Raw genomic sequence first — 43843 nt, 5'->3', positions numbered from 1 at the left:
GAGTAATAGCCTTTGGGCTGTTGCTCTCTTTTATTATCGGACTTGAACCTGAAATTTTGATTGTTATTTGCACAAATCGATTAAGCATTGAAACTGTATTAAAAATGTGTTATTTTAAATTTATCACACATTTGTAAATATACAATGATATATACCAATAAAAATCAGTTGAAAATGTGATATTTTATATTAGTAACAAAAGGAATGAAAGAATGGATAAATTCAGTTTTTACCTTGTAACCGATACTCACTACTTTGACAACTCGTACAAACGAAGCGGTGAGGCATACGAAAGACGAAGCAGAACAGACCAAAAATGCGTTGCCGAAACTCCGGCAATTATAGACGCAGGGTTTGCACAACTTGCAAAGGACAAGGAAACCGATGTTATTTTGATACCGGGTGACCTCATATACAGAGGAGAATATCAAAGCCATGTGGGTTTCAGAGAACGACTTTACAGACTTAAAGAACAAGGAAAGCGAATATATTTAATCACTGCAAGGCACGACTATGACAGCGGTGATTCCTTTGAATTTGAAGGCGACAAAATGATACCTGTTAAAGGTATGCCAAGAGAGGAACTGAGAGAATTCTACAAAGATTTCGGTTTTGACGAAGCAATATCCGAACACAAAAAAACCATGTCGTATGTTATTCAGCTTACCCACGGAATAAGATTGCTTGCACTGAACTGTGACGGAGATTTAAAAAACTTTAAAGGAATATTTGACGACCAGCTTGAATGGGCACTGAATGAAGTTAAAAAGGCCCATGACAGCGGCAACTACATATTTGCAATGACGCACTACCCTCTTTTGCCGTTTTCGCCGATTATGAATTTAGTCGGTGACGCCCATTTAACAGATTGGGAAAAGGTTGCAACGGCACTTGCCGACGCAGGAGTTGACTTGATTTTTACGGGGCATATGCACGCTCAGTCCGTTACGGAATATAAAACCGAAAACGGCAACACAATAACGGATGTGCAAACGGGATGTTTTGTGGGTTGTCCGTGTGCGTACAGAAAAATTACATTTGAAGATAGAAACACCGTTAACATCAAATCGTACACCATAAACGATTTTGACTATGACAAAGGCGGCAGAACCGCACAGGAATACTTTAAATGGCGATTTGACAGAATGATTGAAGTAAAAATGCACGAAATTTTGCCAAAGCCGGCAATGAAAGCGGTTGACAAATTAACGGTTAAAAAAATCGGAAGATTGCTGTGCTTCAAGCCTGACAAAAGCGTTGAAAACAGGCTTGCAAAAGATGTGGGCATTGAATTGGTACGCAACATATTTATGGGTGACGAGCCGTATATAAAAGGTACACCTATGTATGAAACGATGAGCAAAATGCTGAAGCGGCTTCATCCGATAACACACATCATAGAGAAAAAAGTAAAAAATAAAAATCCGATTTTAGCCGACCTCGACACATTTATTCTTTCTATGATAGGTGACGAAAACCAAAGAGACAACAACGCCGTGCTGAAAATAAACAAAAATAATTATTAACGATATAATATTATAAAAAGGGTACAATTATGTCTGAAGCACAAATCGGTACGATAAATTACAGTACCGACAAAAAGAATGTAAAAGCCTCGGAATTTATATGGTATTTGATTGCCGTATGGGAGAAAATATGAAAAAGGTTATCGTAGTTTCAAAAACACATCTTGATTTGGGATTTACCGACTTTGCGGAAAACATACGCAAAAAATATCTTGACGAATTTATACCGAACGCCATAAAAACAGCCGAAAGTGTAAATACAAAAGACAAAAAATTTGTATGGACAACCGGCTCGTGGTTGCTTTGTGAAGAACTGAAAAACGGCACAAGAGAAAATGCGGTGGCACTTACAAAGGCACTAAAAAACGGTGACATTGTTGCACACGCTCTCCCCTTTACTTTGCATACCGAACTGCTCGACAGGGACAGCCTTGAATACGGACTGTCACTGATTGATACAATAGACAAAATACGAGGCAAGAAAACAATATCGGCAAAAATGACGGATGTACCGGGTCACACAAAAGCACTCATTCCGCTTCTTGCAGAAAAAGGAATAAAGTTGCTCCACATCGGCGTTAACGGTGCTTCGGCAATGCCAAAAGTACCTGAATGCTTTTTGTGGAAGCAGGGTGAAAGCGAAATCGTTGTTATTTATTCGGGTGAATATGGCGGAGCTTACAAAAACGAATATGTTGACGACATCTTATATTTTGACCACACACTTGACAATCACGGTTCCGGCGGGAAGGATGCAGTACTTGCAAGCATCAAAAAAATACAGATGAAATACCCGGAATACGAAGTTATTGCAGGCTCACTTGATGACTATGCAGAAAAAATATGGAAAGTGCGTGACAAACTGCCTGTTATAACATCGGAAATCGGCGACACTTGGATTCACGGCAGCTCGGCAGACCCGTACAAATCGGGTGCACTCCGCACGCTTATCGGACTAAAAAACAAATGGCTGACTGACGGAAGCCTCAACCGTGACGATGCGGAATACAAAAATCTTGCCGAAAACATCTTATGTCTTGCAGAGCACACCTGCGGCATGGATGTAAAAATTGCACTCGGCGAATACAGTAATTACCTGAAATCCGATTTTGAAAATGCAAGACACGGCGAAAATTACAAAAAAATCGAAAAAAGCTGGGCAGAACAGCGTGAATACATAGCAAAAGCAGTTTCGCTCTTATCGAACGCTCACAAAAACGAAGCGGAAGACTTGCTGAAAAAATTACATGGTGAAGAATTGTTTGCGATGTTTAACGAACCGGGCAATGTAGACGAAGAATACAAGCTGAAAAACAGCTCGGTTGCGATTAATTCCTTTGGCGGAATAAAGCATTTGACCATTAACGGAAAAGAGATAATCCGTGACAATCACGAGCCTTGCGTTACATATAATTCATACGGCAGCGAAGATTATGATTATTGGTTTGAGCATTACAGCAGAAACCTAAAAAAAGTTTCTGATTGGGCAATTCCTGATTTCGGCAAACCGAGCATTGACAAAATCAAGAACAAATACAAACAAGGCAGATTTAATTACACGCTTAACAGGCTGTCCGTCAACAAATCCGACAATGCAATCATCTTAATATCGGATTTAATAATTGACAAGTACCTTTGCAACGATTTGGGCGCACCCAAAACTTTTAGAATAAGATACACGCTTACCGAAAGTAAAATCAACATTGAAGTTATTTGGCAGGGCAAAAGTGCAAATCGTCTGCCCGAGAGCATTATGCTGCACTTTTATCCTAAAGGAGAAAACATCACATACACAAAAATCGGTGAGCGGATTAATCCGTTTGACATTGTCGAAAACGGAAACCGAAATTTATCGGCAGTTGAAAATGTTGAAATTGACGGTACAAAATTTGTCAATTACCACTCCCCTCTTGTTGCTGTGGGAAAGGGCAAGATTTTGCATTTTGACAACAAATACGGCAAACTTTCAGATGGCTTGACATATGTTCTTTATGACAATATTTGGGGAACAAACTTCCCTCTTTGGTACAGCGACAACGCATATTTTGAATTTACAATATGTTAGGCAAACTTCTTTGTTAAAATTACATTATTCTTATTGACACTAAAGCACAAGGTTACTATAATACAGTTGAAATAATAAGTAACGAAAGAAAGCGATTTTTTGCAGGAAGCAAAGAAAGAAAACAAAATTCATTCATCAAACACCCTCTTGATGACAGAGGGGAACATTTGGAAGTTGCTGATAATATTTTCCATTCCGTTGATACTCGGCAACCTGCTGCAACAAATGTACAACACGGCAGACTCGATTATAGTTGGCAACTTTGTAGGAAGCAACGGACTTGCGGCAGTAGGCTCGGGCACGGCACTCATCAACCTTATTATCGCATTCAGTCAAGGTGCGGCAGTCGGTGCCGGTGTTATAGTTTCGCAAAATCTTGGTGCAAGAGATAAACAAAAAACAAAGCTTGCAGGTCATACAGCAATGTGCATTGCAATTATTCTCGGTGTAATTCTGTCGGCAATAGGTGTTATATTCAGCCGTGATTTGCTCATTTGGATGAAAACGCCGAAAAGTGTGCTGAAAGATTCGGTGCTTTATCTTCAAATCTACTGCGGAGGACTTATATTCAATGTAATATACAATATGGCTACGGGTATACTCAATGCTGCCGGCAACTCAAAACGACCGCTTATTTATCTTGCGATTGCGTCGGTTACAAACATCATACTTGACCTTGTATTCATAAAAGCACTCAAGTGGGGTGTAAAGGGTGCGGCAATAGCAACCGACATCAGTCAAGCGTTATCGTGTGTTCTTGCAGTGGGATATTTGCTGCGTGTTAATTCCGATTACAAATTGATTGTAAAAGAACTGAAAATCCACGGCAACACGGCAAAGCAAATCATAAGAGTCGGACTGCCTACGGCAATACAGAATATGGTTATTTCATTTTCAAATGTATTGGTTCAGTCAAGCGTCAACTCCTACGGTGCAACGGCCATGGCAGGATATGCGGCATACCTCAAAATTGACGGCTTCAACATTTTGCCGGTACTCAGCATCAGCATGGCGGTTACAACATTTACGGGTCAAAATGTAGGTGCAAAAAAACCGGACAGAATAAAAAAAGGTATGTGGAACGCATTGATAATGGGTGTTGTTTACACAGTGATTATCGGCGTTGTGATTTTGCTTACCTCCCATACCGTACTTGGATTATTCACAAAGGACAATGAGGTAATAACATATGGTCAGCTTGCAATGAAATATTTTTGCCCGTTTTACTTTTTACTTGGCATACTCAATATACTTGCAGGCACGGTCAGAGGTGCAGGAAAAGGCGTTCCGCCGATGCTAATTCTGCTTTTCTCAATGTGCATATTCAGAATTTTGTGGATAAAAATCGCACTTCCATTCTATTCAACAATTGACGGCGTGTTCATCCTCTACCCTATTTCGTGGTTTGTAGGCATGGTATTGATGATTATCTACACAAAATTTGGCAAGTGGTTGCCAAAGGGGTTAAATAAATCTTGACAAGTGAAAATATTATGATATAATATGCTCACGAAAACTAATGTAGTGGATTTTTCCTGATGATTTATATCACCTTTTCGCCACACGACTGAGATGTCGTGTGGCTTATTTTATGTCCAAACGAAAGGAGAATATATGAAAAGCGAAACTTTTATGAAAGAAAAAGCGGTTTTTCCGCTGATAATATCAATGTCGTTGCCAATGGTAATTTCAATGTGTGTAAATTCGCTTTACAACATTTTTGACAGCTACTTTGTTGCGAAAATCAGTGAGGATGCTATGACGGCACTATCGCTCATCTTCCCTGTTCAAAACTTCATCAATGCGTTTGTTATCGGTTTTGGTATTGGAATAAATGCACTGATTGCCTTTTATCTCGGTGCAAAAGACATAAAGAATGCAAACGATATAGCAAACCAAGGATTTATACTTTCTCTCATCCACGGTGTTGTGCTTACAATCGGTGGAATTATAATTATTCACCCATTTTTGAAAGCGTTTACATCAAGTGAAAGCACCATAAAATTGGGAATTGAATACTGTCAAATTGTATTTTTATTTACAATAATCAACAGCTTAAATCTGTACTTTGAGAAACTGTTTCAATCATTCGGCAATATGAAAATAACAATGATTGGGCTTGGAGTTGGTTGCGTAACAAACATTTTGCTTGACCCTGTATTTATTTTCGGATTGAGTTTTGTGCCAAAATTCGGCATTAAAGGTGCGGCAATTGCAACAGGAATCGGACAGTTTGTAACCTTTTTAATCTACTTAATTTATTATTTAAAGAAGCCGACAAATGTTAAAATCGACAAATCTTATTTTAAACTCACGACAAAAACAATCAAGGCACTTTATTCAATCGGTATTCCCGCAATACTCAACCTTGCGTTGCCGTCACTTTTGATTTCGTCACTCAATGCAATTCTTGCGGTATTTTCACAGGTTTATGTGCTTGTTCTCGGTGTGTATTACAAACTGCAAACATTTCTTTATTTGACCGCAAACGGCATTGTTCAGGGTATGCGACCGATTCTTGCATATAACTACGGTGCAAAGGAATACAAAAGAGTTCGCAAGATTTTCAACTATGTTCTCATTATGATTGCTGTTATTATGGCGGTGGGAACAGTGCTTTGCCTAACAATTCCGAGCAACATAATTTCTTTGTTCACAAGCAATGCAGAAACCGTCAAAGTCGGTGCAACTGCGTTGCGAATCATCAGCGGTGGCTTTGTTGTATCGGCTGTATCTGTTACCTGTTGCGGTGCTCTTGAAGCATTAAACAAAGGTGTGCAATCGCTTATAATCTCTCTTTGCAGATACCTTGTTATCATTGTGCCGAGTGCATTTATATTGAGCAAGGCTGTCGGTGCAGTCGGAGTGTGGAACGCTTTTTGGATAGCAGAAGCATTGACTGCAATAATTTCAATTATCGTATACAAAAGATCAGTTAAACTGAAATAACAAAAACCTTTCGGGTTACGAAATCCGAAAGGTTTTTACTTTTTGTTTTAGTCCTTATCGCAATATGCACCATCATGTTTGATGATGATTGCGTATTTTCCGAAGCGGTAATATCCCATAAGGTCGGTATAAGTTTTTCTTACATCCGAAACGGTGAAATCGTTTTTGTCAATTTTTCTGACTCTGCGGTGGTCACAACAAACATAAACATACTCATCATCCGACGAAACAAAATGCGGATTTGGGAATGTATTTTGCTCTGCTGTTCCGACTCTGATGTCAACCTTGACACCATCGGTGAAATAACGAATGACGCAATTCTCCTTTTGGCATACAGACCAAAAGCATTCGCCATCCACTGCAATACCCGAAACAGGAGAGCCGTTATAATCGAGAATACCATCCTTGACAAGCTCGCCCTCCGAATCAAAAAGTCCTGTTTCGCCCGTAGGATAGATAACAAGAACCGATTTGTCAGGCATAACAACAGCACTCGGAGTTACAAAATTGCCGAGTTTGTCTGCAATCTGCTTTCTGTTTGTGCCGTATTTTTTAAGAAGATAAGCATCCTTTGTGATTATCTCTTTTTCACCGGTAGAAAAATTAAGAATAAAATAATTTACACCATAGCCAACTGAATTAAGGTTAGGCTTCTTTTCTACCAAAATAACCTTATCATCCGAAAATTTCAGAACATCAATAATCTCTTTATTGCTTATTTTAATCAAAATCAGTCAATCCCATCTTTTTTATTCGGCAGAGGAAATCTTTTCAAGCTCCTCCTTGCTTGAACTTGTAAGGAAGCTCAAGGTCATAAGGCTGTCGGTGAGGTGAACATTTTCAACAAGTACCTCCGGATGAGCCATTGCAATGTCAAAATTTGAGAAATTCCAAAAACTCCTGATGCCAAGTCTGCAAAGCATATCGGTAAGTTCTTTCATATCGTTTGACGGAATACAAATAACTGCGCAAACAGGCTGATTGTCGATACAGAAGTTCTCCAAATAATTGGTATGACGAACAGGAATACCCTGAATAATCTTGCCTGAAATAGCTTCGTTTTTGTCAAATATACCAACGAGTTTGAAACCCGACTGTCTGGTGAAAATCTTTGAAGCAACAGCCTTGCCGAGGTTACCTGCACCAATCAAAATTGTTTTTACACCTGCGTCCACGCAAAGAATTTTGCCGATTTTTGTATAAAGTTCCGGAACATTGTAGCCATAGCCCTGCTGACCAAAACCGCCAAAGCAGTTGAAATCGTGGCGGATTTGTGACGCAGTAAGTCCCATACGCTCGGCAAGTTCCTTTGAACTGATACGAACAATGCCATTGTCCTTTAAGTTTTCCAAAAATCTATAATAGCGAGGCAATCGCTTTATAACAGAAATTGAAATTTCCTGTGCCATAATATATACCCCTCTTAAAATGCTGAATTATTTTGTCATATTTGTAATGGTTTCCATTACATAATCGCCGAACTCATCGCAAGTACAGCCTGTATCTCTGCCTGTGATTACAAGCTTTTTCTCCTCAAACATACACTTATCAAGCGCAGCTTCAAGAGCGTCAGCCTGCTTTTGGTAGCCGATATGAGAAAGAAGCATAACGGTTGCACGAAGCATTGAGCAAGGGTCTGCATACTGTCCTCTGCCCTCTGTAATCATACGAGGAGCAGAACCGTGAATAGCCTCAAACATAGCATACTTCTTGCCGATATTTGCAGAGCCTGCTGTGCCAACACCGCCTTGGAATTCCGCAGCTTCATCAGTAATAATGTCGCCATAAAGGTTTGGAAGAACAAATACCTTAAAGTCTCTTCTTCTCTGTGGGTCGATGAGTTTTGCGGTTGTGATGTCAACATACCAGTCATCGGTTACGATGTCAGGATACTGCTCGCCGATTTTCTTGGCAGTGTTGAGGAACTTGCCATCGGTTGTTTTGATGATATTAGCCTTTGTGATGATTGAAACCTTGCCTTTATGGTTACGCTCTGCATAATCATAAGCAAGTTTTGCAATTCTGTCGCATCCCTCTTGGGTTGCAACAGTAAAGTCAACAGCCAAATCGTCGGTAATATTTACACCGTAAGAGCCTACTGCATAGCCACCCTCTGTGTTTTCTCTGAAGAATGTCCAGTCAATTCCCTCTTCAGGAACTTTAACAGGACGCATATTTGCAAAGAGGTCAAGTTCTTTACGCATAGCAACATTGGCACTCTCAACATTTGGCCATGGGTCGCCCTGACGAGGTGTTGTTGTTGGGCCTTTGAGGATGACATGGCACTGCTTGAGTTCTGCCAAAACATCATCAGGAATTGCTTGGTTATGAGCGGCACGATTTTCGATAGTCAAGCCGTCGATTACCTTAAACTCAATCTTACCCTTTTCAACTTCGTCCTTAAGCAAGAATTCAATAACTCTTTGAGATTCCTTTGTGATGATAGGACCGATACCGTCACCGCCACAAATACCGATAACGATTTTGTCAAGCGACTGATAATCGGTGAAATCCTTATCCTCTTTTATCTTTTTTGCTCTTTCAAGCTGTTTTTCCATAAGTGCTCTGAATTGGTCACAAGCCAAATCAAGAGCCTTTTTTTCTTCTGCTTGCATATATGTAACTCCTTTTTGGGATTATTAATTATTTATTCATTTCACGGGTGTAATCAAGAAGTCCGCCACAAAGAAGCATTGCTCTTTGTCTTTCTGAAAGGTGGGAAGAATCAAGATTATACTCCTCGCCCTTTGTGATATTCTTGAGTACAACAGGCTTGTTGTTTTCGATGCAATCACGAATACCGACAAGTTCAAGTTCGTCCATTTGGTCTATTCTGTCATAGTCAACCTCATCGCTGAAAGTGAACGGCAAAATGCCTGCGTTTACGAGGTTTGCAACATGGATACGGGCAAAGCTCTTTGTGATAACAGCCTTTACGCCGAGGTAAAGCGGAACAAGAGCAGCGTGTTCACGAGATGAACCCTGACCGTAGTTTGCACCGCCGATGATGAAGCCCTTACCCTCTGCCTTGATTCTTTCAGGGAAAGTTTCGTCACATACAGCGAAGCAATACTGTGAAAGGTGAGGAATGTTTGAACGGTAAGGCAAAATCTTTGCACCTGCCGGCATAATGTGGTCTGTTGTGATATTGTCGCCAACCTTAAGCACAGCCTTTGCAGTGATATCTGCCGGAAGTGGCTCTGTCTTTGGGAACGGCTTGATGTTTGGTCCACGAAGAACCTCAACATTCTTTGCCTCCTCAGGTGAAGCAGGAGGAACAATCATATTATCATTTACAATAAAGTGCTCAGGCATAGAAATCTGCGGAGCATCGCCAAGTTCTCTTGGGTCGGTAAGATAGCCTGTAAGAGCGGAGGCAGCGGCAACTTCAGGAGATACAAGATAAATCTTGCCGTCCTTTGTGCCTGAACGGCCCTCAAAATTACGGTTGAAAGTACGGAGTGAAACACCGCCGCTGTTAGGACTTTGACCCATACCGATACAAGGTCCGCAAGCACTTTCAAGAATTCGTGCGCCTGCACTGATCATATCGGACAATGCACCGTTGAGAGCAAGCATATTGAGAACTTGCTTTGAACCCGGAGCAATACAAAGAGAAACCGATGGATCAATTGTTTTGCCCTTGAGGATTGAAGCAACCTTCATCATATCAACATATGATGAGTTTGTGCAAGAACCGATAGCAACCTGGTCAACCTTGATTCTGCCGATTTCGTCAGTTGTTTTTACATTGTCAGGCATATGAGGACAAGCAGCCATTGGTGTGAGTGAGCAAAGGTCAATATCTATAACCTCGTCATAAACAGCATCTTCATCAGGAAGAAGCTCTACCCAATCATTTTCTCTGCCCTGTGCCTTGAGGAAAGCAAGAGTGATTTCATCTGACGGGAAAACAGAAGTTGTTGCGCCAAGCTCTGCACCCATATTTGTGATGGTTGCACGCTCCGGAACAGAAAGTGTCTTTACACCCTCTCCGCCGTATTCGATAATCTTGCCAACGCCACCCTTAACGCTCATAATACGGAGAACTTCAAGGATAACATCCTTTGCAGACACCCAAGGTTTGAGATAGCCTGTAAGATTGATTCTTGTCATTTTTGGCATTGGAATATAGTATGTACCGCCACCCATGGCAACAGCAACATCAAGTCCGCCTGCACCCATTGCAAGCATACCGATGCCACCGCCTGTCGGAGTGTGGCTGTCTGAACCGATGAGAGTCTTGCCAGGAATACCAAAGCGTTCAAGGTGAACTTGGTGACAAATTCCGTTACCCGGTCTTGAAAAATAAATGCCGTGCTTCTTTGTTACAGTTTGGATAAATCTGTGGTCGTCCGCATTTTCAAATCCTGTTTGAAGTGTGTTGTGGTCGATATAAGCAACAGAACGCTCTGTTTTTACTCTGTCAACGCCCATAGCCTCAAATTCAAGATAAGCCATAGTACCTGTTGCATCCTGTGTGAGAGTTTGGTCGATACGAAGTCCGATTTCTGTGCCGACTTTCATTTCGCCCTCTACAAGATGAGATTTAATAAGTTTTTGTGCTAAAGTAAGTCCCATTAGCGAGTCCTCCTAAACTTTACATATTCATTAACAAAGTTATTAAACAATTTAACAATCTTATAATAAAACATCGACAGAAAATTGTCAATATAATAAGTATAATAAATATAAGTAATTACATAATTGTAATAAATAATACACATTTAAGTAATAAAAAAAGCTGTAATTTTGTATAATTATATGATTGTATACAACACAAAAAAATGATACAATATAAAAAAATGTGATTTGGAAGATTACTATGGAATTAGACAAACTTAAGCAAGCTCAATCCGCCATTGTGCAAACTGTCGGCGGTGACGGAGCTTTGCGCCAACATTTTCTTGATATGGGGCTGATTCCCGGTGCAGAAATTACTCTTGTAAAATTTGCACCGATGGGCGACCCGATTGAATTCAGAATTCACGGCTATGAGTTAACCTTGCGTGTGGATGACGCAAAAAAAATTGAAGTAAAACCAATAAAAAAGATGGTTCAAACCAAACAGGAAAGAAGATGCACGGACAGAATTGAGCATCCCGGACTTGGTGAAAACGGCAAATATCATATGAAATCAAGTGAAAATCCTTTGCCGTCGGGAACTGTTTTGTCTTTTGCTCTTGCGGGCAACCAAAACTGCGGAAAGACAACGCTTTTCAACCAATTGACAGGTTCAAATCAGCATGTCGGCAACTTCCCGGGTGTTACCGTTGACAGAAAATCGGGTGTCATCAAAGGTTACCCGAACACAGAGGTTGTTGACCTGCCGGGCATATATTCTCTCTCGCCGTACACAAGTGAGGAAATTGTTTCAAGGCAGTACATACTTGACGAAAAGCCGACGGGTATCATCAACATTGTTGATGCAACAAACATCGAGAGAAACCTATATCTCACAATGCAACTTATGGAGCTTGAAATTCCGATTGTGCTTGCACTTAATATGATGGACGAGGTCAAGGGCAACGGCGGATGTGTGCTCATCAACGAAACAGAGGATATGCTCGGAATTCCTGTTGTGCCGATTTCTGCGGCGAAAAACGAGGGCATAGACGAGTTGATTCAACATGCCGTGCACATTGCCAAATATCAGGAAAAGCCTGGCAGAACCGACTTTTGTGACGAAAGCGAGCATTCGGGAGCGGTGCACAGAGCACTTCACGGAATAATGCACCTCATCAAAGACCACGCAGAATCGGCAGGAATACCTATCAGATTTGCGGCAACAAAGCTTGTTGAGGGTGACGAAAAAATAGAAAAGGCACTAAACCTTGACAGCAACGAAAAAGAATTTGTTGAAGCAATCATCAAGCAGATGGAAGAAGAACGAGGAATGGACAGAGCGGCGGCTATTGCCGATATGCGTTTTTCGTTCATCACAAAACTTGTTGACAAATGCGTTGTTAAGCCAAAGGAAAGCAAGGAGAGCATAAGAAGCCGAAAGATAGACAAGATTTTAACAGGAAAGTACACGGCTATTCCGAGTTTTGTTGTTATAATGGCGTTGATTTTTTGGCTGACATTCAATGTTATCGGACTGCGACTCCAGCAACTTTTGGAATATTTAATCGGTCAGTTGACCACCCTTGTTGATACAGGACTTACAAATTGGAATGTAGACAAGGTGTTACATTCGCTGATAATTGACGGAATATTTGAGGGCGTTGGCAGTGTATTAAGTTTCTTGCCGATAATCGTTACATTATTCTTCTTCCTATCATTACTTGAAGATACGGGATATATGGCAAGAGTTGCATTTGTAATGGACAAATTGTTGCGTAAAATCGGACTTTCGGGCAGAAGCATTGTACCTATGTTAATAGGATTCGGCTGTTCCGTACCTGCCGTTATGGCAAGCAGAACGCTGCCGTCGGAGCGTGACAGAAAAATGACAATTACGCTTATTCCATTTATGAGCTGTACGGCAAAACTTCCGATATACTCATTCTTCACAGCGGCATTCTTCCCAGACAAAGCACCGCTTGTGATGATTTTGCTATACTTCGGCGGAATTGCAGTCGGCATACTGACGGCATTTATCTCAAAAGGAACAGTGTTCAAAGGCGAAGCCGTGCCGTTTGTTATGGAATTGCCTAACTACCGACTTCCGAGTGCAAAAACGACTTTACATCTCTTGTGGGAAAAAGCAAAGGACTTTTTGACAAGAGCATTTACGGTAATTTTTATTGCAACAATCGTTATTTGGTTCTTAAAGACATTCAACTTCCATCTTGGAGTTGTTGAGGATTCAAAAGACAGCATACTTGCCGGAATTGCAGGTGTTATTGCACCGATATTTGCACCTCTCGGCTTTGGCGATTGGAGAATGTCAACCTCATTGATAACAGGCTTTATCGCAAAAGAAAGCGTTGTTTCAACATTGAGTGTATTGACAGGCTCTGCAGGGGTTACAAGCATACTGACTCCCGTAAGTGCGGCAAGTTTCCTCACATTTTGCTTGCTTTATACACCTTGCGTTGCGGCAGTTGCTTCAATCAAAAGAGAACTCGGCAGAAAATGGGCAGGAATTACGATTATACTTCAATGCTCGGTTGCTTGGCTATGCTCCGGCATTGTATATGTAATTGGTTCAATAATTGTTAAATAAAAAACACTTCTTACTGTTTATTACAATCCCTCCGAGTGCGATAAATCGCACTCACCTCCCTTTACCAAAGGAGGCATAAAAGGATTTACATTTACGGTAAGAAGTATTTTTATATTTACATTAAAAATGTATTATGCTATAATTATTAAACAAAATAAACAAGGTGACAGATATGATAGAAAGAGTTAACAAAGACAATTTAGCCGAATACGAGGCTTTTATAAAAAAACATCCGAAGGGACTTTTTCAGCATTCCTCAAAGTGGGCAAAGGTAAAATCCGCTTGGAAGTGGGAAGCTGTTATGCTCAGAGATGACAACGGCGAGGTTATCGGTTCTGCCGATGTTCTTATCAGAAGCATTCCCGTTATAAAAAATTCGCTTATGTACGCATGCAGAGGCTTTGTGTGTGACGAAGATGATTTTGACACATTTGACAAATTGTTTGACGCAATTCTTGAAGTCGGCAAGGAATACAAGGCATATTGCCTAAAAATCGACCCTGAAATCGTTATTGAGAACAGGGCATACAAAGAGCACCTCATCAAAAAGGGGTTTGTTGAGCTTAACCCGGGATGTATGGATTTTGAAAATGTACAGCCGAGATTTGTATACTGCTTTGATTACAACGGTTTGAGCGAGAACGAGCTTATGCTCACCTTTAAATCGGACTACCGCAACCGTATCAGAAAAGCACCTAAAAAGGGCGTTGAAGTTAAGATTTGCGGCAAGGAAGCACTTGACGACTTTGTTTCCATTATGGCGGAAACGGGCGAGCGTGACGGATTTTCGACAAGACCAAAATGGTATTTTGAAAAAATCCTTGATTGTATGACAGATGACGCAAGACTTTATATGGCATACTACGAGGGCAAACCGATTGCGGGAACTCTCGCAATCAAGTGGGGCGAAAATGTTATGAAATACCAATACGGTGCTTCATCAAACGCTCACAGAAATGTTTACCCTAACTACGCACTTCAATGGGCAATGATTAAGTGGGGTATGGAGTGCAACTGCAAGGTTTACGACTTTGGCGGAATCAGCGGTGACTGCCAAAATCCTGACAATCCACACTACGGACTTTGGAGATTTAAGCACGGATTCGGCGGATATATGAAAGAATTTGTGGGCGAATTTGACTATGTAATCAACAAGCCTGTATACAATCTTTACAACATCGGAACAAAGGTATTGAAGAAAATCAGAAAATGAGCAGATATGTAATAGACAAAAAATTGCTTGACGAAAACATTGAGATTGTCAAGCAAAAAGCCGGAGTGCCGCTTATCGGAGTTGTTAAAGGCAACGGCTACGGCTTTGGAATAAAAGAAATAACAAAAATTTTAGTTGAGCACGGAATCAAGACTTTTGCAGTAACGGAAGTTACAGACCTGCCGATACTGCGTGAGGTTTTGACTGACGAGGACATACTCGTTATGCGTTCAACCTGCATAAAAGACGAATGCAGAGAAATTGCAAAGTACGGGGCAACAGCCACAATCGGTTCATTGCAGGCAGGACAAGCAATGAGCGAGGTTGCTACCGAAATGGGCGTCACCGTCAAATGCCACCTCAAAATCGACACGGGAATGGGCAGATACGGCTTTATGCCGAGCGAAATTGAGGACGCAATAAAATGTTACTCGTTACCAAATCTTAAATTTACGGGAGCGTACACGCATTTTTCATCGGCTTTCAGAAACCACGATTTAACCAAAGCACAGCTTGAAATGTTCAAGGACACTATGGCAAAAATCAAGGAACAAGTGGGAAATGTCGGCATATTGCATGCAAGCAACTCCCCTGCTTTGCTCAATGTTGAGGATGTTTGCCTTGACACCGTGCGAATCGGCTCGGCATTCACAGGCAGAGTTATCACAAAAAGCAAAAGCGGTTTGCACAGGCTCGGTTCGTTGGAAGCCGAAGTTGTTGATGTTAAAACCGTGCCAAAAGGATATTTTGTCGGCTACAACGCAACATACCAAACAAAGCGTGAAACAAAGATTGCCATTGTTCCAATCGGTCACTATGACGGCTTTGGACTGACAAAGGAAAAGGAAATTATAACTTTCAGATATGTTCTTTCCGTATTCAAAAGTTTTCTCAAAAAGAAGCAAATGTATGTCAAAATCAACGGCAGAATGTACCATGTAATCGGCGGAATCGGGCTCAGCCACACAGCGGTTGACATTACAGGAAGCGATGTAAAACCGGGCGACTTGGCAAGCGTTGACATCTCACCGCTTATGGTAAATCCAAGGATTGAAAGAGTATATAAATAAAACACGCTATAGGCTGTCGAGAAAGATTCTGAATTTCGTTTTCTTGCGAACTTTGCTGTACAATGGTACCGCTTGTTCGCAAAAAACGAAAAACGTCAAAAAAGCTGTAAGTTCGATACTTACAGCTTTTTTAAAACCCCACCGTCAACACTTCGTGTTGCCACCTCCCCTTTTAAAAAAGTGGAGGCATAATTCGGTTAATTTTTTGACGTGTTTCAGTGACTTTATCGACAGTCTAAAAGACGCAAATCAATGCGTCTTTTTTGTTTACTATTTATTTTGCAAGGAAGCCGACTTTTTTCATAACCTTGGTGAGAGTTCTGTTTGCAAGGCGAGATGCGGTGTCTGCGCCCTGTGTCCAGCACTCCTGAAGATACTTTTTATCCTGCAAAAGTTCGTTATATCTCTTTTGAACAGGCTCTAGTTCTGCAACAACAGCTTCGCCGACTGCCTTTTTGAAGTCGCCGTAACCCTTGCCGGAAAAGTCGTGCTCAATAGTTTCAAAGCTGTCGCCCGTAACTGCGGAATAAATGGTCATAAGGTTGTTTATTCCGTCCTTACCTTCTGCATAATGAACCGACATTTCGCTGTCTGTGATTGCGGATTTAAACTTCTTCATAATTACATTCGGTTCATCCGTGAGATGAACCGTGCCCTTTGGATTAGGGTCAGACTTTGACATCTTTGAAGTAGGATTTTGAAGCGACATTACCCTTGCGCCTGCCTTTGGAATGTAAGGCTCCGGAACTGTGAATACATTGCCGTAAACACCGTTGAAGCGTTCTGCAATGTCACGAGTGATTTCGAGGTGTTGCTTTTGGTCCGCACCGACAGGAACAACATCCGCCTGATACAAGAGAATATCGGCAGCCATAAGGCAAGGATATGTGAAAAGACCTGCGTTGACATTGTCTGCGTGCTGTGCGGCTTTGTCCTTGAACTGGGTCATTCTGTTAAGTTCGCCAAACTGTGTGTAGCAGTTCAAAATCCAACCGAGCTGGCTGTGCTGCGGAACATGTGACTGAACAAAAAGAATACTCTTTTGAGGGTCAAGCCCGACAGCCATAAGCATTGCATAAAGCTGTGTTGTTTGTGCACGGAGCTTTGCAGGGTCTTGGCGAACAGTGATTGAATGCAAATCTGCAATACCGAAAATAGTGTCGAAATCATCCTGGAATGACGCCCAGCCTTTCATTGCGCCAAGGTAGTTGCCGAGGGTTGGAATTGAGGTCGGCTGAATGAGTGACAATGATCTTTTCTTTCTTTCAACTTTTATTTCTTCTGACATAATATTATCTCTTTTCTGTTAATATTCTTTTAGGACTTCGCCCATAATTCGAACACCGTCAATGATATTTTCATCACTCGGAGTGGAGAAATTAAGGCGTATATAGTTACAAGGTTTTGACTCGTCAACAATGAAAGCATTGCCCGGAACAACAGCGACTTTGCGTTCTACAAGTCGTTTGCAATAGTCAGTCATATCAACATTGTTCGGGAGCTTTGCCCATAGGAACAAGCCACCTTGAGGTCTTACATATTTGATTTGAGGGCAAAATTCATCGAGTTTTTCGCACATAAGATTAATCTTTTTGCGATAGATTTTTCTGATTTCCTCGATATGAGCATCAACATTGTACTCCTTAAACCAACGATAAACAATCATCTGATTGAGCACGCCTGTGTGCACATCGGACACCTGCTTGCCGATTGTGAAAGCCCCTGCAATTGAATTTGGCACAACGGCATAGGCAACACGAATACCGGGTGCCAAAATCTTTGAAAAAGAGCCGGCATATATTACAATTCCGTCCTCGTCAAGAGTTTTGATTGCCGGAACCTCCTCACCCTCTGTGCGAAGATTGCCGTATGGGTCATCCTCCAAAACAGCAATGCCGTATTTTTTTGCAATGGCATAAACAGCCTTTCTTTTTTCCCAAGAAAGAGTTGTGCCACTCGGATTTTGAAAATTTGGAATAGTGTAGATAAATTTAGCATTCGGATTTGCTTTTACTGCATTTTCAAGTGCTTCAATATTCATTCCGTCACTTTCAACAGGAACGCCGACAAGATTGCAGCCGTGAGAACGAAAAGCGTTGAGCGAACCGATAAAAGACGGTTCTTCGCAAATAATTGTGTCACCCTCGGAAGTGAGAATTCTTGTGGTAATATCCATAACCTGCGTTCCGCCGGCAGTAATAATAACGGTGTCGTCATCTGTGCCGATATTATTCCTTTTTTTAAGCCAAGTCTTAACGGTATCACGAAGCGGGTCATAACCTTCGGAAACACCGTAAACAAGAGCAGAAACGGGATTTTCTTCCAAAATTTCTGCACTGATTTTTTTCACCTCGTCGCAAGGAAAAGCCTCAACAGCCGGTGAACCGCCTGCAAATGCAATAACGGACGGGTCGGAGGTGGCTTTTAATATTTCTCTTGTAGCCGAAGGTTTCATATTTTTATACTTATTTGAAAGCTGAAGCATATTAACCTTCCTCCAATATTTCTTTGACAAAGCGTTCGCAAGAATGACCGTCACAAAGAGACACAAATCGTTTTTTGAACGCAATGTAATCATCATTATTGTTTGTTATAGATTTTATGGCATCGGCAAGGTCATTTTGATTGGATACAATACTACCGCAAGAATAATCCTTATAATCAAAATAGAAACCACGGTTGCTGTTATATTCCTCGTAATCGGGAGCATACAGAACAGCCGAATTGCCGATAATTGCATTTTCAAATATCACGGAGGAATAATCCGTGACAAGGACATCCGTGATAAAAAGAATATCGTTAATTTCCCTTTCATCGCTGAAATCAAAAATTCTTTCGCAATCGGGGATATTGAACTTATCCTTAATGAACGGGTGAAATTTGACGATAATTGTCCAATCATCACCGAGAGAATTTGACAAACCCTGAAGGTCGATGAAATCTTCGGGATAATAAGCATCGTTTACATTTTGACCCCTAAAGGTCGGAGCAAAAAGGCAAATCTTTTTGCCGACGAGGCTCGGTGCACGGTCATAAAGCCGTTTTTTTGCCGAAGCGACATATTCATCATTAAAGAACAAATCCGTTCTCGGAGTGCCGACAGGCTTAATTTTGTCAACCGATATGCCGAACGACTCGGCATAAATTTGGCAAAGCTCGGGTGACGAAACAATAGCCTCGGTGTAATTCTTATGGGTGAGTGAGCCTGATTCCGCAGTGCCTCGACAATAGCCAAAGCGTTTGAACGCTCCCATTGCGTGCCAAAGCTGAACAAGGTGCTGACCGTCACGAAGAGTGAGGACATACACCATCGGCTCAAAATCATCAACCATAATATATTTGCTCTGCGCCATTGCCGTGCCAAGTTCATCAACAGACATTTGCTCCTTTGATGTGACGGTGACAATGTGATAGTCAAGAGCATTTTTTTCGATATAATTCTTAACGGCATTTAGATTTCCGCCAAGTTTGCCCTTTGAAGTGCACAGCATAAGAATTTGATTTTCAAGCATTTTGCTCTTCTTCCCTTTTTCAAAGGCGGATATTAAATTTTTATATCTCATTCTTTGCAAATGAGGATAAAGCGCAGACTTGATTTTTCCCATACTATGCCTTGTAATTATATTTATTATCATATTCACCACGCATAAGTGAATCAATAATTTCGCCGTAAATATGCGTGATGCTGTCAAACTTTTTGTTTACATAATCAGTTTTGAACTGTGCAATTTTTTCATCTTCAACAGTTGTGTTGCTATCAATCAGCGACAGGATTTCCTCGCTTGTTTTGCCATATACAGCAGGAATATCGTGCCAAAAATCAATGTAAAATCCACGCTCGTCAAGATACCTTTCGCCATCAAAACAGAAGATATATATCGGCAAATTCTTGAGCACAGCTTCATAGATAACGGAGCTGTAATCCGTCACAACAAAATCGGAAACGCACATAAAATCCATACCCGAAAAATGCTCGCCGTGGAAAACATTTTGACTTGAATCGATATAAACCTCTTCAAAATTGGTATCGACCACATGGTGCTTTACAACAAGGTTATATTTTGAATAATCAACCTTTGAAACAAAATCCGCCGTCATTTTATGGAGTGCTTCAATATCCTCCGGCTTGTCCCTAAAGGTTGGAACATAGAGGATTGTTTTTTTGCCGTTATCAAGCTCGGGATAGACAGAATAAACATTCTGCGCAACCTTTGCATTTTTTCCGCTGTCGGTGAGATAGTCCATTCTCGGAATACCGATTGGAATAAACTTTTCTTCAGGTTGACCGAAAGCCTCGGCAAAAAACGGAACACATTTGTCGCCCGATGTGGCAATCAAATCGTAGTTCCTGTGCATTTTGAACGCATTGGCAGTTGCGGAAGATTTACCGCCCGGCATATCAAGAACAGATTTGCCAAAGCGTTTGAACGCTCCGAGAGCATGCCAAATTTGAATAATCTTCAGGTCCTTTTTATGATTAAGGACAGAAGCCAAAATACAATAGCCGTCAAGCACAACGACCTTTGATTGCGAAAGTGCTTTCATTTGCCTGAACATTTCGCCGACATATTTGATCTTTCCGCCAAAAGAGGCAGGTATCATTTTGCAAAGGACAACTACCTCATACTGCGGATAATTTGTTTGAATTTCATCAATAAGATACTGAAAATCAAGTGACGGATTTTCACTCTGGCGAGAGATGAATGCAACCTGATTTTTAGTTTTATTCAGCTTAAAGAACGAATAAACGAAGTTAATAAGAACCCCGAATATTCTGCCAAGCAAGTTAATCATAATCCGATATCAATCACTCATAAAGTGGATACTTTGCACAGATTTGGGCAACGCCGTCAAGGATGTACTGCTTCTTTGCATCATAATCAGTAACGGCAAGAGCGATGAACTCTGCAATCTTGTCAAAATCATCTGTATTTAGACCTCTTGTTGTAGCGGCAGGAGTACCGATACGGACACCCGATGTAACGAACGGTGACAACGGCTCGTTTGGAACAGTGTTCTTGTTAAGAGTGATATGTACCTCGTCAAGTCGTGCTTCAAGTTCCTTACCTGTTACGCCCGTACCTCTCAAATCAAGGAGGCAAAGGTGGTTATCGGTACCGCCCGAAACAAGGTTTTGACCTCTTGAAATAAGTCCGTTTGCAAGAGCCTGTGCATTGTCGATTACACACTGTTGATATTCCTTAAATTCAGGTTTGAGAGCTTCACCGAAGCATACTGCCTTGCCTGCGATAACATGCATCAAAGGACCGCCCTGTGTGCCCGGGAATACAGCAGAATTAAGTTTCTTTGCAAGATAAGGGTTGTTGCAAAGGATAAGACCGCCACGAGGACCGCGAAGTGTTTTGTGTGTAGTTGTTGTAACAACATCTGCATATGGAATCGGCGACTGATGAAGTCCTGCGGCAACAAGGCCTGCAATATGAGCCATATCAACCATAAACATTGCGCCGTTTGCATGAGCGATGTCTGCCATTGTTGCAAAATCAATTTCTCTCGGATAAGCGGAAGCACCTGCTACGATAAGCTTTGGCTTAACCTTATTTACCTGCTTTGCAAAAGCGGCAAGGTCGATATATCCCTCTTCATTTACACCGTAAGGAATAAAATTGAAATACTTGCCCGAAATATTTGCAGGAGAACCGTGAGTGAGGTGTCCGCCGTTATCGAGGCTCATACCCATAACGGTGTCGCCCGGTTTGAGGAGTGCAAGATAAACGGCTGTGTTTGCCTGTGCACCCGAGTGTGGCTGAACATTTGCAAACTTGCAACCAAAAAGTTCACAAGCACGCTTGATAGCGATTTCCTCAACAATATCAACATACTGGCATCCGCCGTAATATCTCTTTGCAGGCAAGCCCTCTGCATACTTGTTTGTAAGAACAGAGCCCATAGCCGCCATAACCTGAGGAGATACAAGGTTCTCCGATGCGATAAGCTCAATATTTTCTCTCTGACGCTTAAGCTCAAGCGCCATTGCGTCTGCTACCTCGCTGTCGGTTTCGGCAACCTTTGCGATTGAATCGTAATAATCGTTGTACATATTTATTCCTCCGATGATTTAATATATGTATCCATTTTACCATAAAATATAATAAGATACAATATAAAATAAAAGAAATCCCGTTAAAAGCAGGATTTCTTTAATAATTATATGTTAGTTAAGTCCTTTTTCATCAAAATTGAAAATAGTTGAAAGGATAACCTCATAGCCTGTTTTGATTGCTTCAGGAACAAGTCTGTCATAGCTGTCACGAACATTGTGATAGTAATCGGCAGGAGTAGGGTCCATAGCCGCAAGACAAGTTGCTGTGATTCCCTCTTGTGTGAATGCAGCAGCATCCGATGAACCGAAGAATACATTTGCAAACTTCAAATCATTGTGACCTGCTTCCTTGGCAGAGTCCATAACAAGTTGGCTGAAAGGCTGTGAGTGTTTTACCGTGCCTGTCATATCACGGGAATAAACATTGAGATAATCAAGGTCTGTGAGAGTATCAACGCAAAGAACAGCTGTTTCTACACCTGAATTTACATATTCATCCTTGTGGTTCTTTGCCCAGTTCTTACAACCACGAAGTCCTGCTTCCTCACCATCGGTGATCATAGCAACAACTTCTGTGTTTTCAAACTCAACACCTGCCATATCAAGCATACGAAGTGCACATACAGCAGAATAAGTACCTGTAAGGTTATCGTTTGCACCCGGTGAAATAGTTTTGAAATCAACAAAAAGGAAGAGTGTCACCATAAAGAGTGCAGTAATTATATGGAAATAGAAGCTGTAATTTACCATAAAGTCGCCGAAAGCACCCATTTCAACAAAGTTTGCGATAATTGCAATGATTGCAATTATTACAGAAATGAACGCACCGACGATTGTTCCGCCCATACAAATGCCCATAAGCGGAATTTTGCCCTTTGCATAGTAAAGGTGACGCCACTGATAAGCTGAATCGCAGTGACCGGAGATGATAATTCTTCTTTTAACTTCGCCCTGTGGCTTACGAACTGCATAATAGTTATGTCCGTCAATCTTCTTGTAGAAAACATCACAAAACTGCTTGTAGAACAAGAATTCCATTGCTGTGATAAAAAGACCGATTGCAACAACACCACCAACGATACACTGAGGAACGAAGAAGTCCGAACCGCCTACACCGCTTAAAACGCCTGTGTACACCAATGCAAGGCAAACAACAACTGCCAAAATGATTGTTACGGAAACGGTTTTTGTGAAATGCAAAAATGCCTTTGGAGCCATTTTATATTCTTCAAAACCTGTTTCGTCACAAAACGGCTTCATTTCCTTGTCGATGTGTTTTTGAGTTGCAAGGCAGTTTTTGTTGCCGGACTCACGAGGACCGTATCTCTTGATGACATTGGTGATTTCCTTTACGGTATAATCAACATTTTCATCAATGACTGCCTGCGGAAAATCTTTAAATTTCATTTTATCGTTCTCCTTTAGCTTTATATTGAGCATTTAATTGATTTTCAAGGTCGGTATTGCCGTTTGAAAACAGTTTTAAAATTTTTGAACGCTTAAAAGGATTCTTTGGCATAGAAATCTTATCAACCGCATAATTGATTCCCAAAGCATCAAAGGTTGGCTTGAAATCATCAAGTCTTGCCTTGAAATCTGCAAAATCACGCTTTTCTTCAGGTGACCATGCAACTTCTGAAAGCGCCTGCATTCTAGGAAAAACAAGCATTTCGAGTCTTTCTCTGTCTCTAATCCATTCTGTCCAAACTTCACCCTCAACGCCAAGAACATTTTTTACATTATCCTTGGTTACACCAAAGTTTTCAGGCTTATACTCATATGTTTTTTTAAGTGGATACTTGGCATAAGGCATATCAAAATAGAAGGATTGATGATTACTCATAATCATTTTTCCGCCGTTGTTGACATATTCCTCTGCTTTTCTGTCACGGATTGGTGTCCAATACTGTGCAACAATATTCTTGTCGCTCTTATTTACATTTTCGGCTGCAAGAATTTCATTCCAGCCAATCATCTGTCTGTCCTTTGTTTTAAGGAACTGCGACACTTTATTTTCAAACCAGCCTTGAAGTTCTTCTTCATTTTTGAGATTGTTCTCTTTCATCACCCTTTGGCAATTAGGGCATTTTTTCCACTCGTCCATTGGTGCTTCGTCACCGCCAAGGTGAATATACGGTGAATCAAACATCTCGCAGATTTCGTCAAGAACATCATATACAAACTGCAAACTCTCTTCCTTGCCCATACAAAGGGTTCTGTTCCAATCTTTTTGCCCATAAAGTTTTGTTGGAATTTTTGCCCCAAAATAGCCAGGAACATCTCGCTTCAAATCTCTGCACGCAAGGTTGCTGTAAGCAGAGAAAACAGCCGCACAGTGAGCAGGAAAATCAATTTCAGGAATGACAGTGATGCCTCGTTCCTTTGCGTAAGCAACGATTTCTTTAATCTGCTCCTGTGTATAATAGCCTGAATACGGCTTTTCTTCCATCTTTGTTGACTGCCAACCGTCAAGTTGTGTATAGGCACGCTTTGAGCCGATTTCAGTCAAAAGAGGATACTTTTTAATTTCTACTCGCCATCCCACATCATCGGTCAAATGCCAATGAAAGACATTGAGCTTTTCCATAAATAACCAATTTATGTACTGCTTGATATAATCAACATCATAAAAATGGCGTGACACATCAAGCGAAATGCCTCTGAAAGGAAAACGAGGCTCATCCTCAATATCACAGCAAGGTACTTCCCTGCCACCTGTATCAACATGAGCAATTTTTCTTACAGTTTGAAGAGCGTAATAAACACCGATTTTTTGGCTTGCCAAAATAACGATACGCTCCCTTGTAACTCCCAGAGTATAGCCTTCTTTTGCAATACTTTCGTTCTTAATGATAACAACGGTTGCATCAGATTCATTTTCACAAAAATCGACCCTACCCTCCAAAAGAGGAAGGTCAAAATCAGACTTTACCTTTAAGTGTGCCGGCAAAACAAATACTCCGCCGAGTTCTTTCGCCTTTTTAGGGGCAGGAATAACTGATAGCATAATTTTTCTCCAATTTATCATATATAACCTGAAAAACAGGCTTGTAATATTATATCAAAACATAATATCAAAGTCAATTTACAAAGTGTGAACAAATACACTAAAGATATTGCCAAAACAATTCAAAACAAATCGCAAAAGTCTATTATTTACTTTGCTCTGCTCTGATTTCCGCAGCAGATTTGTTATAAATTAAATCCTGCAATTTTTCTTTATTTTTATCAACATCAATGGTAATAACGCTTGCACCGCCGATTGTTGCATATTGCCAAGTGCCGTCAAACGGAACACGAACCTCTGCCATATCACTGATGCACGGAAGTGCTTTCATACCGGCAGAAATAATCTTTGCCTTTGAAAGATTGGTTTGAATATACGGCGCAGCCTTGGTTGCCATCATTGCGAGTTTTACCGGATTTGCAGATTTCACGCTCTTAAGGATTGCCTGCATAACGGTTCTTTGACGATAAGCACGCATAAAGTCGGTGTCAATTTTTCTTATTCTGCAATAAGCAAGAGCCTGTTCTCCGGTTAATTTGTACTTGCCCGCATCAAGTTTGACATTGCCGTATCTGCCTTTGTGAGAGGTTACCTCCTTGGCTTCTTTTTCGGTTACTTCAACCTCGACACCGCCGATGCTGTCAACAAGTACCTTGAACATTTCAAAATCAGCAACAACATATCCGTCAATATCTATGCCAAAATTATATTCAATAGTATCAACAACACCATTGTAGCCGTCATACTGACAGGCCGCATTGAGTCGTTGCTTTTTGTCAACGCAAGGAATGTACACCCAAGTGTCACGCAAGAACGAAACCATTTTTATGCAGTTGTGTGCCTTATCAATAGAAATGAGCATCATTGAATCGGAACGAGAAGCGGTATCATCTTTTGGATTACGAGCATCAACACCGAGCAAAAGAATATTTGTTACACTCGATGAACGGGTCAAATCCGATTTGCTGACATACTGATTTTTGCGTGTGTCATCATAGGTGACCTTGCCCATAGCGTTGCAGACAAAACAGCCCGCACCGATAATCAAAGCAAGAACGACTGCCAAAACCGCCCTAAAAATATTCTTTGCATTATTCGGTCTTGAACCTTTTCGTCTTTTGCGGCGAGGAGGTCGGGTTGTTTCCCGTCTTTGGCGTGCTCTTTCTTCGTTTTCTTTGCGCCTTTTGGCATCTTCATCAAGATAAACCTGTGGCACAAAATCGTTGACGCTTTGACGGTTTGAGCGTTGTGGTTCATCAAGTTCCTGCATAAAAGCATCCAAATCGTAATCAGCCGTATTTTGATTATCAATAACATCATCGCTGTTAAAATCATTTTGGCTAAAGTAATCTTCGTCAACGGGAACGCTTCTGTCTCGGCTGTCGTTATCTATTCTTTTTTTAGGGTTAAAACCCTCTTTTTCAAAGCGAGGCATACGAACACCCTTCCTTTATTTTAGAATTATATATTAAATTCAGTGTACACCATATTAATCATATTTTCAACTTTTTTTATTTAATATTGCATTTTTGGTCGGAATAATTTATTATATAAGATAGAGTTGTCCAGACGGTTGCGTAGTCTTTGACTATGAGGAAAGTCCGAGCAGCACAGAGCAGGATAACGGCTAACGGCCGCCGAGGGTGACCTTAGGGAAAGTGCAACAGAAATAAACCGCCGTCTTTACGGTAAGGGTGGAAAGGCGAGGTAAGAGCTCACCGAGAGAGTGGAGACATTCTCTGCCATGTAAACCCTATCCGCTGCAACACCGACCGGAGAGTTGGTTGCTCGCCACATAACTCCGACGGGTGGCTTGAGCAAGGTGGCAACATCTTGTCGAGATAGATAATCGTCCACGACAGAACTCGGCTTACGGACAACTCTGCTATAAAAAATCTTAATATCAGCACAAGCAAGACAAACAAGGACAAAACATTTTAGCATATAAAGGGGTAAATATTATGCAAAATTATGTAACATTTGATATGTCAAGACCGCTTGATTTTATACCAATCGGCAGAATTGCCATTGATTTTAATCCAACGGATATGTACAGACCGTTGTCGGAATCGGCAAACTTCAACAAATATGTTGGCGGTTCACCTGCAAACATTGCGGTTGGTTTGGCAAGGCTCGGTTGCAAGGTTGGATTTTTCGGTTGCGTAAGCGACGACCAACTCGGCGACTATGTGGTTGATTATTTTGAAAAAGAAGGCATTGACACTTCAAAAATCACAAGAGCAAAGAACGGCGAAAAAATCGGTCTTACCTTTACTGAAATCCTTTCTAAAGAAGCTTCATCAATTCTTATGTACAGGGATAATGTTGCGGATTTTTGCCTTGAACCTGCGGATATTGACGAAGAATACATTGCCTCTGCAAAAGCTATCATCATCAGCGGTACGGCACTTGCAAAAAGTCCGTCAAGAGAGGCTTGCCTCAAAGCTATGATGCTTGCAAAGAAAAACAGCACAAGAATTATTTTTGACATAGATTACAGAGAATACACTTGGAAAAGCAAGGACGAAATTGCCGTATATTACAGCATCGTTGCACAAAATGCCGACATCATTATGGGAAGCCGTGAGGAATTTGACCTCACAGAAGGAATTATCGGTGTTAAAGGAAGTGACCCTGAATCTGCAAAATATTGGCAGAGTTTCGGTGCGTCAATCTGCGTAATCAAGCATGGCAAGGACGGCTCAACCGCATACACAAATGACGGCAAGTTCTATAACATCAAGCCATTCCCTGCTGTTATGCTCAAAGGCTTTGGCGGTGGTGACGGCTACGGCTCATCATTCCTTTACAGTTTGCTCCAAGGCAAAGACATCATTGACTGTCTTGAATTCGGCTCTGCTTCGGCAAGCATATTGATTTCATCACACAGTTGTTCGGACGCTATGCCGTCTGCACTTCAAGTTGAAGAATTCATCAAAAAATCAAAAGAACAATACGGCGAAATGGTAGCCCGTGCATAATTACAAACAAAGAGGACTGAAAAATCAGTCCTCTTTTCTTTTATTCTTATAATACCATAAATAATGTTCCTGCTGCGATGAGAATACAGCCGATAACCGACTTTGCGTTGAATTCTTCGTGTAAGAAAATAAATGCAAGAACGAGAGTAAACACAACGCTCAATTTGTCAATAGGCACAACCTTTGACACATCGCCGATTTGGATAGCCTTGTAGTAGCAGAGCCATGAAGCACCCGTTGCAAGACCCGAAAGCACAAGGAATATCCAACTCTTTTTGCCGATATTTGTTATGCCCGACTGTGCATTTGTAACAAACACCATAAGCCACGACATACCGACAACGACCATTGTACGAATTGCCGTTGCAAGATTTGAATCAACGCTCTCTATTCCCACCTTGGCAAGAATTGAAGTCAATGCGGCAAACACCGCAGAAAGCAATGCAAACAACCACCACATACATATCACCTCTTTACCTCATAATACACCCTTTGGAATACAAAGTAAAGTAAAAGTGTTTGTGACAAGCTATAGGATGTTGAGGAAGATTCTGAATTTCGTTTTCTTGCGAAGGAAGATGTACGATGGTACCTCGACTGAGCAAAAAACGAAAAACGCCAAAAATGCCGTAGGTCCAATACCTACGGCATTTTTTAAACCCCACCGTCAACACTTCGTGTTGCCACCTCCCCTAACAATTAGGGGAGGCATAATTCGGTTGATTATATTTGGCGTGTTTCAGGAGCTTTATCGACAGTCTAAATCCCGAAACCGTTTGGCTTCGGGATTTATTCGTTATTTATTTGTTTTACGCTGAATGAGCTTTACGATTTCTACAATCGGAACAACCATAAATGCAAGGAGAAGCGCTGTGAAATATTCTCTTGCATCAATAGGTGCAAAATCAAATGCTTTGCTGAGGAACGGAATATAAATTACCGCAGTTGAAAATACAAGTGAAAGAACCATTGCGCCGACAAGATACAAATTCATACTGCCCATCTTTGCAATTGACTGACGGCGAGAACGCATATTGAACGAATGGAAAATCTCTGCCATAGAAAGTGTGAGGAATGCCATTGTCATACCGTTTTGGTGGAGCAAATGAGTTGCTTCGTTTGCATCGTTGACTGCAAGGATTTGTGACAATGTCATATGTTCAGGACTTGCCATAACAATTCCGAGAACATAGGCAACAAGGGTAAGCACTGTTACCATAACGCCCTGATAAGCACAGTCGAAGCCCATACCGCCTGCAAAGATACCGTCCTTGCTGTTTCGAGGCTTACGGCTCATAATGTCAGGGTCGCCCTTTTCAAGACCGAGAGCAAGTGCCGGGAAGCAGTCTGTGATAAGATTTATCCACAAGAGGTGAACAGGCTCAAACAATGTGAAACCGCAAAGGGTTGCGAAGAAAATCGAGAGAACCTCTGAAAGATTTGACGAAAGCAAGAACTGAATCGAATTACGAATATTATCATAAATTCTTCTGCCTTCTTCAACAGCCGAAACGATTGTTGCAAAGTTATCGTCTGCAAGCACCATATCGGCAACATTCTTTGTTACATCAGTGCCTGTGATGCCCATACCGACACCGATATCTGCATTCTTGATTGACGGAGCATCATTTACACCGTCACCGGTCATAGCGGTAATCATTCCACGCTTTTTCCACGCTTGAACGATACGAACCTTATGTTCAGGCTGAACACGGGCATAAACCGAGTATTCCTCGATATGCTCATCAAGTTCTTCATCAGACATAGAATTGAGTTCCATACCAGTGACAGCCTTTTGATTTTCGCCGATAATACTAAGCTGTTTTGCAATGGCAACGGCTGTGTCTTTGTGGTCGCCTGTAATCATAATAGGGCGAATACCGGCGCTCTTACATTCCTTGATTGCATCAACAACTTCAGGACGAACAGGGTCGATCATACCGGTCAAACCGATATAGCAAAGTTCCTGCTCGAGCTCATCAGGTTCGTTTGACGGCTGTTCGCTGTAAGTTCTCATAGCCGCACAAAGAACACGGAGAGCCTTGTCTGCCATTTCCTTGTTTGAATCGGAAATAGCCTGACGAATTTCGTCTGTCATAGGCACTTTTTTGCCATCCACAAATGCAGTTGTGCAAAGTGAAAGAACAATATCGGGAGCACCCTTTGTATACTGAACAAAACCGTTTGGAGTTTTGTGGATTGTTGACATCATCTTTCTGCCTGAATCAAACGGTGCTTCACCGACTCTTGGGAAAGAATCTTCAAGTTCGTTTTTCTTCAAACCGAGTTTGTCTGCATATGCAACAAGTGCAGCCTCGGTAGGCTCGCCCTTAACAGTGCCGTCATCTTGAAGTTCTGCATCACAGCAAAGAGCCATAGCGGTTGCAAGGAGTCTTTCATCTGTGCCCTTATAATCAACAACAGTCATCTTGTTTTGAGTGAGAGTACCTGTTTTGTCCGAACAAATAATCTGTGTGCAACCAAGAGTTTCAACTGCTGTGAGTTTGCGGATAACCGCATTACGCTTTGACATCTTTGTTACACCGATTGAAAGAACGATTGTTACAACGGCAGCAAGTCCCTCGGGAATTGCCGCAACAGCAAGAGAAACCGCAACCATAAAGAACGACAATGTTGACGACAAAGTGATTGCATCGCCGACAACGAGAGCACGAACAATATCAAATACAAAGATGAATACGCAAATTCCCAAAACTATGAATGACAAAATCTTTGAAAGCTGATTAAGTTTGATTTGAAGAGGGGTTTCCTCATCCTTTGCCTGTGTAAGTGCATCGGCAATCTTGCCCATTTCGGTGTCCATACCGGTGGCAACAACAACGGCTTTACCTCTGCCGTATGCAACCGATGAACCCATATAGCACATATTTTTTCTGTCGCCGAGCGGAACATCATCAGAACCAAGCGGGTCAATAGGTTCTGCTGTTTTGGTTACAGGCACGGATTCGCCCGTAAGTGCAGACTCCTCAATTTTCATAGAGGCACATTCGATAATTCTGCAATCGGCAGGAACGCTGTCACCGGCTTCAAGAACAACAACATCACCAACAACGATGTCCTCACTCTTTACTGTGACAATCTTACCGTCACGAATAACCTTTGATGTGGCGGCGGCTATTTCCTGCAAGGCTTCAATCGCTTTTTCTGCCTTGCTTTCCTGATAAACGCCCAAAACCGCATTGATGATTACAACCACCATAATGATGACAACATCGGCATAGCCTTCGCCCTCACCGCCGACTGTGGCTGTGACAGCACTGATTACAGCTGCGACAATCAAAATAATAATCATCGGATCTGCAAGCTGTGACAAAAATCGTTTTATAAGACTATCCTTTTTGCCCTCTGCAAGCTTGTTTTTGCCGTTTTTTTCAAGTCTTGATGAAGCCTCGGCAGACGAAATACCGCTTTGCTCCGACTTTACACCGGCAAGAACATCTTCTTTCGTTTTCAAATACTCTTTCATACAGTGCACCTTCCATTAAAATATACTACAACGCAGGCTTTTGTGCCTTGCATTTTTATATAAAAATAGACTCATACATAGTATCTGCACTATGCACAAGTCTCATTCTTTACAATTAAGCCAGCCTATATCGGCATGATGTTGACTTAACACACGATAACCGTGGAATTACTCCCCTGTCTTTAGTTAGAATATAACATACAGGTGTATAAAAGTCAACAGTGCAAATGTTAACAATTTCTTAATTGTTTTTTGAAAGCAACAAGAAACGGAGCAGACACAACAGCCGCCAAAACATAGGCTATCGGCTGTGAAAGTTCCAAGCCGACAATGCCGAAAACTCTCGGCAAAACGAGAGCAAGCGGAACAAAGAAAAGTCCGTTTTGACAACACGCAAGGAACAGCGCCCTACCCTTTTTGCCTATACTTTGGAATGTCATATTTGCAGTGAGTGCAGTGGGCAAAAACGCAAGTGAAACACATAGATAGCGGAGTGCGTTTGCACCTACATCAACAACTTCCATTTCGCTTCTAAACCGAGCAATAACCCACGGAGCAAAGATAAACATAATACCCGAAAGAACAGTTACCGCAACGGTGCCATACACCCACAAAAAATCAATTGCCTTGCGAACACGGTCAAAATCCTTACTGCCGTAATTGAACGCACTGACAGGTTGAAATCCCTGACCTATGCCAACGCACACGCTGAAAATCAGCATTGAACACCTATTTGAAACGCTCATAGCTGCAATACAGGTGTCACCGTAAGGCGAAGCCATAACATTGAGAATCATCGTTGACAAGCTACCAAGTCCGTTACGCATAAAGCTCGGAAATCCGGTTGCAACAATTTCCCAAATATCCCTGCCGTTAAGCCGAACATATTTCAAATTAATTCTGCACTGGCACTTTTTCATAATAAAAGCAGACAGCAAAATCGCCATACTCAAATACTGACTGATTGCCGTTGCAAGACCGGCACCGGAAATGCCCATATTAAATGTAAAAATAAACAAAGGGTCAAGTGCAATGTTGAGGATACCGCCCGAAGTAAGTCCGATCATAGCAAGTCGGGCAAGTCCCTCGTATCGCAAAATATTGTTCATCACACAGCTTGTGCACATAGCCGGACCTGAAATCAGAATGTACAGACCATACTGTTTTGCGTAAGGCAAAATCGTTTCGGTACTGCCGAGAAACGACATCAGCTCATCCAAAAAGAACAAACCGATAACCGCAATAACGGTGCTTATGCCAAGCGACAAAAAGAATGCGGTTGAACAAAATTTTCTTGCAGTTTCAACATCTTTTGCGCCAAGCCGTCTTGAAACAATTGAACCTGCGCCCTGACCGAACATAAATCCAAACGCCTGGAAAACAGCCATAAGACTGAATACAACTCCCGTTGCACCCGAAGCGGAAACGCTGATTTTTGAAACAAAATAGGTGTCCGCCATATTATATATTGTTGTTATGAGCATACTGATAACAGTAGGGACAGACAAGATAAATATAAGTTTATTTACCGGCGTTCTTGTCATTTTTTTATACTGCTTATCAGCTGCAGTATTTTCACTGTTTGTCAAATTATCATCTTCTTACACTGACATTATTTTTTGCAAGATAATCCTTGAGCACAGGAATAGGAAGTTCATTAAAATGAAAAAGGCTTGCCGCAAGAACCGCATCTGCCTTGCCGTCAACAAAGGCATCCAAAAAATGTTCTGCCTTGCCTGCACCGCCCGAAGCGATTACGGGAATACCAACCCTCTCCGACACCGCACGAGTGAGTTCGATATCATATCCGGTTTTTTGACCGTCACAATCCATAGAGGTCAAAAGAATTTCGCCTGCGCCTCTTTTTTCTGCTTCAACTGCCCATTCTACCGCGTCAATACCCGTAGAAATTCTTCCGCCATTGAGGTAAACCTCCCAGCCTCCGTCTGCCTTGCGTTTTGCGTCAATAGCAACAACAACACATTGTGAGCCGAATTTATATGACGCTTCATTAATCAAATCGGGATTGCGAACAGCGGCGGAATTGAGAGAAATTTTGTCAGCGCCCGCACGCAAAAGTTCCTTGAAATCGTCAACGGTTTTTATTCCGCCACCAACGGTAAACGGGATAAACACAGTATCGGCAACTCTTGACACAATATCAATCATAGTGCTTCTTCCCTCGTGAGTTGCGGTTATGTCAAGAAGCACAAGTTCATCTGCGCCCTGCTTATCATAAGCCGCAGCACATTCAACAGGGTCGCCTGCATCACGCAAATCAACAAACGAAACACCTTTTACCACTCTACCATTTTTAACATCCAAGCACGGAATTATTCTTTTTGCATACATATTCAGTCCTCCCTATTCACAAAATTCTTTAGCAAAGCAAGTCCAACTTCGCTGCTTTTTTCGGGATGGAACTGTGTGGCACACACTCTGCCGTTTTGCACAGCGCACTGAATAGGCACACCGTATTCTGTTGTGCCTGCAACAATATCCTCATCGGCATTTTTGAGATAATAAGAATGAACAAAATAAAAATAGCTTTCGTCCTTTATTCCCTCAAATATACCGTTTGTTTGATTTAGTTTTACGCTATTCCAACCGATGTGCGGAACTTTAAGCCCGTTATCTTTCGGAATAGTAACAATATCGCCCTTGAAAACTCCAAGACCTTTTACGCCGGGTGATTCTTCGCTCGATTCAAAAAGAAGCTGAAGTCCAAGGCAGATACCCAAAAAGTGCTTTGATCCGTCAGCAGATTTTTTTATTGTTTCTTCAAGTCCTCGTTCTCTGATACAGCTCATTGCATCCGCAAAAGAGCCTACACCGGGCAGGATAATATGAGATGCCGCATTTATCTCGTCTTTATTATCCGTAATCTTACTTTCTGCGCCGATAAAATCCAAAGCCTTTTTCACGCTTTGCAAATTACCCGCACCATAATCAACAATTGCAACCATAACATTCTCCTATAATTTGATATATTTAATAATATCACTCAAAAAGAAAAAATGCAAATTTAAAATTGACAAATCTTTTCTATAATGTTATTATACTGTCATACTATTTAAGGAGGAGCGTTTATGAACATTTGGCACGACATATCTCCTAAGCGTATCAAGAAAGACAGATTCTACGCTGTAATTGAGATTTCTAAGGGCGGCAAAAACAAGTACGAGCTTGACAAGGAAACAGGTATGCTCAAACTTGACAGAGTTTTGTTTACATCAACTCACTACCCTGCCAACTACGGATTTATTCCAAGAACATATGCCAGCGACAACGACCCTCTTGATGTTTTGGTGCTTTGCAGTGAGCAAATCAGACCAATGACAATCGTTGAATGCAAGCCAATCGGTGTTTTGGTTATGGAAGACGGCGGAGCAAAGGATGAAAAAATCATTGCTGTTCCTGTCAACGACCCAAACTACAATTCATACACAAACATCGACCAGCTTCCAAGCCACAGATTTGACGAAATCAAGCACTTCTTTGAAGTGTACAAGACTCTTGAACACGACAAGAGCACATCTGTAACAGAAGTTAAGCCAAAGGAAGAAGCAGTCAAGATTATTCAGGATTGTATCGACAGCTACATAAAGAACTTCCAATTATAAACAAAAACAAAAACAAAAACAAAAACAAAAACAAGGCAGGGTTAACCTTGCCTTTATATACGGAGATGTATCGAAGTGGTCATAACGGGGCTGACTCGAAATTTTACGGCTGCTTGGTCGTTTCGTCCGCCGGAAATCCCCCATATATAAGGGTTTTCAAAATTAAAAATCGAATATTTTTCAGTGTTCTCTCCTGCTTTTCTCTCCAAAAATTTTTTGACCGAAATTTGAGCGAAGAAAAAAGCGGATTGAAATATACACACGGAGAGTTGTCCGAGAGGTCGAAGGTGCAGCACTCGAAATGCTGTGTTCCCACAAGGAACCTAGGGTTCGAATCCCTAACTCTCCGCCACAAAGCCTGTAAACAAGTGCGTTTACAGGCTTTTTCTCTGACCACTTCTCCGAAAAACGGATTATCTCAAACTGTCTTCCAACGGCTTTCAAAATCTCCGTTCTCCGGCATAATAAGTCCGTTTTCCATTGCCTGTGCCGAGGTGATTTTGGAGCTGTAATCAAGGTGCGCATAGATATTTGCCGTTGTGGTAAAATCGCTGTGCCCCAGCCACTCCTGAATTTGTTTCAGCGGTACGCCGTTCGCAAGAAGCAGACTTGTCTGCATTTTGGACAATAAAGGGGATAATTCTCCAAAACAGTGTCCTTCCTAATTTTATTACGGGTTTTGCTCCCACAAACAGGACACAATATCCATTCGCATTTCATCATAATTAGTCTCTAATCCTTTCAAATCTCATTTTATATGACTTTTGCAAGCTGTTAAGCTAACTTGTGGAACATATGCCGAACCTTATCTATACGGCTATTCGGGCGGCGGGGTTGGCAAATAAATTTACCAATAGCTGGCTGGTATCCTTTTAACTCTGTCAAGCAGACTCCCTGCCCATTTGTGAAATAAGTTAAATCGTTCCTGTATTCTTGAATACATCTAGCAGGGATTTCTCCTTTCAGAATGACCTCGTCATTCTTTATCTGAGTACTTACAATATCTGCACAATACCTTGGGGCATCATGATACGCCCGTGAGAGATATTCCTGCGGTGCATAAATTTCAAAGTGGAGATATGGCTCTAATAGTTCTGTCCCTGCTTTTTTTAAAGCCTGCTCCAATACGATAGGGGAAAGCAGCCGAAAGTCTGCGGGGGTACTTACAGGACTATAATACAATCCATATTCAAAACAGATTTTACAGTCTGTCACTTTCCATCCATACAGCCCCTGCTCGCAGCCATAAAGAACCCCCTCCATAACCGCATTTTGGAACGATTGGTTTAAATATCCAAGTGAAACTCTGCTTTCATACTGCACTCCGCTTCCAATAGGGAGCGGCTCTATGGACAACCCGACAGAAGCCCAGAAAGGATTTGGCGGGACTTCTATGTGGATGGTATATTCTGCTTTTCTAAGCGGTCTTTCCAGATAAATAACCGAAGGCTCTTTCATAGCCACGCCCACATGATATTTTTCTTCTAATAGCGAACAAATAACTTCTAACTGTACTTTTCCCAAAAAAGATAACATAATCTCATGTGTAACAGTATCAATGTCAAAATGCAAAAGAGGGTCTGTATCAGCAATCTCTGCGAGGGCATTTAACAGGGCTTCCCTTTGCTCCGGCTTTTGCGGCTCTACCGTTGTCCGAAGTAATGGCATGGGATTATCAATCCATGTTTTGTGAGGCAGGAGTTTTTCATTTCCCAGAATGTCGTTCAGTTTCAAAGTATCATCAGCTAAAATAACAATTTCTCCCGGACAGGCATGGTCAGCCGGGACGATTTCACCATTTGACGGAATACACATTTCTGTGATTTTTATTTTCTCTTTTTCAGATATTCTAATAACATCCCTCAAATGCAATGTTCCGCTATATATACGCACATAAACAAAACGCCGCCTTTTCTCTGAATATTCAATCTTAAAAACCTGCCCGCATAGTTCAGATTGACCTTCAGGCGTTGATGAATAAAATTTACTGGCAATTACTTCTATAAGCTGCCGAATCCCCAGATTGTTTTTAGCGCTTCCGTGATAAACGGGAAATAACGTTCCGTTTTGGAATCTCCTGTTTTCTTCCTGTTCCAGTTCTGACATTTTAAACGGTTTCCCTGACATATATTTCTCTAATAGTTCATCGTTTCCCATAATTACCGCATCCCACTGTTCCATATCGTCATTGTCCGTTACATTTATATGGGGATGCTGCCCAACCTTTTGCTTCACTATAATTTCCGAAGAAAGCTTTGCTTTCATTTCTTGATATACCATTGGCAAATCAATCCCCTCTTGGTCAATTTTATTGATGAAAAAAATTGTCGGAATCTTCATTGTCTGTAGTGCATGAAACAGTATACGGGTCTGTGCCTGTATGCCATCCTTTGCAGAAACTAATAATACTGCTCCGTCTAATACGGATAAAGAACGGTATACTTCCGCCAAAAAATCCATATGGCCTGGCGTATCTATAATGTTGACTTTTACATCCTCCCACTGAAAAGATGTCACTGCTGTCTGGATAGTGATTCCCCTTTGACGCTCCAAATTCATTGTATCTGTCCTTGTTGTGCCTTTATCTACGCTCCCTGGTTCTGCAATTGCACCACTGGTATACAATAAACTCTCCGTTAATGTTGTCTTTCCTGCGTCAACGTGAGCCAGAATGCCTAAGTTAATTATTTTCATGTGATTTTCCTCCTATCAACACCCAAAAAAGGGCATAAAAATACCCAGTGATAAATACTCCTATCACTGGGTAAATAACTCCAATAGCCCCAAAACACTTATATGTTTTCGGGCATATAAAATTACATGATAAAAGTATTCTTAAACTGGGTACAAAAAACTAAGCCCCATATTAAAAGTGAAACGGGACTGCTACTTTTTGTTCCCACTATCAAATTGACAGTTTATTTAAGAATACCTTGCCGCATATTTATTAACTCCTTGTATAATACTGAATCTAATTATATTCCTTAACCCTTTATTTGTCAAGTTATTTGTCAAGCTGACAAACTAAAGCAGAAAAAGCGGCAGGATTTCCCCCTGCCACTAAACAACCATTGACCTATAAAACTCGAAATCAGTTGTGCGGCTCATACCGTACCGAGGGTTCGAATCCCACCGTCTCCGCCAAAAAAACAGAAGTGATACCGCAAGGTGTCGCTTTTGCTTTTTAATAAAGCATTTATTAAAAATATATACAACAAAAAACAGACAACGGTTTGGGATGCGTTGTCTGTTTTTTTAAAGTGCGATTTCTAATTTGGGAGCACTTGATTTTAAATTCAATAAGTCTAATTTATTATCAGATCTATAATCACATTATACTAAATCAACCGGAAAGATACAATATGCACATTTAACAAAATAATTTTTTCATTTTGTAGGATTATCCAAAAAAGTTTTTTATTTTGTAAAGAACTGTTCACATTTTATTTATAAAATTGTAGCATGAAAATCTGTATATTGATTTATATTGAATTTTGATACTTTTTGAAAGCATAAAAATATGATATGATATTTTAAATTTGGAGGTGACTGTATGAAAAGAATTGTGACTGTGCAAGACATATCGTGTCTTGGCAAATGTTCGCTTACTGTCGCCTTGCCGATTATTTCCGCTATGGGGATTGAAACAAGCATTATTCCGACTGCTGTTTTGTCAACTCATACTCTTTGGGAGCACTATGTTTGTGATGATTTGACCGACAACATTCCGCTTGTTGCCGAGCATTGGAAAAATGAGGGATTCGGATTTGACGCAATATACACAGGATACCTTGCATCAAGCAAGCAAATTGATGTTGTGTGCAAACTTTTTGACGAATTCAAAACCGAAAACAACTTTATTTTTGTTGACCCTGCAATGGCTGACAACGGCGAAATGTATAGGAATTTTGACAAAAGTTTTGCAGACAAAATGCGTGTTCTGTGCGCAAAGGCTGACATCATTGTGCCGAATATGACAGAAGCATGTTTGTTGACCGACACGAAATACAATAACGAATATGACGACAAATATATTTCTGATTTGCTCAAAAAACTCACCGACCTCGGTGCATCAAAGGCGGTTATCACAGGTGCTCAATATGACGGCAAATACGGAATTATGAGTTACGACAGCGTGAATGACGAATACAGTTTTTACGCTCACCAAAAGATAGACCATATTTTTTACGGCACAGGAGATGTATTTTCCTCTGCATGTGTCGGGGCATTGACGCAGGGTTATTCACTTGCCGAGGCTGTTGAAATTGCAGGCGAATTTGTTTTTGCAAGCATCAGTGCCACGATGAAAGACAAAGACGCAAGGCTGTACGGAGTTAATTTTGAACAGGCACTCCCCTTGCTCGCAAAATACAATAAATAAAACAAAGCAGTAGCTACATTCGTTGTAACTACTGCCTTTTTTATAGCTTTTCGTCTTTTGGAACTTTGCCGTGATGAATTGCATTGCCGATATTAACCGGTGAAAAATACAATTTTGCACGCTTGACAAAAGAATTAATTTTACTGCGATTAAACTCAATATCCGTCAGGCTGTAAACAACTGTGTTTTCTGCAACTTCCTTGGCGGTAACGCTGTCGTCAAGTTTCATAGTGATGACTTTTTCTTCATTTGGCAACAAATCAAAGAAATTATCAGAAAACGGCAAATGGGTTGCCGAACATTCCGCCTTGACAAGACGGGCAAATTTGTCTGTCTTGATATGAAGCTCAACACCGTCGTTCTTGACATAAATTTTCGTATTTAGCTTTGCTTTTGGCAAATTGAGATGTTTTTCATTGTCAAATAAGCAAGTTTTCTTTGCAACGATTTTGCCGTTTTGTTTTATGCTTGCGACAATACCGGTTGTCTTTTTGTCATAATCATTGAGCCACGAAACAGGGACATCGAATGACGCTCTTGTTTCAACGGTTACATTGTACGACTTGGTTTCAAGTATACCCTTTTCAAAATCAAAAAGAGAATATTCAAGTTCGACTTCTTGCGGGGTCAGCTTATCATTGAGAACAAACACCTTGATGTATTCATCGGTATCCTCAAACGACACGGTGAGAGGTGCATTGAAATGCTTTGCGCCGTACTGAAGAGCCTTGTAATTGCCGTAATAATCTATGCTCGACCACGAACAAACACCCCAGCAATCGTTGAACTGCCAATACATTGAGCCGTTGCATCTGCCTTTGTTTCTTCGCCAATGTTCGGTTGCATCCCTGATGCATTCAAGCTGTGTGACCTGCGAAAGATAAACATAATCTCTGAAATGAACAGGCAAATCAAAACGACCTGCGATATAATAAACCATTTTGTCGTTGCCGTTCATACACTTTTGGTGAGAGAGAAAGACAGGGCTGTTGAGGTCATAATCCGACTTGTCGGCAAAAATGCGAATACTGTTCATATCAGGCAGAGATTCAAAGCCGAATTCACTGCAAAAACGAGTCATTCGCTTTCTGTAATACTTCATAGGCTTCAAGCCGTGCCATACGCCCCACAAATGAGTGTCGCCGATATTATCTGCATACACACCCTCATTGTGTGCTTTGCCGATCGGAGAGCCTTGTGTGTACGGTGTTTGAGTATCATATTTTCTGATCTCAGGCTCAAGGATTTGCCAAAAGAACTTTTCTGTCCACAGAATATATTTTGGCATATTAATCCAAGCCATGTGCATATCTTCAATTTCGTTATTGCCACACCAAAGTGCAAGCGACGGATGAGAGGAAATACGCTTTACATTATATGCAACCTCTTTTTTCACATTTTGGAGGAAGTCGTCATTGAAAAACGGATACGCTTGACAAGCAAACATAAAATCCTGCCAAACGAGAATTCCTCGCCTGTCGCACTCATCATAAAGAGCGTCACTGCCATAATATCCACCGCCCCAAATACGAAGCAAATTCATATTTGAAAACTGAAAGGCATCAAGCAGATAATTAAGTTCCTTTTCGCCAAAACGGGTTATGAAACTGTCCGGCGGAATATAGTTTGCACCCTTGGCAAAGATAGGCACATCATTAATCTTGAACTGAAAGTTTTTGCCGTAGCCGTCAAGTTCCCTGTTGAGTTCTATTTTGCGGATACCGATTTTCTTTGAACATTCGTCAACCACGCATCCGTCGCAAAGCAATTCGGCAGTTACGGTATACAGCGGTTGTTCCAATTTTTCGGACAAATCATAAGTCCACCAAAGTTCGGGATTTTCAATCTCAAAATGAGCAGAGTTTCCGTCTGAAATGAGAACTTCACCACTCGGAGAAGTGAGGATAATTCTACATTCGCAGTCCTTATATGAGGTATAATCAATTTTTGCATCAACTGTAGCATCTGTTATATTGCAAACTTGCGAAACAGAGAAATCTTCTATTCTGCCCTCGTTGACAAATTCAAGATAAATATCATCCGAAATGCCACTGCACGGAAGCACGGGACCCCAATCCCAACCAAAATGACATTGAGGTTTACGGATATGAACAATGCCGTTTTGACCGTTTGAATTCATAGGTGTCATGCAAGCCTTATATTTATCCTTTACCCAATTGACAGGAGAATGGAAATAAATCAAAAGTTCATTTTCGCCGTCAACAAGAAAATCTTTTACATCAAATTCAAATTTGATAAAGCAATTATCAGACGAAGCAACAAATTTGCCGTTGATGAAAATATCACAAACAGTATCAAGCATATTTGCACACAGCAAAACCCTGTTTGCAGAAAGTTCTCCGATTGAAACATCAAATGTGCGTTTATATTCAAAATCAGCATTGCCGACCCATTCGACATCTTTTTCATTAAGTTTTAAAAACGGATCGTCAATCACGCCGTTTGCCATTAAATCAAGGAAATTACAACCCGGAACAATTGCATCCATCCATTGATTTTCTGTGCTTTGCTTAAAAAGCCAAGCACCGTTGAGTATTTTTTTCATAATCAAATTCCTCTTAAAAAAGTATCAAATAAATTATATATTACGCAATTTGTTTTGTCAATCAAATATATGTATTGACAAAATCGTGGGCAAACTTATAATAAAAATAAGAGAGGTAAAAATATGACGGACAGACAATGTGATTTGTTCCTTGAGAGTTTGCTTGATTTTGGCAGTCAATATGTTTCTGCCGGAACGCAGGTAAAACGAGTTGAGGATTCTTTGATAAAAATATGCAAGGTTTACGGCTTTGAGAACATAGAAATTTATGCCGTTACAAGCCTGATTGTTGCAACAATAAAAAACGATGACGGCAAGCATTTTACACAAAGTGTGCGTGTTACAAAGAGCGGAACGGACCTTGGCAGAAGCGAGGATTTGAACAATCTTTTCAAATACATTTGCGAAAACAAGCCGAATGTTGAGGAGCTCAACAACTTAATTAAGCACCCAAAAACGACAAAGCATAAGCCGTTCATCAAGTGTTTTGGATACGCAATTGCCGCAGGCAGTTTTGCGGTATTTTTTGGCGGTGCGGTATATGACGGACTTGCAGCGGCAGTTATCGGTTTGTTCATTTACTTTATGGACTATCATTTCAAGCTGCGCAACATCAACAACATTGTTTACACATTTACGGCAAGTTTTTTGGCGGGTTTGCTTGCAATTTTTTGCACCAAAATCGGATTCGGCAACAATCTTGACAAGGTGATGATTGGCGACATTATGCTGTTCATTCCGGGACTTTTGCTTGTAAACTCAATTCAAGAAATGTTCAACAAGGACATTGTTGCGGGTCTGTACAAATTTATTGAAGCATTGCTGACTGCTGTTGCAATTGCCGCAGGATATGCACTTTCTATGATAATGATAGGAGGGTTAAAATGAGCAAAACTATACTCCAAATTATCACAGCCACAACAGGTGCTCTGGGTTTTTCAATTTTTTTCAGAGTAAGTGAAAGAAATATAATTGCGTCAACAATCGGCGGAGGTCTTGGCTGGGCGCTGTATTTGCTGATTTTTCATTTGACTGACAATATGCTTATTTCAAACTTTGCGGCTGCACTGTTTGTTTATCTATACAGTCAGGCTATGGGCGGAATACTAAAAGCTCCGTCAAATGTTTATCTTGTGCCGGGCACAATTCCACTCATTCCCGGAGGCGCACTGTACTACACAATGAGAGGGCTTATAGACAGCAACAGGGTAATGTTTTGGAACAACCTCAAATCAACGGTTATTGTTACCTTTGGTCTTGCTACAGGAATTATTGTGGGTACTGTGCTTATAACATATGTAAAAAGCATGATAAAAAAAGAAAAACTATCAGGCTGTCGATAAAGCTCCTGAAACACGCCAAATATAATCAACCGAATATGCCACCTCTTTTTTAAAAGGTGATTCCCCCGTTAATCGGGGGAAATGTCTGCAACGCAGACAAAAGGGGGCGTCTACGCAGTAAAGGTGGCAACACGAAGTGTTGACGGTGGGGTTTTAAAAATGCTGTAAGTATCGAACTTACAGCATTTTTGGCGTTTTTCGTTTTTTGCAAACAAGCAAATATAAGGCTTTCAAAAAATCTGTAGATTTTTTGGAAAGAGGAAAAACATATGTAGTATATTTACAAAACTTTGTTTTGTTCTATACGGAATATGTTTTGACGAGGTACAGCTAAGTTCGCAAGAAAACGAAATTCAGAACCTTTCTCAACAGCCTGTATTGTACTGAAAACACTTTT

General features: G+C 41.1%; 32 protein-coding genes, 1 tRNA gene, 1 other RNA gene and 1 pseudogene. 14 read left to right on the top strand and 21 right to left on the bottom strand.

Annotation, left to right across the window (positions count from 1 at the left end; all coding sequences use genetic code 11):
* Nucleotides 1-212 precede the first annotated feature (212 nt).
* From B5D29_RS06850 to B5D29_RS06835, 4 genes are all read left to right on the top strand, one after another.
* Complete coding sequence (locus B5D29_RS06850) at nucleotides 213-1526, top strand: metallophosphoesterase family protein (RefSeq protein WP_078768836.1); 1314 nt, start codon at nucleotides 213-215, stop codon at nucleotides 1524-1526.
* Between the two features lie 130 nt (nucleotides 1527-1656).
* A complete protein-coding gene (locus tag B5D29_RS06845; protein WP_159443425.1) occupies nucleotides 1657-3591 on the top strand; it encodes a DUF5054 domain-containing protein in 1935 nt (644 codons plus the stop codon).
* Nucleotides 3592-3741: 150 nt separating this feature from the next.
* Complete coding sequence (locus B5D29_RS06840; protein ID WP_078768838.1) at nucleotides 3742-5070, top strand: MATE family efflux transporter; 1329 nt, start codon at nucleotides 3742-3744, stop codon at nucleotides 5068-5070.
* A gap of 135 nt (nucleotides 5071-5205) precedes the next feature.
* Nucleotides 5206-6540, top strand: a complete 1335-nt coding sequence (locus tag B5D29_RS06835) for an MATE family efflux transporter (protein WP_078768834.1) — start codon at nucleotides 5206-5208, stop codon at nucleotides 6538-6540.
* Between the two features lie 47 nt (nucleotides 6541-6587).
* On the opposite strand, the gene B5D29_RS06830 is transcribed toward B5D29_RS06835, so the two are convergent.
* From B5D29_RS06830 to B5D29_RS06815, 4 genes are read right to left on the bottom strand one after another with little or no spacing between them, the layout of a single operon-like run.
* The gene (locus B5D29_RS06830) at nucleotides 6588-7268 is read right to left on the bottom strand and encodes a hypothetical protein (RefSeq protein WP_078768833.1); all 681 of its coding nucleotides are present in this window, start codon (nucleotides 7266-7268) and stop codon (nucleotides 6588-6590) included.
* A 21-nt stretch (nucleotides 7269-7289) separates the two neighbouring features.
* Nucleotides 7290-7949: a redox-sensing transcriptional repressor Rex gene (locus B5D29_RS06825; RefSeq protein WP_078768832.1), complete on the bottom strand. Its 660-nt coding sequence runs from the start codon at nucleotides 7947-7949 to the stop codon at nucleotides 7290-7292.
* 27 nt (nucleotides 7950-7976) lie between these two features.
* Nucleotides 7977-9155 (bottom strand): isocitrate/isopropylmalate family dehydrogenase, encoded by a 1179-nt coding sequence (locus B5D29_RS06820; protein WP_078768831.1) that lies wholly within the window; start codon nucleotides 9153-9155, stop codon nucleotides 7977-7979.
* Between the two features lie 28 nt (nucleotides 9156-9183).
* Entirely contained in the window at nucleotides 9184-11121 is a 1938-nt protein-coding gene (locus B5D29_RS06815) for an aconitate hydratase (RefSeq protein WP_078768830.1), read from the bottom strand.
* 244 nt (nucleotides 11122-11365) lie between these two features.
* On the opposite strand from B5D29_RS06815, the gene feoB reads away from it, so the two are divergent.
* The 3 genes from feoB to alr all read left to right on the top strand — a co-directional run bounded on the left by feoB (nucleotide 11366) and on the right by alr (nucleotide 15994).
* Complete coding sequence (gene feoB, locus B5D29_RS06810; RefSeq protein ID WP_078768829.1) at nucleotides 11366-13711, top strand: ferrous iron transport protein B; 2346 nt, start codon at nucleotides 11366-11368, stop codon at nucleotides 13709-13711.
* 172 nt (nucleotides 13712-13883) lie between these two features.
* Nucleotides 13884-14924 (top strand): lipid II:glycine glycyltransferase FemX, encoded by a 1041-nt coding sequence (locus B5D29_RS06805; RefSeq protein WP_078768828.1) that lies wholly within the window; start codon nucleotides 13884-13886, stop codon nucleotides 14922-14924.
* Nucleotides 14921-15994, top strand: a complete 1074-nt coding sequence (alr, locus tag B5D29_RS06800) for an alanine racemase (RefSeq protein ID WP_078768827.1) — start codon at nucleotides 14921-14923, stop codon at nucleotides 15992-15994. Before B5D29_RS06805 ends, alr begins: the two co-directional genes overlap by 4 nt.
* Before the next feature lie 274 nt (nucleotides 15995-16268).
* On the opposite strand, the gene trpS is transcribed toward alr, so the two are convergent.
* The 8 genes from trpS to B5D29_RS06760 form a co-directional block, all read right to left on the bottom strand.
* Nucleotides 16269-17282 carry a tryptophan--tRNA ligase gene (gene trpS, locus B5D29_RS06795; RefSeq protein WP_078768826.1) on the bottom strand — a complete coding sequence of 338 codons (1014 nt, stop codon included), beginning with the start codon at nucleotides 17280-17282 and terminating at the stop codon, nucleotides 16269-16271.
* Nucleotides 17283-17300: 18 nt separating this feature from the next.
* Nucleotides 17301-18479, bottom strand: coding sequence for an aminotransferase-like domain-containing protein (locus B5D29_RS06790; protein ID WP_078768825.1), 1179 nt, complete (start codon nucleotides 18477-18479; stop codon nucleotides 17301-17303).
* Nucleotide 18480: 1 nt separating this feature from the next.
* Complete coding sequence (locus B5D29_RS06785) at nucleotides 18481-19599, bottom strand: CDP-glycerol glycerophosphotransferase family protein (RefSeq protein ID WP_159443424.1); 1119 nt, start codon at nucleotides 19597-19599, stop codon at nucleotides 18481-18483.
* Between the two features lies 1 nt (nucleotide 19600).
* A complete protein-coding gene (locus tag B5D29_RS06780; RefSeq protein ID WP_078768823.1) occupies nucleotides 19601-20788 on the bottom strand; it encodes a CDP-glycerol glycerophosphotransferase family protein in 1188 nt (395 codons plus the stop codon).
* Nucleotides 20789-20801: 13 nt separating this feature from the next.
* Nucleotides 20802-22055: a serine hydroxymethyltransferase gene (gene glyA / locus B5D29_RS06775; protein ID WP_078768822.1), complete on the bottom strand. Its 1254-nt coding sequence runs from the start codon at nucleotides 22053-22055 to the stop codon at nucleotides 20802-20804.
* A gap of 114 nt (nucleotides 22056-22169) precedes the next feature.
* The gene (locus B5D29_RS06770) at nucleotides 22170-23465 is read right to left on the bottom strand and encodes a M28 family metallopeptidase (RefSeq protein ID WP_159443423.1); all 1296 of its coding nucleotides are present in this window, start codon (nucleotides 23463-23465) and stop codon (nucleotides 22170-22172) included.
* 1 nt (nucleotide 23466) lies between these two features.
* Nucleotides 23467-25065: a beta-N-acetylhexosaminidase gene (locus B5D29_RS06765; RefSeq protein WP_159443422.1), complete on the bottom strand. Its 1599-nt coding sequence runs from the start codon at nucleotides 25063-25065 to the stop codon at nucleotides 23467-23469.
* Between the two features lie 145 nt (nucleotides 25066-25210).
* Nucleotides 25211-26500, bottom strand: a complete 1290-nt coding sequence (locus tag B5D29_RS06760) for an LCP family protein (RefSeq protein WP_078768819.1) — start codon at nucleotides 26498-26500, stop codon at nucleotides 25211-25213.
* 122 nt (nucleotides 26501-26622) lie between these two features.
* On the opposite strand from B5D29_RS06760, the gene rnpB reads away from it, so the two are divergent.
* Together rnpB and iolC are read left to right on the top strand one after the other, a co-directional pair.
* Nucleotides 26623-26953, top strand: an RNA gene (gene rnpB, locus B5D29_RS06755) — RNase P RNA component class A.
* 73 nt (nucleotides 26954-27026) lie between these two features.
* The gene (gene iolC, locus B5D29_RS06750) at nucleotides 27027-28046 is read left to right on the top strand and encodes a 5-dehydro-2-deoxygluconokinase (protein WP_078768818.1); all 1020 of its coding nucleotides are present in this window, start codon (nucleotides 27027-27029) and stop codon (nucleotides 28044-28046) included.
* A 46-nt stretch (nucleotides 28047-28092) separates the two neighbouring features.
* Here iolC and B5D29_RS06745 read toward each other — a convergent pair whose 3' ends face one another.
* The 5 genes from B5D29_RS06745 to hisH form a co-directional block, all read right to left on the bottom strand.
* Entirely contained in the window at nucleotides 28093-28506 is a 414-nt protein-coding gene (locus B5D29_RS06745) for an EamA family transporter (RefSeq protein WP_078768817.1), read from the bottom strand.
* Between the two features lie 336 nt (nucleotides 28507-28842).
* Nucleotides 28843-31533, bottom strand: a complete 2691-nt coding sequence (locus B5D29_RS06740) for a cation-translocating P-type ATPase (RefSeq protein ID WP_078768816.1) — start codon at nucleotides 31531-31533, stop codon at nucleotides 28843-28845.
* A 230-nt stretch (nucleotides 31534-31763) separates the two neighbouring features.
* Complete coding sequence (locus B5D29_RS06735; RefSeq protein WP_242941759.1) at nucleotides 31764-33122, bottom strand: MATE family efflux transporter; 1359 nt, start codon at nucleotides 33120-33122, stop codon at nucleotides 31764-31766.
* Between the two features lie 4 nt (nucleotides 33123-33126).
* Nucleotides 33127-33885 (bottom strand): imidazole glycerol phosphate synthase subunit HisF, encoded by a 759-nt coding sequence (hisF, locus tag B5D29_RS06730; RefSeq protein WP_078768815.1) that lies wholly within the window; start codon nucleotides 33883-33885, stop codon nucleotides 33127-33129.
* Between the two features lie 2 nt (nucleotides 33886-33887).
* Nucleotides 33888-34499: an imidazole glycerol phosphate synthase subunit HisH gene (gene hisH / locus B5D29_RS06725; RefSeq protein ID WP_078768814.1), complete on the bottom strand. Its 612-nt coding sequence runs from the start codon at nucleotides 34497-34499 to the stop codon at nucleotides 33888-33890.
* Between the two features lie 123 nt (nucleotides 34500-34622).
* On the opposite strand from hisH, the gene B5D29_RS06720 reads away from it, so the two are divergent.
* Both B5D29_RS06720 and B5D29_RS06715 read left to right on the top strand, forming a co-directional pair.
* The gene (locus B5D29_RS06720; protein ID WP_078768813.1) at nucleotides 34623-35156 is read left to right on the top strand and encodes an inorganic diphosphatase; all 534 of its coding nucleotides are present in this window, start codon (nucleotides 34623-34625) and stop codon (nucleotides 35154-35156) included.
* A gap of 263 nt (nucleotides 35157-35419) precedes the next feature.
* Nucleotides 35420-35508, top strand: a tRNA-Ser gene (locus B5D29_RS06715).
* Nucleotides 35509-35574: 66 nt separating this feature from the next.
* On the opposite strand, the pseudogene B5D29_RS06710 reads toward B5D29_RS06715, so the two are convergent.
* The 3 genes and pseudogenes from B5D29_RS06710 to tet(O) all read right to left on the bottom strand — a co-directional run.
* Nucleotides 35575-35766 (bottom strand): annotated as a pseudogene (locus B5D29_RS06710) (tyrosine-type recombinase/integrase); the annotation flags it as partial.
* A complete protein-coding gene (locus tag B5D29_RS06705) occupies nucleotides 35736-35879 on the bottom strand; it encodes a cysteine-rich KTR domain-containing protein (RefSeq protein ID WP_078768812.1) in 144 nt (47 codons plus the stop codon). The gene B5D29_RS06705 and the pseudogene B5D29_RS06710, both read right to left, overlap by 31 nt.
* 51 nt (nucleotides 35880-35930) lie before the next feature.
* Nucleotides 35931-37850 (bottom strand): tetracycline resistance ribosomal protection protein Tet(O), encoded by a 1920-nt coding sequence (gene tet(O), locus B5D29_RS06700; protein ID WP_078768811.1) that lies wholly within the window; start codon nucleotides 37848-37850, stop codon nucleotides 35931-35933.
* A gap of 859 nt (nucleotides 37851-38709) precedes the next feature.
* On the opposite strand from tet(O), the gene B5D29_RS06695 reads away from it, so the two are divergent.
* Nucleotides 38710-39537, top strand: coding sequence for a pyridoxamine kinase (locus tag B5D29_RS06695; RefSeq protein WP_078768810.1), 828 nt, complete (start codon nucleotides 38710-38712; stop codon nucleotides 39535-39537).
* A 40-nt stretch (nucleotides 39538-39577) separates the two neighbouring features.
* Here the strand turns inward: B5D29_RS06695 and B5D29_RS06690 are convergent, their stop codons facing one another.
* Nucleotides 39578-42103 (bottom strand): beta-mannosidase, encoded by a 2526-nt coding sequence (locus B5D29_RS06690; protein WP_078768809.1) that lies wholly within the window; start codon nucleotides 42101-42103, stop codon nucleotides 39578-39580.
* A 123-nt stretch (nucleotides 42104-42226) separates the two neighbouring features.
* Between B5D29_RS06690 and B5D29_RS06685 the strand changes: the two genes are divergently transcribed.
* Together B5D29_RS06685 and B5D29_RS06680 are read left to right on the top strand one after the other, a co-directional pair.
* On the top strand, nucleotides 42227-42991 hold the full coding sequence (locus B5D29_RS06685; protein WP_078768808.1) for a threonine/serine exporter family protein: 765 nt from the start codon (nucleotides 42227-42229) through the stop codon (nucleotides 42989-42991).
* Nucleotides 42988-43446, top strand: coding sequence for a threonine/serine exporter family protein (locus B5D29_RS06680; RefSeq protein WP_078768807.1), 459 nt, complete (start codon nucleotides 42988-42990; stop codon nucleotides 43444-43446). The genes B5D29_RS06685 and B5D29_RS06680 overlap by 4 nt, the downstream gene beginning before the upstream one ends.
* The last annotated feature ends 397 nt before the right edge of the window (nucleotides 43447-43843 follow it).

Origin of the sequence: Eubacterium coprostanoligenes, assembly GCF_900167205.1 — a bacterium.
Classification (GTDB): domain Bacteria; phylum Bacillota; class Clostridia; order Oscillospirales; family Acutalibacteraceae; genus Eubacterium_R; species Eubacterium_R coprostanoligenes.
The sequence above is the reverse complement of the archived record's forward strand: the minus strand, read 5'-3'. Positions and strand labels throughout refer to the sequence as shown.

What these genes read in the sequence shown, in the direction of transcription:
- trpS (WP_078768826.1), bottom strand. Translation starts at nt 17,282, where the DNA reads ATGTCAGAAGAAATAAAAGTTGAAAGAAAGAAAAGATCATTGTCACTC.
- B5D29_RS06685 (WP_078768808.1), top strand. Translation starts at nt 42,227, where the DNA reads ATGACGGACAGACAATGTGATTTGTTCCTTGAGAGTTTGCTTGATTTT.
- B5D29_RS06840 (WP_078768838.1), top strand. Translation starts at nt 3,742, where the DNA reads ATGACAGAGGGGAACATTTGGAAGTTGCTGATAATATTTTCCATTCCG.
- B5D29_RS06805 (WP_078768828.1), top strand. Translation starts at nt 13,884, where the DNA reads ATGATAGAAAGAGTTAACAAAGACAATTTAGCCGAATACGAGGCTTTT.
- feoB (WP_078768829.1), top strand. Translation starts at nt 11,366, where the DNA reads ATGGAATTAGACAAACTTAAGCAAGCTCAATCCGCCATTGTGCAAACT.
- B5D29_RS06695 (WP_078768810.1), top strand. Translation starts at nt 38,710, where the DNA reads ATGAAAAGAATTGTGACTGTGCAAGACATATCGTGTCTTGGCAAATGT.
- B5D29_RS06850 (WP_078768836.1), top strand. Translation starts at nt 213, where the DNA reads ATGGATAAATTCAGTTTTTACCTTGTAACCGATACTCACTACTTTGAC.
- hisH (WP_078768814.1), bottom strand. Translation starts at nt 34,499, where the DNA reads ATGGTTGCAATTGTTGATTATGGTGCGGGTAATTTGCAAAGCGTGAAA.
- B5D29_RS06745 (WP_078768817.1), bottom strand. Translation starts at nt 28,506, where the DNA reads ATGTGGTGGTTGTTTGCATTGCTTTCTGCGGTGTTTGCCGCATTGACT.
- B5D29_RS06740 (WP_078768816.1), bottom strand. Translation starts at nt 31,533, where the DNA reads ATGAAAGAGTATTTGAAAACGAAAGAAGATGTTCTTGCCGGTGTAAAG.
- B5D29_RS06770 (WP_159443423.1), bottom strand. Translation starts at nt 23,465, where the DNA reads ATGAAATTTAAAGATTTTCCGCAGGCAGTCATTGATGAAAATGTTGAT.
- B5D29_RS06790 (WP_078768825.1), bottom strand. Translation starts at nt 18,479, where the DNA reads ATGCTTCAGCTTTCAAATAAGTATAAAAATATGAAACCTTCGGCTACA.
- hisF (WP_078768815.1), bottom strand. Translation starts at nt 33,885, where the DNA reads ATGTATGCAAAAAGAATAATTCCGTGCTTGGATGTTAAAAATGGTAGA.
- B5D29_RS06825 (WP_078768832.1), bottom strand. Translation starts at nt 7,949, where the DNA reads ATGGCACAGGAAATTTCAATTTCTGTTATAAAGCGATTGCCTCGCTAT.
- B5D29_RS06690 (WP_078768809.1), bottom strand. Translation starts at nt 42,103, where the DNA reads ATGAAAAAAATACTCAACGGTGCTTGGCTTTTTAAGCAAAGCACAGAA.
- B5D29_RS06835 (WP_078768834.1), top strand. Translation starts at nt 5,206, where the DNA reads ATGAAAAGCGAAACTTTTATGAAAGAAAAAGCGGTTTTTCCGCTGATA.
- B5D29_RS06815 (WP_078768830.1), bottom strand. Translation starts at nt 11,121, where the DNA reads ATGGGACTTACTTTAGCACAAAAACTTATTAAATCTCATCTTGTAGAG.
- iolC (WP_078768818.1), top strand. Translation starts at nt 27,027, where the DNA reads ATGCAAAATTATGTAACATTTGATATGTCAAGACCGCTTGATTTTATA.
- B5D29_RS06680 (WP_078768807.1), top strand. Translation starts at nt 42,988, where the DNA reads ATGAGCAAAACTATACTCCAAATTATCACAGCCACAACAGGTGCTCTG.
- B5D29_RS06845 (WP_159443425.1), top strand. Translation starts at nt 1,657, where the DNA reads ATGAAAAAGGTTATCGTAGTTTCAAAAACACATCTTGATTTGGGATTT.
- alr (WP_078768827.1), top strand. Translation starts at nt 14,921, where the DNA reads ATGAGCAGATATGTAATAGACAAAAAATTGCTTGACGAAAACATTGAG.
- B5D29_RS06720 (WP_078768813.1), top strand. Translation starts at nt 34,623, where the DNA reads ATGAACATTTGGCACGACATATCTCCTAAGCGTATCAAGAAAGACAGA.
- B5D29_RS06780 (WP_078768823.1), bottom strand. Translation starts at nt 20,788, where the DNA reads ATGATTAACTTGCTTGGCAGAATATTCGGGGTTCTTATTAACTTCGTT.
- B5D29_RS06785 (WP_159443424.1), bottom strand. Translation starts at nt 19,599, where the DNA reads ATGGGAAAAATCAAGTCTGCGCTTTATCCTCATTTGCAAAGAATGAGA.
- B5D29_RS06765 (WP_159443422.1), bottom strand. Translation starts at nt 25,065, where the DNA reads ATGCTATCAGTTATTCCTGCCCCTAAAAAGGCGAAAGAACTCGGCGGA.
- B5D29_RS06705 (WP_078768812.1), bottom strand. Translation starts at nt 35,879, where the DNA reads ATGATGAAATGCGAATGGATATTGTGTCCTGTTTGTGGGAGCAAAACC.
- B5D29_RS06760 (WP_078768819.1), bottom strand. Translation starts at nt 26,500, where the DNA reads ATGCCTCGCTTTGAAAAAGAGGGTTTTAACCCTAAAAAAAGAATAGAT.
- B5D29_RS06820 (WP_078768831.1), bottom strand. Translation starts at nt 9,155, where the DNA reads ATGCAAGCAGAAGAAAAAAAGGCTCTTGATTTGGCTTGTGACCAATTC.
- glyA (WP_078768822.1), bottom strand. Translation starts at nt 22,055, where the DNA reads ATGTACAACGATTATTACGATTCAATCGCAAAGGTTGCCGAAACCGAC.